Consider the following 57,671-nt stretch of genomic DNA (forward strand, 5'->3'; position numbering starts at 1 on the left):
AGTACGCCATGTTCACGAAGAACATTTGACTCGCATGGCTTAATCGAATACTGATAGCAGTGACCTCTGGCAGGATCAACCAGAATTGTTGTTGATCACACACAAAATATTTGGAAGTCATTTAGGAATCAGTCGGAAAGAACTCTCTTTGAGAGAATATTTCCTATTTGCACATAGTTTGGTTAATTCCTTAAATTTATTTAGTAGTTATACACTACCGGTCAGAATTAACCGAACTGCCAAATCCAACGTCAGACAGAAAAAACTTCTGTCTCCACTTGTAAGGCGGTGATTGTAAGTGTTTTCGCGCGATTTGCGCGGACTCCTTCAAAGGTCACCATCATATATAAGGCTTTCGAACGCTTGGTTCGAAGCCAAAGGAAGGACCTTTGATCACACCTGCCATGATGAAATGAAATTTGATACTTCATCTTCTGCTCTGCGATGAGCTCATTTTCGTGATGCGTTGGCCGCATCACCGGGCTCCTCACGAGCACCCTTACATAACAAGCTTACTATATAAGCGTTGCGGATAAACGGAGAAAAATGGATTATTACCTGATCAATGGAACATATTAATGGAAATATTCATCTCCTTTGCGGAGAATATTTATAACATAAGTTACAAGGCGAAGTGATTACCATGAATTCAACCGTAGAACTGAGGGATCGCTTTTTACAGCGATAAACCGCTAATAGATAAACACAAGACTATTTTTGACACGACACTGCGCGACGGTGAACAAACACCTGGCGTATCACTCACCAACGAGCAAAAACTCAAGATTGCCCTTCAACTGGACAAACTTGGTGTTGATGTGCTCGAAGCTGGTTTCCCAGTCTCTTCGGAAGGCGAAAAGCAAAATGTGCGAGCCATAGCCAACGAAGGACTCAGTCTCGATGTCTGTGGTCTTGCCCGCGTCCTTACCAAAGACCTGGATGCATGTATAGATTGTAACGTTGATATGATACACACCTTTGTATCCACATCTGATATCCAGAGGATACATACTATAAAGAAAAGCAGGGAAGAAGTTCTTTCCATGGCGGTCAACGCTGTAGACTACATCAAGGACCACGGCGCAAAATGTATGTTCTCAGCCATGGATGCCACAAGGACTGATCTTGACTATCTTATAGAAGTGTACAAAGCAGTAGAAGGAGCAGGTTGTGACATCATAAATGTACCCGACACGGTCGGAGTAATGTCACCATCCTCAATGTACGAGCTAATAAAGAACATCAACGGTGAAGTAAACATACCCATTGACGTACATTGCCACAACGATTTCGGAATTGCAGTTGCAAACAGTCTTATGGCTGCAGAAGCAGGTGCAAGTCAGATACAGGTAACAGTAAACGGAATCGGAGAACGTGCAGGAAATGCAAACCTTGCTGAAGTAGTAATGTGTCTGCACTCGATATATGGAGCAAATACCAATATCAAGACAGAATATCTACTCGAAACAGCAAAAATGGTAGAATCTTACTCTGGCATACATATGCCAGCAAACACACCAATCGTTGGAGACAACGCATTTGCTCACGAATCCGGCATCCACACCCATGGAGTACTTGAAAAAGCTGACACCTTCGAACCCGGCATTATGACACCAGAAATGGTAGGTCACAAGCGCCGCATTGTTGTTGGAAAGCATGCTGGAAGGCATGCAGTCAAGAAATCCCTGGAAGAGATGGGAATTGAGACCAACGAAGAACAACTGGACGAGATACTTGCAAGGATCAAGGATATTGCAAACAAAGGCAAACGTATCTGTGACGCGGATCTGCGCGCAGTTGCATCTACAGTCCTTGGAAGAAACCTGGGCAATGAGACCATAGTCCTGAAAGAATTTTCCGTAATGACAGGCAACCTTACAACACCAACGGCAGTTGTAAGGGCAAGAGTAGGAGACGAGGAAGCAGTCGCATCCAACTACGGTGTCGGACCAATCGATGCTGCGCTTAAGGCAGTAGAACTTATGATAGGCGGATACACCAAAGTAAAAGTGCGCGACTTCAGTCTTGAAGCCATCACCGGCGGCAGCGACGCACTTGCAGAAGTAACGATCTCTGTCCAGGATGAAGACGGACGTGTTGCCAGTGCACAATCCGCCAGCACAGACATTGCAACAGCATCGGTTGATGCACTAATAACAGCCATAAACCTGCTTCTTGATAAAAAGAAGCTCTGGAATATGGAATAACAGTTTTTAGCTGAACCGTGAATTCACGGTTCCAGACCTTTTTTTAAGAAAATAATCATCTTTAACACTATTTTGGGATCACTGAGATGAATCCCCTTATTTTGGACATACCCATGTTTTTCAAATATAACTTGAGAAATATACCAGAAAAGATTAAATTTATATATAAATATATTTGTATATTTTATGTATGTTCATTTGTTGCACATAATTGTGCCCACATTTAGCTCAGATTAACATTATTTGCAATATAAAAGGGAGAGGATTTTTAGTGGATATATTAAAAAACATGATGATTGAAAGAAAGTTCATAATTATTATGCTAGTGCTAAGTTTAATTCCTTTATTAATTGTTTCAGCGATCAGTTACACACAGATAAATTACGCAGTTGCAGAAGGATCATTTGACAAAGTGACTGCCCTTAAAAACATCTATTTGATCAGCCCGATAATATTAGGAGTTTTTGTCGCTTTTTTCGCGCGTAATTTTGCTCGAAGCATTACAAAGCCCATTGAGGACATAGTTGAAGTCACTGAAAGAATTGCATCCGGTGACCTGACAGCAAACATTGAAAATAGTTCACAGGATGAAGTAGGAATTCTTGCCGGATCAGTACAGACAATGCGAGATAGCCTGAAAGAGTTGATTGCTGAGATAAATAAAAGTTCTTCACTTCTTGCAAATACAGCTGAGAAAATATCAGTATCCTCTGAAGAGATATCTACCGCAAGCAACGAAATATCCGATTCCATTGTAGAAATAGCCAAAGGCGCAACAATGCAGTCGACGAAGACCGAAGACGTTGCAAAAGCAATGTTCGATATGACAGAAGCTGTCCAGGAAGTAGCCGGTAACTCACAAAAAGCTGCAGACAACGCCAAAGAATCAAATAATCTCATCAACAGCCTTGGAATGATAACAGAGGATCTCTTACATAAAATGGACAATATCAAAATGTCATCCTCAGAATCTGCAGAAGCCATCGTAGAACTCGATAGCAAATCCAAGCAGATAGGTGAGATAGTCAACCTGATCACAAGCATCGCCGACCAGACAAACCTGCTTGCACTGAACGCTGCAATTGAAGCTGCACGTGCCGGAGAACACGGAAAAGGTTTTGCAGTCGTAGCTGATGAGGTCAGGAAACTTGCAGAGAATTCAGGAAATGCAGCCAATCAGATAGCAGATCTGATCCATGAGATACAGGAAGGCACAAATAATGCAGTAGATTCCATGCAAAGAGGAACTGAAGAAGTATCCCATGGCGCAGAAGCACTGAATGAAGCTGCAAACGTTATCAAAAAAGTAGTAGAATCAGGAAGCAGCATTTCAACAATGGTACAGGATATAGCGGCAGCAGCACAGCAACAGTCCGCATCGATTCAGGAAATATCATCCTCTATTGATGAAGTGGCATCTATCACACAGGAATCTGCATCCAGTACAGATAACACTACTGCTGCCATAGAGCACCAGAGCACTACAATGGAAGAGCTTGCGCAATCTGCCCAGGTCCTTTCCGGCATGGCAGATAAACTTATGAATACAATTACAAGATTCAAACTCCAGAATGAGAACGATCAGGACAAAGAGTTGATCAAACGCTCAGAACCCGGTGTTCCTGAAATAGACAATTCTGTAAAAGAGGTCTTTGAAAAAAAGAACATTGAATTAAGGGAATACTCTGAAGAAGAATTAGAACTTGAACTTGAAAATGCTGAAAAGATCCATATTTAGAAATAATACTCTCTTGTCACGGGAGGATATTATAATCCTCTTTTTTTCTTTTTTAATTTCATACATGTGCTATTAAAGCATACCATATCCATAGTATCTATATGATGAACTCATAATTCAGAGCAGATACACATGAACTATGAAGTTATAGATTCTCATTGTCACCTTGATTTTCCTAAATTCAACAAGGACAGACATGAGACAATCATGAGGGCAAAAGACAGCGGAGTTGTCTTAATGATAAATTCCGGCATAGATTACAAAACCAATGCCAATTCCCTTGAACTTGCCAGAAAGTATGATTTTATCCATGCAACACTGGGCCTCAGTCCCCAGATGGTCCCTGAAACCAACAAAGAAAAAATTAACCAGATACTTGCCCAGATGGAACGCAATGTTGACAAAGCCATTGGAATCGGTGAAGCTGGTCTGGACTTTTACTACTGTACCGATGAAGCAGGAAAACAGAAGCAAAAAGAGGTTTTTCAAAAAGTCATTGACATTGCGGACCAGTACAACAAAACCCTTGTAATACACGGCAGAGATGGGGAAGAACTTGCACTTGAGATGACCAGAGACCTTGACAGGGTAGTCTTCCATTGTTACGGCGGCAGCATCGAAACCATGAAGGACATAGTTGATGCAGGTCACTATGTTTCAGTGCCTACACTCGTATGTTTCTCAGACCATCACAAGGAAATTGCAAAAGATCTCCCTCTTGAGAACATGCTCATTGAAACTGACAGCCCTTACCTCTCACCACGTAAAGGCCGCAACGAACCTGTCTTTGTAAGAGACTCGGTCCCTGTAATCGCACATCTTAAAGGAATAGATGAAGGAGAAATCGCCAGGGCGACAATGCAAAATACTCTCAGGGCATTTGAGCTCTAAAATTGACTTTTTTTCTGTACTGGAGAATATACATGCAGGTAAAACATTTTATTATCGGGCTTTATGATGCAAACTCATACCTCATTAACGGAAAAATACTGGTTGATACCGGAATGAGCACAGAAGGACTTATTTCTGCTATCAGGGAGAACATTGACATAGAAGACCTCGAACTTATAATACTTACTCACTGCCACTACGACCATACTGCATCTGCACAGGCAATAGCAGATATAAGCGGTGCAAAGATAGCAATTCACAAAGATGACGAGCTGCTCCTGAGCAATGACACAATAAGTGCTGCAGCAATGTTTGGAAACAAGGCACCTGCAATCAAACCTGATATGCTTCTGGAAGAAGGTGACAGGATTCCCATAGGAGATGATGAGGAGCTGGAAGTAATTCACACACCCGGCCATACCCCAGGTGGGATCTGCCTCTATGAAGCAAATTCAAAGAGCCTTTTTTCAGGCGACACAGTATTTCCCAACGGAAGCATCGGACGTACTGATTTCCAGGGTGGCAACCGTAATCAACTGACCGAATCAATCAACAAACTTGTACAGCTTGATGTAAAAACACTTTACCCGGGACACGGTGAAGTTACCTCGAATGATGTTAACACGCAGATTCAATTCTCTCTACGCATGTCCAAAAGCATGTTACTCTAAGGACGCAATATGAAACAAAAAAGAAATAAGAACGGCAAGAATAACAAAAAGGCAGACACGTCAAAGTTCCTGCCCATGAGCATTGAAGAAGCAAAAAAGAAAGGATGGGATGAACTTGATGTCATAATTGTCACAGGTGACGCCTACGTTGACCATCCAGGGTTTGGAACCAGTATCATTGGCAGGGTTCTTGAGGATGCAGGTTATAGAGTAGGAGTTATCGCGCAACCAAAATGGGATGATGTTGAAGACTTTAAGAAACTTGGAAAACCACGTCTTTTCTTTGCCATCAGTGCAGGTAATACTGACTCCATGGTGAGCAACTACACACCATCAAAAAGACTCAGACACGATGACGCATATTCTCCTGGAAACAAAGCAGGGTTACGCCCTAACCGTGCAACCATTGTTTATTCTAACCGCCTGAAAGAAGCTTACCCCGACACTCCAAGAATTATCGGAGGAATAGAGGCATCCCTTCGCCGTTTTGCACAGTACGACTACTGGTCTGATAAAGTACGTCAATCAATACTTGCAGATGCGCCCGCAAATCTCATTGTTTATGGAATGGGTGAGCTCCAGATACTTGAGATAGCAGATAGGCTCAACAAAGAAGTTCCGATTTCAGATATTACAGACATTGACGGAACTGTCTGGAAAATGGATATCAAGACCTGGAAAGAGAAAAAAGATGAATTGCTTGTGAATAGGATAGAGATCCCACCTTATGTAGAAGTATCAAAGAACAAAGAACTCTATGCAAGCACATTCAAAACAGTTTATCAGGAACAGAACCACATTAAAGGACATGACATTATCCAGGTCCATCCAAAGACAGTTATCATACAGAATAAACCCATGCGTCCTCTCACAACAAAAGAACTGGACCACGTTTATGAACTTCCATTCACCAGAGAGACTCATCCTTCATACGATGAACCAGTCCCTGCTCTAGATATGGTCAGATTCTCCATTAACACCCACAGAGGCTGTTTCGGTGCATGCTCTTTCTGTGCTATTGCCCTGCATCAGGGAAGAATGATACGCAGCCGCAGCATGGAATCAATTCTCAGGGAAGCAGAAGGTTTCACTGAAATAAAAGGTTTCAAAGGTACTATCAACGGACTTGGTGGTCCGTCAGCCAATATGTATGGAATGGACTGCAAGAACTGGGAAGACAAAGGAGTATGCAAGGACAAGATCTGCATCTATCCGAAAGCCTGCCCGTCACTTAACACCAGTCACAAAAAACTCATTGAGCTTATGCGCAGGCTCAGGGAAATTCCTGGAATTAAGAAGGTCTTTGTTGGATATGGCGTGCGCTATGACCTTGCATTGCTTGATGAAGAATACATGGAAGAGCTATGTGCTCATCACGTAAGTGGGCAACTGAAGGTCGCGCCTGAACATTATTGTAATAAAGTCACCGATGCCATGAAGAAACCTGACAGGGAAGTATTCGAGAAATTCGAAGAAAAATTCAAGGAAATAAATGAGAAACTTGGCAAGGACCAGTATCTTGTTGCTTTCCTTATGTCAAGTCATCCGGGATGTACTCTTAATGACATGATAGAAACTGCTGAATACATCCGGGATACAGGACGCTATACCAAACAGGTTCAGGATTTCACTCCAACACCCATGACAGCGGCAACATGCATGTTCCACACAGGGATCGATCCTTTCACCGGGAAGAAGATATATGTGGCAACTTCCCAGAAAGATAAAAGCATACAAAGAGCAATGCTGCATTACCGCGAGCCAGGGAACTATAATCTGGTGTATGAAGGATTGAAGCGTGCCGATCGACTGGATCTTGTTGGGAATTCCTGGAACTGCCTGATTAGCCGCAAGAAAGGAGGTAAAAGAGGATGGTAGTACTAACTACCATCACCTTTTAGGAAAAAATCGTTACCTTTTTAACATATATTAGTTTACTGTACTTCAAACGTATATTTTTCAAAGAAAAATGGAAGTTATGCTATGAAGTATAAGTTGTTGGTACCATTATTATTGGTGATTATTATCCAGACATCTACTGTTCTGGCGAGCCCGGTCATAAGCATAGATGAGACTGTGACTGAGAATATGTTCTATTCTAAATCATACACGAACCCTGATAGTTTAGAGGCACATCAGATAGTTGTGTACAGTGAGGATGGGGAGCATTCACAGATACACCTAAACTATAGACTTACTCCAAGAACAACCGTAAGTCCTGATGGAAATTACAGCGTGTATATGAAGGCACTTGATTCGGAAAATGGAGTAGGTCTTGAAGATTATGTCATTAACGATACTGTTGCGGGAACAGAGACCAATATCAAGAACATAATTACAATGAGCTATTATGGAGTTGCTTTTTCTCCTGACAGCAAGATGTACGCAGCACCAAGAGCAGTTTTCTTCGATGACGGCAGAAATGCCCAATACGCTATAGATATCTGCTCTGTTAACAACAATACCCTGCTGCACAGGGAACTCACACCTTTCTACATAGAAAATACTAAAGACACACCAATGGAATGGGAAAAATCAGTTATCTATGAAGTATACTGGTCAGATGATGGTTCCTGCATAGTATACGATGTTCTTGGAGGAAATACCGAGTCAGGACAATATCCTGCATATCTTGTAACTAAAAGACTCAATATTGACTATGCTGAACTTCGAAAAATGAACGGATACGAGGATACAGAACTGGAATCCTCACAGGAAAATATTGAACAGGCAAATACTGGTACTGAAAACAGTCTGCCAGTACCAGGATTTGGAGCTTTTGGAGCAATATTTGCTTTTGTATTAGGAAGGAAAATAAAAAGAGCATAAACTCATGCTCTTTATCTATTTCTAAGATCTGATAAGCAATCGGGAAAAAAGAAAACTAAAATGGCTATTCCATAGCCATTTCAACCAGATCGATAATATCAAGAACATCAACCCTTGGGCCGCCACGTTTGAGATTAGTGCGACACAATGGACATGCAGTTACCAGATAATCGACATCCTTTGGAATCTCTTCAAGCCTGTTCTTTGAGAGTTCAAGTGAGAGTTCAGGATAGCCTTTTAGCACTCCGCCACCTGCTCCGCAACATTTGGATCTCTCCCTGTTGCTCTTCATTTCCTCAAGATAACAAACCGCTTTTATGAGCTGCCTTGGTGCATCGAATACACCATTGCACCTTCCAAGGTGACACGGGTCATGATAGGTAACTTTCAGATCAAGTTTTTTCAGGTCCATTTCAGCAAGGCGCTCTGCAAGGAACTCTGTCACATGTAGAACATTCAGTTCTTCAGGGAAATCATTCTTCAGGGTCGTGTAGCAACCTGCACAACCTGTGATTACTGTATGTGCGCCTGTCTTTTTGATCTGCTCCAGATTCTTTGACATAAGTTCGGATGGGTCAGAACCGGTTCTCAGAAGTGGGGAACCACAGCATACCTCTTCTTCAAGTACAGTTACTCCGAACTTTCTCAGAATATCAAATGTCTTTTTTGTGATCTCAGGATAGCGGTAGGAGGCAAGACAACCTGCAAAAAACACATATTTTGACTTTTCTGGAAGGTCGTTTCTGGAGTCTCCAAGCCACGCCATTCGATCCTTGGATTCACCAAGCGGGTTTCCTTTTTCAAGAGCGTCTGCACGTATCAGTTTCTGTGCATCGGTCATCTTCCCCTGTAGCACAAGCTGATGTCTGACATTCTCTATTACTTTAACAGGAGATGCTCCAGACGGGCATATCTCTTCACAAAGTCCGCATGTGGTACAGGTGTTGATACTGTCGAAAACACCCTTATCAACTTCAAGTCCCTGGGAAATGCCATGGGCTACAAGCATACGGCCACGAGAACTTGATGATTCCCAGCCATTTACGTCAAAAACAGGACATACTGAACGACATGTACCGCAACGTACACATTTCAATATTGAACGCATATCTTCATCGTTCATCATTTTCAGACCCCCATTTTACCCGGGTTCATGATACCCTTCGGGTCCAATGCGTTTTTAATCAATATCATTACATCAAGCGCTTTTCCAAGTTCAAGTTCAAGATAACTTGCCCTGGCACTGCCAACTCCATGCTCTGCAGTAACCGTTCCACCAATACCTATGGCAGTGCGATGGATCTTATCCGCAGCCTTGTTCAGTTTCTCCCATTCAGCATCGCTTAGCACATCAATGCACATTCCTGTATGGAGATTTCCATCACCAATGTGACCGTAGGTCATGATCGGAAGCTTGAACTCTTCTGAGATCTCACGTACCTTATGCAGCATTCCAGGAAGCTCTTTTATCGGGACACCGATATCCTCACCCACATAAACACGAGTGCGGAGTGGATCAAGTCTTGAAACTGCTGCACCTACAAGTCTTCTGGCAGCCCATATCTCATCTCTTTCCTTCTTATCCGAAGCTGCCCTGATGCTTGTTGCAAGAGTACTGCATGCATCCTTTATCATCTCTATTCCTTCACGAACCGTGTTCTCAGTTCCATCTACTTCGAACATCAGGATTGCACCTGCCTTTGGCAAGCCGATCTTAGGGTCAAAAGTGTTAATTGCCTCTATGATGTTCCTGTCAAGGATTTCACATGCAGAAGGAACAATTCCTGATGAGAGGACTTTTACTACTGCCTGACCTGCGTGTTCGGGATCGTCAAAAGAAGCAAGCAAGACCGAGCGCTCTTTTGGAAGTGCCCGGAGTCTCAATGTTGCCTTTGTTATAATTCCAAGTGTACCTTCTGAACCTACAAAAAGATCAGTTAATGAATAACCTGCAACTGATTTTGATGCTTTGGAACCTGTATTGATCACAGTTCCGTCTGCAAGAACAACTTCAAGTCCCAGCACATAGTTGCGAGTGGTACCGTATTTTACAGAGCGCATTCCACTACCGTTGTTTGCAATAAGTCCACCAAGGGTGCACATTGCTGAACTTCCCGGGTCAGGTGGAAAGAAAAGACCATATGGCTCAAGCGCCTGGTTAAGTTTTTCCTGAACAATACCTGGTTCGATGGTTACCTGAAGGTTGTCAAGGTCTGTTTCAAGTATTCTGTTCATAGCTGACATGTCAAGTACAATGCCGCCTTCTACCGGAACAGCACCTCCGGCAAGTCCTGTGCCTGCACCTCTTGCGGTCACAGGAATCTCATTCTCGTTTGCAAGACTGACTATCTTTGATATCTGTTCAGTGCTTACAGGCCTGATAACAAAATCAGGCATGCCTCTTATCTGTGAGGCGTCACATGAATAACAATAAAGCTCTGCAGCAGACACGGAAACGTGCTCATTTCCCACTATTTCCTGCAGTTTTATAAGTAAATCGGATTTTTGCATGGAATCGTTTTTTAAGTGGAATAGTGAGATTTATAGTTTTTGGTGAAGGCAAACATTTACATCTGACTACAACTATTACACAGCAATGACACGATACTTTGAGGTACAGCAGCGGGACGGTGCTGCAAGGATAGGGAAATTCCTATTGAAGGAAGATATCCGTACACCTTATATATTAGATACAAGAAGCCTGGGCAACCCTGAAAGCCCGATAATAGACGGCGGATCGTTATGGAAATATTCCGGCTTTGAAGAAGCTCAGGAACATCTCAGGGAAATTAGACAAAAAGCCGGCGAAGATGCGCTTATAATACTTCCACACCAGGACCTTACACCGGAAGCTCCACGGAATGTGACGATTAAACTGGCTGAGAAAGCCGAGGGAATGGAAGACTCAGGCGCTACCGGAGCTATTTACATAGCCGGACAGCAGGTTAAAGAGCATGACCTGTATGTCATGGAAGGAGCCGGATGCTTTGAGAACAATGCAAGAACTTTCCTCAGTGTTCTTTTAGAAATGAAAAAGGATATTGCTCCGGATACTGCAATTTATGCACCGAACATAGCAATTCCCGAAAATCTGGCAATGCTGATATACCTCGGAATCGATGTCTTTGACAATACTAAAGCAATAATTGCCGGACACAATGATATTTATCTTACAACTGCAGGACAATTCTATCTTGATTCACTTGCCGAATTACCATGCAGATGCAGTGCATGTTCATCCACAGACCTGACAAGCCTCAGGGGCATGGATAAAAAGAGCCGTGCAGTAATTCTAGAAAAACATAACATCAACGCCATGGAAGCAGAAGCTGCACTTGTAAGGGAAAGAATACGTGCAGGAACTTTGCGTGAGTATATAGAAGGACAATGCAGAGTGCATACATGGCTTACGGCACTTATGAGACTTACTGATTCCGAATATGATTTCGTGGAAAGCCAGAATGCTATTGCAAGGAATAACACACTTGTTGCCACCTGTGGAGAATCGCAGAACAGGGCAGAGATTGTGAGATTTGCTAAAAGGATACAGGAAAGATACACACCACCTGAATCAGATATACTGCTACTACTACCATGCTCTGCCAGAAAACCATATTCCACATCCAATTCACACTGGAAATTCATCAATGCACTTGGTAAGAGCAGAAAATTCGTCCATGAGGTAATAATAACATCTCCACTTGGAATCGTCCCAAGGGAACTGGAGCTAACATATCCTGCTGCGCATTATGATACTACAGTCACAGGTTACTGGGATGCAGAGGAAAGAGAATGGGTAGCTTCCTGTCTTGAGGATTACCTGACAAAGCACAAATACACAAGTATTGTTGCACATGTTGAGGATGCATATCGCGTGATATGTGAGATGGTTGCAGAAAAGCTTGGCATAGATATAATATATACAAGTCTTGGAAATGTTTCCTCACCTGAATCACTGAAGAATCTCAGTAAAACTGTGTCAGAACTTTGTACAGGAAGGAAACGCAGCCATGAGCAGACACAGAAAGACCTCATGAAAGCTGTTGCAGACTACCAGTTCGGAAAAGGTTCAGGAGATATTCTTGTTCCGCAAGGATCAACTGTTAAAGGACCATTCCCCAAACACCAGATATTTGTTGGGAAAAAGCAACTTATAACACTTATACCACAATATGGAACACTGGCCATTACCATAGAAGGTGCAAAAGCCCTTCTTGGAAAAGGCCGATATACCGTAAAGATAGATGATTTTGTTCCACGTGGCTCTCTTCTGGCACCTGGTGTTGTTGATGCAGATCCATTGATAAGGCCAAATGACGAGGTCATAATCTGTGGAGAAAAAGCAATTGCTGTTGGAAGAGCAAATATGAACGGAGATGAGATGAAAAGATCAATTCGTGGAGTTGCAGTTGACCTGCGCCATGTGAAAAAGATCGAATAACAGTGATTTCAGATGATAGTAATAAGGAACTTTGAACCATCAGATTTCGAAGAGGTTCTGGAGATAGAGTCTCAAGCTTTCTCGGAACACAATCCCTTTCTTTATATGAACTTCTACGAAATGAACAGTGAAGGGTTCCTTGTTGCAGAATACAACAATTATGTAGTAGGATTTGTTGTAGGGTATGAACTATCTGAAACAGAGGGACGAATATTTTCTCTTGCCGTAAGAGAAGGATTCAGAAGTATGGGCATTGGTGCCCGACTAATGGATGGCATCCTTTCAGTTTTTATCTGCAAGCTTCTTACATTCGCAAGTCTGGAAGTAAGAGTAACAAATACAAGAGCCCAGGACTTTTACAAACGTCGGGATTTTATAGCCTGCTGGATTCAACATGGATACTATTCGGATGGCGAAGATGGCATCATTATGAAAAAACGACTGACACCATCAATCACATTATCCCTGTAATTGCAGCTTTGATTCCTGCTTTAATTCCTGATATTACCCTAGAATAGAAATTAAAGGGAAGATTTGCCTTAGTTAGTATTTACTAACTGGCCGCTTGCCTTCATAGCAAGCTCGTGCATCCTTTCAGATGTCCTTCCGATTCCGGAAGTGTCATCCTCGGAAAGAGCTGCTGCAATATCATTGCCAAGAACGAATATTGCATGTTTGTGTTCTGCCTTGCTCCTGTGAACATGCAGAGGACTTATGGATAACGAGTCATACTCCGTGAATGAAGTATCCATACCCATATGTTCAAAGTGTCTCCTGATCTGTGCCATCAATGTGTGCAACTGTATTAATTCATCTTTATGCATACCAACCAACCTGTTTTGAAAATTAATTATTTGCTGTTATTTTGTGCACTCTTTAAAATAATGCACTAAAGCTAGTTGGTAAATTTACTAATAAAGGCATTTCCCCCGGAAATAAGTTCCTTATACATACTAGATAAGAGTTTCGTATTAATGTTAATGATTAATTATGAATAACGACGAGAATATATAGGAATAAAATAGAAACTTCAAAAAAGAAAATCAATAAAAAATTAGAAATATATATACTGTGCGCAAGCACAGTACATCAAAATTACAATGAAGCTGCAGTAAGGACTTTTACAGAAGCCGGTCTTTTGGTCACACTGCCCACTTTTGCACCTATAAGGCGCTCTATGCCTTTGTCTGCGGCAATATCAAGGATCCTTTGAGTAACCACACCATCAAACACAACGGTTTTGACTTCAGTTTCATAGTCCTTAAGAGTGCTTACAAGATCTCTGACAGCAGTCTCATTGACAACATTATCTTTTCCATCAAGGAAACGTGCACTGAAAGTGCCTATCAGGTCATTTGCATGATCTTTAAATCTCTTGTTCTCCGGAGATGCAGGTACCTTTGTCTTAGGAACTTCAACCTGCTTTTCAACATTGACCTGATCTTCACGCTGCTGATCTCTTGGTCCTTTCTTCCTGTTATCTCTTCCACGGGCATCCCTTGGAGTCCTTTTTACAGAGGAAGTACCAACACGCTTCACATCAGAAGAAGGTGCAGGGGCTGGAGCAGGTCTTCTTTCCTTGCGTTTAGGTAATCGCTGTACACGACCATTGTCCTCTGATGAGGCCTGGTCCTTGATAACATACTTGTCAATTACCTGCTCAACAGGAACCTTCTGCCTGAGTGACCTGACAATCTCTTTCTGAACAAGATCCTCAACACTCTTTCCATCAGGTGCCCTTGCAATGAAATCAATATTTGCAACCTGCACAAGTTCCTTGATGATAAGTTCTCCTCCACGGTCACCGTCAGTGAAGGCAGTAACAGTATCTTTCTTCTTGGTCAGTTCTGCTACCTCAGGAGGAACATTTGTACCACCGACACAGATAGTATTCTTGATACCGTATTTCAGGAGGTTAAGAACATCAGCACGTCCTTCTACAACTATGATAGCATCAGAGTCAAAAACAGCAGGTCCACATGGAATCTTGTTCTTGCCAAAATACTGCATTTCCTCGACCCTGACAGACTGACGCACTTCATCAGCGATCTCCTGGGACTCTGGAAGGTTCTCATCGAACATTCCCTTGTAAATGAACTTAGCCCTCTCAATGATCTGATGGCGTTTTGTAGCTCTGACATCTTCTATATGAGTTACCTCTATCTTTGCACTACATGGACCAACTCTATCTATAGTCTCAAGTGAAGCTGCAAGAATTGAAGTCTCAACCTTGTCAAGACTTGAAGGAATAAGGATAGTACCCTTGGTCTTTCCCCCTTTGGCACTGACAACAACCTCTATCCTGCCAATCCTTCCTGTTTTCTGAAGGTCGCGAAGGTCAAGATCAGAGCCAAGAAGGCCCTCCGTCTGACCAAAGATGGCACCTACTATATCCGGGCGTTCTATTATTCCATCTGCGTTAATTTTTGAATGAATTATATATTTTGTAGTATCTGCATTTTGCATATGATGATCTCCGAATTTGTGATGACGATACCGGAACAATTCGGAACACAAAAATAGGAAAGTTGTAATGACTACCAAAAGTCATCTTCTCGAAGGTTCAAAATAGTGTAAACCTGATTAATGGAACTCAAACTTCAACTTCAATGAATAAACGTGAAGATTTCCACTTAATCCAAACCAACGCCAAGCTAATAACAGCAGTAGCGTAAGTACCATGCAACATATGCATCTGCTACTGGAACTGTTTTGTGGCATGGCCAATAAGCAGTATTTCCAAATCCCTCATTGAATACCTGCAGCTTTTGACCTGTAAGCACTTTGTGATGTTATGAATACCTTTTCGGTAGATGATTCTTTTTGAATCGTAGTGATTACGAATGACTAAACTATATTTGTATTATTGAAAGATACCCTTGTTCACAGTATCTATATTATATCGAGCACGTAGACATATAATCATGACTACATTAAGTAATAGAATTCAAACTCTTATAAACTTATGGGTCGACATTTTCTAAGGTTTATTGGATATTTTAAACAGAAAACACAAATTATTTTGACTACCAGATGACGATTTTTCTCAGGGAACATAGTTAATATTCATGCGAGCTTATAAAACAGCATGTCCGAGAAAAAGAACAATGAAAAAATAATAATAATTGGTGGAGGAGCAGTAGGAATGGCTGTTGCCACAAGCCTTACACGCCACAGCGATTACTCAGTAACCGTATTTTCCGCAGATGTACACACTGCTTATAGCCAGTGTGGTATGCCTTTTGTTATTGGTGGTGAAATAGAAGATTTTAAGATACTCATCAGAAGGGATGAAAAATTCTTGAAAGACATGGGTATTGATCTACACCTTGGAACAAGGATCGATTCCATAAATATCAAAGAACGGATCGTAACATCTGGTGAAAAAAAATATCATTATGATAAATTAGTAATTGCAACCGGAAGTAAACCAATGATCCCTCCCAATATTCCAGGAAGTTCTCTTGGAAATGTGTTCACACTCAGAACGCTCACGGATGCCATGAGAATAGAAGAAGCACTCAAAAATGCATCCTCGGTTGTTATTGTAGGGGGAGGTTCAATTGGTGCTGAAATGGCAGCTGCTACTGCACGAAGGAACATAAATACTATACTTTTGAACAGAAGTCCTTCAATACTTTCCCATAATGTTGATCCGGACATGGCTGAAACCATACAGGAACACCTTGAATCCCTGGGAGTCAATGTCATAACAGGATACGTTCCCTCTTCGCTGAACGGCGAAAGGAAAGTCAACTCTGTAACAGTAGGTTCCACTGATTTTCCGGCAGATCTTGTGATATTCTCCACAGGAGTTACTCCAGAGAACGAACTTTCAGCAAACGCAGGAATAGATATTGGCTTAACAGGAGGAATAATAGTTGATGACTTTCTCCACCCGTCAGTTTCAGGCACTTTCCACCCTGACATCTACTGCGGAGGGGAATGCGTTGAAGTCCTTGATCTCATAACTGGAAAGCCAATGTTAAGCCAGGTAGCAAGCACTGCCAGGAGAATGGCCGGAACAATAACAAAAAACCTCACATCAAAACCTGTAAAATTCGATCCCATACTTAATCCCTGGGTCGCAGTCATAGGAAATATGCAGGTGGGAACAACCGGAATCACATCAAAAAAAGCGGATGACAACAACATAAAAATAGTAACAGGACTTGCAACCGGCTCAACCAGAGCTGAATATTATCCAGGGGGAAGCAAACTTTTTATCAAACTAATATTCAATGATGAATATCTCGTGGGAGCACAGGTGGTAGGCGGAGAAGGAGTAAAAGAACGCATCGATGCCCTCACACTTGCCATCAAAAAAAGAACAACCGTTCATGAGCTTGCAAACATAGAGACCTGCTATGCTCCACCGGTCTCCACTCTTCAGGACCCTACGGGTTTTGCTGCAAAGGGAGCACTTAAAAAGATGAGAAAAAAAGCATGATCGAAATAGACGGTTCCTACGGCGAAGGAGGCGGTCAGATACTCAGGACAGCTGTGGCTCTTTCTGCAATAATCGGAGAGGATATCCATGTCACAAATATACGCCGTAACCGTCCAAAGGAAGGACTAAAACCTCAGCACCTCATGTCCATTGAAACTGCCGCAATGCTGTGCGATGCCGATATCAAGGGAACTTTTCCGGGGTCGACTGATATATACTTTTCTCCATCGGAAATAAAGGGGATAAACGATACAATATCCATAGGAACTGCCGGGAGTATTCCTCTTCTTATGCAGGCTATCATGCCTATTGCTTCCTTTGCAAAAGAAAAGACAAAACTGCGCATATCCGGTGGAACCGATGTTGCATGGTCTCCTTCAATAGATTATCTCAAGGAAGTGACATTAAAAGCACTGAAAATGATGGGATACCAGGCAGATATAACTCTAATTGAACGTGGATATTATCCAAAAGGAGAGGGATTTGCAGAAATTGAAATTGTTCCCTCCAAATTGAGAGGGTTCTATCACATATCTGAAAACCAAAATGATAATAAGATTATTTATGGGATATCACACTGTTCAAGATTACCTGAACATGTTGCAAAAAGACAGGCTGAATCTGCAGTGAAAATACTTGGTGAAATAGGTAAAGAAGCTGACATTGACATCACTTCAGACAATTTCACATCTACCGGAAGTGGCATCACTTTGTGGTCAGGCCTTTCAGGCTCAGTAAGTATAGGTAAAAAAGGACTGCCTGCTGAAAAAGTAGGAGAATATGCAGCAAAAGAAATGCTTAATGAACTATTATCCGGGGCAGAAGTAGATGTGCACCTTGCCGACCAGTTGATTCCCTATTTAGGACTTGCCGGAGATGGCTCATTCACAGTAAGAGAAGTTTCAAAGCATTGCCTGACAAATATGCATATAACTGAGAAAATGCTTGATGTCAGGTTCAGCATCAACCACGATAAAAAGAAAAATGGGCCTGTAGAGATTACCGTGGAATGAGGTCATTCCCCGGATTCTTCTACAACACTGATATACTCAGGCGGGATGCCTCTTGCAAGAACAATGTCATCATTAACAGTAACGATGTCAACTCCATCCTGTTGTGCTGTTTCCGCATCTACCTCAAGGATTACAGGATTGTCGGTATGGACTGAAGCCGCTTCCTTTGCCTTTTCAAATGAAGTGCTAAGGTGAACGTAACACTGCCTGATGGGATAGATCCCATTATCAAGGAGCATATCCGCTTCTTCCTGGCTTACGCCGTAATACAGATAAGAAAGATCATTTTCGGGGTAATCAGATATCAGGTCAACTTCTACTGAGTGACCATATCTTGCCCTGATAAAGCCATCATCTATTTCGTAGCGTCCTTTCCTGTCAGACTCAACAAGAGAGATAAGACGCTCCATTGTACCCCACTTATAACGCTTTTTCATAACATCGCAGAGCTGATTAAGTTCAACCCATCCCTGCGGGTCCATCTCAATACCCACATCTTCAGGGAAGTGTCTAAGCGCACCGGAAATGAATCTCCCAAGCCTCTCTTCCCGATCATCATCCAGCACATAACGTCCTTCTTCTCCACAGTCAGGGCAACTTTCTCCCCTGAAATAGCCATGCTCTTTACATTTACGGATCATGATATCTTGCAAATACATCTCATAATTAATATAAGTTATTAAAATAACGCAAGAATCATACAAGTTTCTTAAAAACATGAGAAAGATACCAATTATAAGAACAGTAGGAAAATATAGTCTATTTTGAAGATTTGCAAACGTTTTCGTTACATTAATTTATCTGGAAGGATACTTAGACTAGTTTAACATAAGAAGAATGAATGTTTAAAAGATAATAGGCTATTAATTCGATTTCCATATCATCTATTCATTTTCAGGGTATTATCATGGACGAGATTAACGACATATATGAAAAACTCGGTGGCGTCATCAGCAAGGATGACTTTACACGCAAGGTGGAAGAAAAAGTAGAGCAGATGAGCGGACTCTGTGATACAAGAACAGCAGCTATGCTTGTTGCACACGATCTGGGTGTCAGCGACACTGGCGCAGAGCAGCAAATACAGAAGGTCTCAGGCATCACTCCAAACAGTGGAAATGTAAAGCTCATAGCTAAAGTAATGACCGTTTACCCTGCAAAGGAATTCAACAGGAACGATGGTACGGTTGGCAGGGTTGCAAACCTTATTGTTGCCGATGAGACCGGCTCCATTCGTCTTACATTATGGGATGACAGGGCAGATCTTGTAAAAAGTGGTGAGATAGAGATCGGACAGACATTCCAGATAGCAGGATATGTAAAAGAAGGATATTCCGGTGTTGAAGTAAATGTCGGTAACAACGGAGTGTTCTGTGAAAGCGATGAAAACATCGAAGCTCGTATAGAGTCCAAGCAGATCAAGGACATAACTAACGGCATGGGTGATATCAACATCCGTGCCAGAGTACTTGACATCTCTGATATCAGGACATTCAACAAGAGAGACGGTGGCACAGGCAAGGTTGCAAACCTACTCATAGGTGATGAGACCGGAAAGATAAGGGTTACACTCTGGGATGAACTTACAGATTTCACACAGCAGATCGAAGTTGATGATTCAGTTGAGATAATCAATGCCTATGCAAGAGAGAATAACTTCAACCAGCAGGTTGAAATGCAGGTTGGAAACCGTGGAACTATCAAAAAGATAGAAGAAGAAGTCGAATTCAAAGAAAGCTTCACTCCAATCTCTGATATCATTCCAGGTGAGTCATATTCCATCTCAGGACAGGTTTCCGGACTTGGAGAGATTAGGGAATTTAACCGTGATGATGGTACAGTGAACATGGTATCCAACATATATGTGTCAGACGACACTGGCAGAATAAGGATAGCACTTTGGGGTGACCATGCACTTCTTGTAGACGAGCTTGATATCGATACAAACGTTGAGATCATAGATGCATACTCAAAGTCAGGTTTCAATGATGAGATCGAACTCAGTGCAGGAAACCGTACAAGAATTAACATTCGCTAATAACTTCAATTGAAATACATTCCGGATGACTTCATATAGTCTATCCGGAACAACTCTATTTTTAAAAACAAAATCAATAGGACTGCTTTTAAGTGCATTTTGCATAGTATATTTTAGACTTCTTAATCCACGAACATCTATATATACAATAAAAGTCCAATTTTATTTAGTGGACTATAGGTAATCGCTTCCTTTAATCCAGTATTCTGGGGTACGTCTTATGGTCTTGAATGTTCATGATGACATGGAAACCGATGTCTCCATAATGGAGATAGAAAATGAGATGTCGGTCAGGGAAATAATGTCAAAGGATACTTTTGACATAGATACCACTGCCAGTGTTCTTGATGTTGCGAACAAGATGGCAGAAAGTGGTACTGGCAGCATTATCGTTACAGAGAATGGTGACAGTATCGGTATCATTACCGAGCATGACATTATGCTAAAGACCGTAGCCAGAAATGTGCTACCCTCTGAGATGACAGCTGCAGAGATAATGTCATCCCCTATCATAGCAACAAAGCCTACGACAAACATAATCGAGGCTGCTAAAATGATGGTCAAGTCTGATATCAGAAGGCTTGCTGTGATGGAAGGAGACAAAATAGTGGGAATGATAACGGACAGGGATATACTAGCCATAGCTCCGGGTCTGAACACTATTCTGGAAGAAATGATCGAACTGCATCATGAGAACAACGTTCATCAGGAACCGGAACTTGAACGTGGCATTTGCCAGCGTTGCGGGGCTCTGGTAGACAGCCTGACCGATGTTAACGGATTGATGCTGTGTGAAGACTGCAAAGAGGAAGAAGGTTACTATGACTAGTTCAGACTGGTCAACTGATAAAGGACACTTCAAGCTGGTGAAACAAATGTCTGTCCCGATATATCTTAAAAAAAGAAATGTATCGATCTTCAAAGCAACACCTGTATTTCGGCCGGGAAAAATTGTGAGTTCCTTGGTCTTCGTGTTTGCTGGATTTACTGTTACTGCAGACAGGCACAGAATATTACCTGCATATTAAGAAGAGATTTACTATAACAGCAGGTAGAATACGTTTTCCAAGAGGTTGGAATGTCTTTCGCAAAACATCTGTATATTATTACCATACATGACCAGTAATTTTGCGAGGTAGCGGAGCACAGTGATTTAATTGGAAATTAAATATCAGGTCCCAGAACCAGGATGGATATTCATCCCATTCAGGATAAAAGACCAAAAAACACAATATTCCGGAGCTAACGCTGTGCCTTTGGAAATTATAACAGCCTACATGAAAATGTTGCTGTATCAGTTGACGCTAATTGTTGATAAGGAGGTGGAGAAAAAAACCCGATACCAGCGGGAATACCACTTAAGGTGGTAATCAAAAACAATGGACCAGTTCCCTTTGGGAGAGTCCGGGTCCGAATCCATACTTAGGGCAGAGTTGAGAACAAAGAGCAAACAAAAGCCGCAAAAGGCACCGCTCTTTACAGAATAGACATTAGAAATATCCTGCAGGTCTGAACAAATTGAAGTTCAGGCTTCCAAAAAGGAGGAACAACATGAATGTGAAAGACATTATGAGTTCACCGGTATACACCATTGCACCGGACGAAACCGTAGCACATGCAAGAAAGCTTATGCTTAAGCACAAAATCAGCACCCTTGTGGTAGCTGAAAAGGAAGAGATGGTTGGTATTGTCACAAAGACAGACCTCGGAAAGAGGCTTGCACAGGCCGAACCAATGTGGAGAAGGAGGCCAATTGACAAAATACCGGTGAGCATGGTAATGCACGAGAACCCTATTACTATCTATCCTGGAGCTACGCCAGCTCAGGCCAGTGAACTCATGATAGAGAACGGAATTAACTCACTCGCTGTTGTGAACAGAGAAGTGCTTGGAATAGTAACAGGAACGGACATTATGAAGTATTACTCCGAGCAGGATATTAAGACAAAGGTTTCAGAAGTAATATCAGATGACATTGTGTTCGTTCACAGGCACCACACAATAAACCATGTGATCCATGAAATGGAGGAAAACCAGACCAACTACGTCATTGTAAATGATGATGCTGATGAAGCGGTCGGAATGATCACAACAGCCAGCGTTGCATTCAACCTGATGTCTGATAACGAGGGGAAGCTTCCTTCCAAGAACATCAAAATGACAAGGCGCTCAACACCTGCAGGAGTAAAGGAGTATCGCTACGTAAAGGAAGTGCCTCTTGTTGCAGAAGATATCATGACAGAACTCCCACATGTGATCGACATAAACAACAAGGCAACAAACGCAGCAAGGATAATGCTCTCAGAGCACACAATAGCACTTCCGGTCTCTAATGGAGGGAACATTGTAGGACTCATTAACAGGCGCGATATAATCAGGGCAGTACAGCAAGCATAAGCAGACCATAGGAACAAAACAAAGAAGAGGAATTGATATGGAAGTTAAGGAAATTATGGCAGAACCACTGGCCGTAGATAAGTCAGATACTATTTCCCATGCACTTGACATTATGGACAAGAAGGGAACAAGACGTCTTCTGGTAAAGCACGATGGAAAGATGCTTGGAATACTCACAATGAGAAACCTTACAAAGGAACTTGGAACACGTAAGAAGGGCAGCAAGCCCGCTTCTTCTCTGCATGTTGCAACAGCAATATCCGATAATTTCGTAAAGGTACTCCCGGACACAAAGGTCACCGATGTGATAACCCTTCTTGTCAAGAACGGAGGGGTGGCTGTTGTAGTTGAGAATGACCAGATAGTCGGATGGGTGACACCTAACGAAATACTCAAAAACAACAATTTCACCGGATTTGCCGGGGAGATTATGCAGAAGAGCCCGATTGTTGCAGGACCTGCTGACCGTGTCAGCCATGTAAGGAGGATAATGCTGGACAACAATATCGGAAGAGTTCCCATTATAGAAGGAGACAAACTTGTAGGAATGGTCACTGAGAAGGATATTGCAAAGGCAATGCGTTCTTTCCGTGATCTTGTTGAAGGAAGTAAGCAGGAATCCCGCATAAAGAACCTCATTGTTGAGGACATCATGAAGATGGGAGTAAAGACTGTTTACACCAATACGACTACAAGTGATGCAGCCAAGATGATGGTCGAAGAGAATCTTGGAGGACTTCCTGTCGTCAATCTGGAAGGACACATGGTGGGACTTATCACCAGGAGAAGTATCATCCGGGGAATGGCTGAATAAAGTCCCGGGTGAATGGAGATGAAAAACTCCAGTAGTTCAGAACTGAATATTGAAAAGGTGGCAGAGTTCCTTGAACTGCCATCTTCTAAGATTTCAGAACTCATTGAAAAAGGAAACCTTAAGCGTAACTGGGACGAATATTACGACATTTACAGGTTTCAAGGACATGCGCCTCATATGGAAGATGGGACAGTGCTCATTGACCACCATGGAGCTTTTGAACTGGTGCGTGGTTTCCCAAAGATAAAAAGAGCAATGCTCCTTGAGCCAGCTCTTCTGAATAATTTTAGTGGAATTCCTTCTGTTGCAGTTGAAGAGAAAATGAACGGATACAATGTCCGTGTTATAGAATTCAGAGGAAAACTTATTGCTTTTACACGAAGCGGCCATGTGTGTCCGTATTCCACTGAACGCGTGCAGAATTTTCTGGAAACCGATCTTTTCAGGGAACATCCGGACCTTGTGGTCTATGGAGAAATGACAGGGCCTGAAAATCCGTATGTTCAGAAAGAGGCATATGGGATAGAATCTCTGGATTTCTTTGTTTTTGATATACGTTACAAGAATACTGGCGAAGCTCTGCCGGTCCATCATCGAAGAGAACTTGCAGACGAATATGGATTCAACCAGGTCAGGTTCTTCGGTGATTTCAGCACCAATAGCGCCTCTGCAAAGATTATGAAGATTATCAGAGAACTTGGGAAAAAAGGACGCGAAGGGGTCGTTATCAAAGATCCAAAGATGGTATTGCAACCAGTAAAATACACATGTTCCGAAAGCAATTGTTCTGATCTAAGACAGGCGTTTAAATTCTACAATGAAGCCGGAAGAGATTATCTGTACTCAAGGGTCATACGTGAAGGCTTCCAGTCACATGAATGGAATGAAAGTGAAGAAGAATTCAGAGAGAGATGCCTGAGACTTGGAGAAAGCATACTCCGCCCCATGAAGAAAACAATTGAACAGGTAGAGAGCGGAGAAAGGATCTCCGATGAATTCCGCATACGTGTGAAGGACAGGGAAACCATCTTCAAATTCAGAGACTATCTCGATAGGTTCGGACTCTATATTGCAATGGACAAAATAGAGAGAATTGGGAACGAATATGTGGCTGATATCAGAAAAGTGAATAAAAGCACAAATGATAAGACACTTGCAATGCTAGAAGGTCAATTGTGGTCATGAAAAAGACATATATCTGAATAGATTAATTCGTAATCCACAACAAAGGGTGCCTATATGACAAAGATTGCTATCATCGGAAGTGAGAAAAGCGGTAAGACCACTCTTGCCGGAAAACTTGGAAAGAAAGGTAACGTCACTGACGTAACAATGTACGATTATGCCAAGAACGACAGCATACTCACAACCATTGATGCTACAGGCTATCCTGTATCCGTAAAGCCTCTTATTACAGCACTAAATCTCTCAGACATTGCACTTTTATGCATCCCGCCATCAGGACTTGACCCACAGGCAGCAGAATGTATCATTGCTCTTGACCTTATGCAATACAAGCATGGTATTGTAGTTCTTACAAAGGCGGATTCAACATATCCATTTGCTGTTGATGAACTGAAAGCCAAACTTCAGAATATTACAAAGGGAACAGCACTTGAGAACTGGGATTACATGTCAATTTCCACAACTTCCTTTGAAGGAATGGAAGAACTCAAAGAACTCATTTTTGAGATGGGCGCTAAAGTTGATAAGGAACAAAGGGAACTTGACGAACTTAGCCCCAGAATTATGATAGACCAGTCTTTCAATGTGACAGGTATCGGTTGTGTTGTTCTTGGTGTTGTTGAACAGGGAACTATCAACATGAAAGACAAAATGATCGCATATCCTACAAAGAAGGAACTTGAGATCAGATCAATTCAAATGCACGATGTGGATGTAAAATCTGCTCCAGCTGGTGCCAGGGTAGGGCTTGCACTAAAAGGTATCCAATCCAAAGACATTGACAGGGGATTTGTAGTCTCAAAGGAAGAGACAGTTGCAACAGACTTTGTGCTAAGTTGCAGAGTTTCACCCCTTGCAAAGTCATTCAATGTAAATGACATGTTACATCTTTATGTCGGACTCCAGTCCTCACCTGTAAGAGTTGTGGAGATCACTGAAGCTGGAAACACAGTTGAAGCCGCAAACCCTGGAAAAGAGTATACATTAAAACTTGAAGGAACAAAGGAAATTTCCTACATTAAAACCGACAGGTTCATTCTCTCTAACCTGGATGAAAAACAAAGGTTCATTGCTTACGGGCATGAACAATAAATATTTTTTTGAATATTATTTTAAACAACTAATTTATTTTTTCTTAGGTGTCAGATGCTTCGCACCTTCCAGAAATGATGGTCTTTCAACGACTTTAGCTCTTTCGATATTGTCGGGAAGGTCTACAAGTTTGGGCTGCCGTGTCACGTCTGATGAGCCGGAAAATGAATAATCGGCATCATTATAACCAGACTTTATATTGGAAACAGCAGACTCAGTCTTGCTTCTCTCAACAGTGAAATTTGGAGGAACTTCCGGTTCCACTTTACTGTTAACCATTCTGGAAAGTCCGGACTTTGTATCACGATCCTTTGCCTTGGAACCCTCCTCTTTTCCATTATTGTAATGTTCTTTTACAAAATCATGAAGACCATACTGATCGGCAAAGCTGTATATCTGTATCAGTTTGTCACGTACCCATCCAATTTCTGAGTGACGATGATAACCTACTTCAAAGCCCAGTCTTCTTGAAGCATCTGCAAGCTGGACTTTTCCGTCATGAGGAAGTTCTTTCTTCTCATCCTCTTGTTTTTTGAATATCCTTACCATAACAGACAACCGTTATTCTAGATAGCCTTCTACTTTCAATCCTTTTTCTGAGAAAGAAACGCTTCTCATATTACAATCATGCTTTGTTCCACGCATTTTGATAACCTGTATAGCACGGGTCATGGTCCTGTCATAAAGGAAATTATGCATGAATATCACACCATGCGCAGCAAACTGTTCAGTAGAATAAGCAGTCGGATCGGTCATTTCAGATAATATCAATGTAGTGCAACCCAGTTTCTTGAGATTGCGCATGAATCTGCTCATTTCTTTTTCCTGAAGTGACAGGTCCCTTGTTGTGAAACGGATAGCTGATACTGAATCAATAACGAGCCTTTTCACATCATATTCAGAGACATATGCAGCTATTTCTTTAAAAACCATTGAAGGAGAAGGTGCCTCAGTCTCAATTGAAGTTGTTCCTACATCGTAATCCGTTGTTATGAACTCATTAACTTCATCCATGTAACCATATTCCATACGAGGACCAAGATCAGCAAACAAGAGTTTTTTCATCTTGATAAAACCGGGAACATTCATGTCATAATTTGACATATCGTTGATAATGTTCTGCGGGCATTCCAGCAGGGTCACATAGAGCCCAACTTCGCCTGCACTTGCACCGCTGGCAAGGAACTGAACTCCAAAAGTTGTTTTTCCACTTCCGGGAGGTCCACTTAGAACATAAACCCTCTCTGTGAGCAAACCGCCCTGTACAAGGTCATCAAAACCCTCTATTCCTGTAGGTATTCGCATTGATATACTTCCCAAACGTAATGAATAATAATATACTAGTATAGTAATATAGTAATACAATTATATAATGCATAAGGTATTTCAATGCATCGATAATTTTAAAACTGGTAAAAGTGCTGAACATGAGAAATGGAGAAGGTCAAAATATTAACAGGTTCAATATCGGTACAAAGGATATCGTATGGACATGCAGGGTATTTATCCTATCTGTTTTTTGTGCATTTATTCTTGCTATGATAGCTTATATCCTGACATTCGTTTTTGCAGAACCGGAACCTGTGAGTGAACTTATAATGAGCACCGCTTCTGCCGCAACCTCAAAAGTTGAGGTGACCTCGAATTACATTAATCCCATGTGGGCGATATTCTTCTTTAACGGTCTTGCAGCGTGCTGTGCAGTTATAGGTACAGGTCTTTTCATGATAGTGCATAAGCTGCTGATTGGTGATATTTCCATGAGACCCAGGAACAGACATTACGCCAGTCTTTCAATTCTTATGGAAAAGACCATGATGCCCGTGTACAGGTTACTTATCGGTATCGCATCGGCACTTGATCCGGACATGTCACAAATAAAAAATGAGAACAATGAAAAAGCAGACACTATCTGGCAGTATTGCGGATATGGAAAATACGAATATCGTATGTTCTCATATATGCTTCCTTATACAGTTCCTCTTATGATACTGATAGTAAATGGAATGCTTATGGGAATCCTGCTTGCATTCTTTACTTTCAACGGAGCAATAACAGGCTTTGAACTTTTTAGAACTAAAGGGATACTTCTGGGAGTATTCTATAACGTGGTCTATTTCTTTATTTCAATAATACCTCACGGAATCATAGAGATCCCTACTATTCTTGTGGCAGCAGCAATTGGATATCATTTTGCTTATATTCAGGCACATGATGTTATCAAGAACAAGCTTTTTACCGGGGATGATATTGAAAGTCTTCTGACAGATTCCAGATACATTTTTGAGACCACAAAAGAATACCTTCTTTCAGCATATATGTGGAAAATGGTCGTATTGATCATTGTAGCACTTCTTATTGCAGCTTATATCGAGACCTATGTCACACTTGGAATTGTGGATAAAGTGATGATGATAATTGATGGAAATATCGAACCGTTCTTTGGTTGATCCGTTCACATATTATATTTCTTGTGCCTAAAATTAGGTATTTATATTGATATAACAAATATCTAGTATATCACATTTAATAAGGTGGTTAAGTTGGATAGGTGCTTAAAAATATTTTTCACAGCTCTAGCTATAACTATGCTAGTAGCAGGAACAATGACATCCGCCATGGCTGTCAGTTCCAAAGCGTACAGTTTTGAAGATAATCTTGAAGTTGCATTGCCCAATGTTGCGTATGAGGAGCTTTACGTACCAGGAGAAATACTGGTAAAGTTCAGTCCCGGAGTATCTGAAACTAAGATCAATGCGATGAACTCAAAAAATGAAGCAACTGTAACTTACACAAGCCCACATGCAGGATTTAAGATCCTGAAGATACCAAAGACGAAGTCTGTAGAGGAAATGGTTGAAATCTATAGTAAGAATCCTAATGTTGAGTATGCAACTGCGAATTATATTATGCATTCAACAATGATACCTGATGATGAATACTATAATGAACAATGGAATTTCAACTCACAATATGGTATCAATGTTGAACAAGCATGGGATACTTCCACAGGAGATGGAGTTATTGTAGCTGTCATTGATACAGGAATCGCACAAAATGTTCCTGATCTTGAAGGAGCCGATTTTGCATCTGGTTATGATTTTATTAACGATGACACAGATCCTACTGATGACAATGGCCATGGCACACATGTTGCTGGTACTATAGCACAATCTACGAATAATGACATAGGGGTAGCGGGAATTGCATACGATTGTACCCTCATGCCTGTAAAAGTATTGGGTTCAGATGGAAGTGGAAGTCTTAGCGCACTAATAAACGGTATATACTATGCTATTGACCACGATGCACAAATAATAAGCATGAGTCTGGGATTCAGCCCAAAATTGAACCCTAAATATTTCACATCTCTGGATATAGCACTTAATGATGCATATAATGCTGGTATAGTCATAGTTGCTGCTGCCGGTAACGATGGAATGGCTAAAATAGGATATCCTGCAGTCTACGATAAATGTATAGCTGTCGGAGCTACTAGATATGATGGAACACGTTCATGGTATTCTAATTATGGAAGTGATCTAGATGTAATGGCTCCCGGTGGGGACACATCAGTAGATCAAAATAATGATGGGCAGCCTGATGGTATCAAGCAGAACACATTAAGTAACCCTATAACAGGAGAACCTAGGTATCCATTATACCAAGGAACTTCCATGGCAACTCCACATGTGTCAGGTGTTGCAGCCCTTCTTATTGCAAGTGGTGTCAATGGTCCTGACAACGTTAGAGCTGCGATTGAAAACTCTGCACAGGATATTTATTCAACAGGATGGGACTTTGATTCAGGATATGGAATTATCGATGCTTATGCTGCCCTGAACTATTTCAGCACAGAAGACCCGACTCCATCAAACACTCAACCAATTGCAGATGCAGGCGGGCCATATACCGGTACTGAAGACGTTGCAATTACATTTGATGGTTCAGCCTCATCCGACTCTGATGGAGATACTCTCACATATACATGGAGCTTTGGTGACGGATCAACTGCATCGGGGGTGAGTCCAAGTCATATATATACAAATGATGGAACATACTCAATTACATTGATAGTAAATGATGGAATCATGGATTCTCAACCGTCTGGAACCACAGCCACCATTAGTTCAGCAAATAACCCTTCATCAATTTATGTTAATATTGATGAAATGAAATATACAACCAGAAATGCTGGACCAAATATTTTCGTAACTGCCAATGCAAAAATTCTAGTTACAGATGGAAATGGTGGTATCCTTGATGGTGCAACTGTCAACGGACATTGGGATGGCGCAACTAGTGATCTGGATATTGGAACCACAACATCGGATGGAACTGTAATGCTGTATTCGGACGAGGTAAAATATAAAGGTAAAGCTTTGAGTTTCGACTTTACCGTTGACTCTGTGACTAATGGTGGAATTACATATGATAGCACTGACTTTGGTACGGTTACCAGCGAAGTTAGATATCCATGATATTAAAAACAAAAAGCAATGAAAATAGTGTCCCTTTGGACACTAATCCTTCCTTTTTTACAACCCTTTTCTTAAATCCCTCATAACCTCTGCAACATTGCTCAATAACTGAGCAATAATCTCCTGGAACAAACAGACTCCAAGAACAAAATCTGACCTTCAGACTTGATAGCTTCTCAGAACATAGAATATACCTTTGAAAGACTTTTTGAGATTATCCCTTGAATTTCCATTTCAGTTATGATATCAAAGAAATGCTGCGCATCCTTCCAGAAATTGAAATAGAAATCGATCAACTGTAAAATACAAAAGAAGTATTATGAAAACACTGCTCTTATTTTACATGTAATTTTCTAAACACGCACTTGCATTAACAAGACCAAAACCGTAAAGTTCATCACGGCCGGTAGCACCAAAGTCTGTAGCTGTGGAAGCAAGTATTTCACGTACTTCTTCAGGGCTTAATGTATCGTCAGCACTGAGAAGAAGTGCAACAACACCTGATACGTGAGGTGTGGCCATGCTTGTACCCGCTATACTGGCATAGCCATCTTCCTTATAAGTTGAAAGGATGTTCACACCAGGTGCAACAAGCTCAACTTCTGGTCCGATGTTCGAGAAATCTGCAACAGAACCATTCTTTTCTATAGCAGAGACAGCAATCACCGAATCATAGGCAGCGGGGTAGCTGACATTTCCTCCATAATCGTTCCCTGATGCTGAAACAAGCACGATTCCCTCATCATAGGCTTTCTGACACATCCTGCGCATGGATATGAAGTCGGTACTGCTTCCAAGGCTCATAGAGATGACGTCCATATCATGCATTATAGCCCAATCTATTGCAGCGTTGATATCCGAGATCTGTCCGTCACAATCACTATTCAGGACCTTAAGCGCATAGATTTCTGCATCCGGTGCCACACCTACGACTATTATGTCATCATTATCTACTGCAGCTATTATACCTGCCACGTGGGTTCCATGACCATTATCATCCATTGGGTCCATGTCCCCATTCACAAAGTCATAGCCTCCATAGTAGTTGGGTGCAAGGTCAGGATGGGTGTAGTCGATGCCAGTATCTATGACAGCAACCCTGACACCCTCACCTGTGAAATCGGGATGCACTTTTTCAGCATCTACACAGTCCACACCCCAGCTTGTCTCAGGGTCATCGTCCTTTTCCCAACAAAACAAGGAATTGGTTTTTAAAATACAAACCTCAGTATCTATTTCTATATATTCCACATCAGGCTGATTCTTTAAACCATTAATACTGTATCTGGGAATTTCTGCCGCAATTGCAGGAATGGCATGATATTGATATTTGATCACGCCATCAAGCGATTCCACAAGTTCAGCATCCGGGCTATCCTTGAATCCAATGATGACCGTTACTTTATCATCCAGCACCTGTACGGCAGCTGCAGATGCAATGATAGCCACAGTTAGAGAGAGTAAACTAAGCGCTATCAGAGCGTAAGTTTTTTTCAATTAGTACCACCGATTCAAATTGGAAATCATTCCAATTGACAATAACCAGCTGAAAATAGCTATAGTAACATATAAATTTTAGGATGTAATTTTCTTACCAAAAAAATATATCACAAGATAAACAATAGCATGCGCCTTTGGAGGACTTTATTAAAAATAAAAAAAGATGAATAATTAAAGGGAAAAATACCTTTTTGTTGTTAAAATAGCACTTTGCAGAATCTCAGAAAATAAAACATTATCACTACAATCCCTTAAAATCAGCCATACCTTTTGTAACATTGCTCAATAACTGAGCAGCTATTTCCTGAGAAGGCCATGCCCCAAGACCACAATCCGGGCCAGCATACTTGATAGATTCTCCAAACACGGAATATGCTTTTGAAAGCCTCTTTGAGATAATCTCCGGGGTTTCCATATCATTTATGATATCAGGGAAATACTGGGTTTCTTTCCAGACATTAGTATTATATGTGTCATTAAGAACCGCAACCAAATTGAATACATCAGTCCTTGCGATTCCGACCCTCATGTAGGAATCACTGTCTTCAAGCTCTTTTTTATCAATAAGATCAAGATAGGAAGGAGTAGCTGCAGATTCAACACCTATGACGCTGATATTCTCTGTCTGGCAGGCAAGTTTGTAATGCAGTGGAGAGTGTAGATGAATCTCCACATCACATCCTGCTTTTTTAGCTGAACTGCATGCAATATCCATGGCTTTTATGAGATCATTATCAGAGAACATGACCTGAGGATTGATGCCTATACTTGGCTCGTCAATTGAAACTGTCTTGATATTGAAATCTTTGGCAACAGAGAGCGAGTTCTTCACAAAGCGGTCAACACTTTCTCCAAGAAGGTTCAGTATGTCCACATATTCGGTTCCGCCAAACTCCTTAAGATAGAGCTCCAGAGGACCGGTTACACAAACACGGACATTGAGCTTTTCACCGCTTTCTTCCCTGTAGGCTTTTGCAACTTCGGAGATTGCTTCAAGTTCAATGATACGGGCATCTGAGACTTTGACTTTGAAAGGTTCCTCTGTGCACTCCGGGTCCCTGATAATAGAAAGGAACTGTTCGTTCATGTCCTGATACTGAGGATATGTTGGAACTTCAACACCAGCTTCCACTTTCATCATAAAAGCATCATTTATGACCCTGAACAGGTCTGCATCACTTTTCTTCTCAGAAAACCTTCCAGCCATCCACTCTTTTGATGTGCCTGCCGGAAGAGGAAAACTGCCAATGTCATCAAAGATAATCTCTGCCATGCCAATATTATTAGCCTGTATTTAACTTATAATTTTTGAGTCATAAAACTGATTCTCAAAAGTGATTTATTGACAGAGGCTTTGCGCTATTTACGTTAGCTTATACCAAAATTATTTCATTTCCCAGATCATATTGAATTATATGGGGAAATTGGGATTAAAGGAAGTCATCGCCATGGGAGTGGGCGGAATGGTTTCCGGTGGAATATTTGCAGTTCTGGGTGTAGCAATGCAAAGAGCAGGTAACGCTGTTGCGTTCTCTTTTTTGATTGCAGGAATACTGACATTGCTTACGGCTTATTCTTATGTTAAACTGACACTTCATTTCAAAGAAGAAGGAGGTACCTTTTCATTTATAGCGCATGCTGTAGATAACATGCATATTGCAGGAGTTATCGGATGGCTTCTGATAATAGGCTATGTAGGTGTAATGGCGCTTTATGCTTTTGCTTTTGGTTCATATCTTGTCAGTATGCTAGGATACCCTGTTAATTCACTGATAAGACAATTGATATCTGCAAGTATAATCTTTATTTTTGTAGGGTTGAATCTGTCTGGAGTGAAAGAAACAGCTATCTATCAGGATATTGCCGTATACCTGAAAATAGCACTATTGATCTCCCTTGCATTTCTTGGAATATACTTTTCGGACAATACTACAGAAGTCATAGATGCGTTTTTCAATGAGGGAATTTTACCTTCAATAACTGCATTCGCAATAATATTCGTTGCTTATGAAGGTTTTCAGTTGCTTACCTATGGTTACAAAGAGATAGAAAATGTGGATGAGAATCTTCCCCGTGGTATGTATATAGCTATAATCATAGCCATGTTGATCTATATCTCAGTTTCTTTCATGGCAACACTTCACATTACTCCGGAAGAAGTAATTACAAATAAGGAATTTGCACTTGGTGCTGCAGTCAGATCATTTCTTGGAACGGCCGGATTCATTATTGTCATAATCTCCGCCCTTCAGAGCACTTCTTCCGGAATTAATGCAACCTTATTCGGAACAGCTAGACTTACCCGCAAGATTTCAATAGAAAATGAACTCCCAGAAGTATTCTCTTACCAAAATCAAAAGAAAATACCTGTTTACTCCCTAATAATAATAGGCATTCTAAGTGCATCATTTGCTTTTATGGGCACACTTGAAGAAATAACCACATTCGGATCAATTGTTTTTCTGATTGCAGACGCTGCAGCGAATTATGCAAACCTCAAATTATACAAAAAAACAAACTCAATATTCTGGATTCCACTTGCAGCTTTGACAGGTTGTATTATTGCAATTCCTATAGTCTTCTATCACTTGTATATGAATCAGTTCCACGTGTTAATATCAATTATCTCCATTTTTGTCATCATGCTTCTTCTCAATGGTTTTTACATAATGAATAAGAAAAGAACAAAGAATAATGCTTAACAAGATGGAGAAAAAAGAAATGAAGAACAAAAATTCATTTATTTTCTAAGAGTAGCTGAGATCTTTGAAACATAATAATTGATGCACATCTGAGAGTAGTCCAGAGATTTAGGAGACATATGAGAAATAATCTCATCTGCGCATCTTGTTGAGTTCTGGCTGCACTCAGGCATTCCATACTTTTCACGATGATTGGAAACTTTTTGTAACATCAGGTTCTGAAAATCGATAACATCAATCTTTTCTTCTGAACTGAGCTCTTCAAAGCCATTCTTTAAAGAAGCAAGCTGGTCCTTGTTCTCTTCGGTCATTTCAATATCTAATATAGGATTTTTCAATTCCATTGGTACCACAGGAAAATATATTTGACTAACATTAGATATAGTTTTGGTAATTATATTAATTTAATATATACGAAGTGAATATTTACGTAGCATACCGATTTTTGACATAAATATTATAATTAGGAGAAAAATAACCACAGAATATACAATAAGAGATGAAATCAATCATACATGAAAAAATAATTGCTTCGGATAAAAATACCGAAGCTTAATCTTGTTAGAACTATTTGTTCTGTTAATTGTCAGAAGGCAATGTCAGCAACAATCCAATGTTTGCAAATGCCTCTGCAACCTGCTTGAAAGCAATAAGGAACTCTTTTTCACTCAGGTCAAGATCAGCTGCCATTGGTTCTGCTGCAAACCATATCTCTTTCTCACTGTCTCCACGGGTAAGTGAAACACAGGCAAGCATGTCAGCCTTGGTGAGCCTGTAAACAGAATCCCTGCCTGTAGGAGTTACCCAGGATGGATGAATGTTTTTGAGTTCATTTACAAACCTGTCCCAGTTAATTGTTGCAGATGCTTCAAGGTTAAGTTTGACAATTGCACGGTCTCCGGTAACTTCCTTTTCAATGACCTTGACAAGCTTCTTATATTCTGGATCAGACTCGTCAACTATCATAGCCTCTTTCTCAAGCTTTTCTGCTTCATCAGCAAAGAACGGAGCAAGGTTCACAGTATCAGATGGTTTTGTAGCCAGTGATACGCCAAAAAAAGCAACTCCACTGAGCACCATTCCTAAGATAACACCATGGTTTGAAAGTACTGGGTGAATTGTGTCAAGATAAGCTGTTGCAAATGGAGGAGTATTTGCAAGATCCACGGTTGTCAGTGCTATCTGTACAACTGCACCAACAATAAGTCCTGCAAGAGCACCTTGCTTTGTTGCACGCTTCCAGTACAAACCTCCCATCAGAGGGAAGAAGTAGGCTGCACTTGCAATGAAGGTTGCAATGTGAATTACATCGATAATACTGTCAATGTAGAATGAAAGAACAGTTGCCAATGCTACAATGATAAGTACACTGATCCTGTTTATTGTCATCATCTGTTTCATTGTTGCATCAGGCTTTATGTATCTCTGGTAAATGTCACGTGAAATACATGAACCACCTGACGTTGCAAATGTATCTGCAGAAGACATTGCTGCTGCTGCTAGACCCACTGCACAAAGACCAATTGCCAATGGTGAAAGTGAACTTACAATGTAGACAAGAAGAGCTGGCTCTGCTGCTGCCATTGCACCCATTCCGATCTCAGAGAATGAAGCCGGTATCTCAGGATAAATGTGGTTAAGTCCAATTGCAATAGCAGTACATGCCACACCAAAGATAAGAAAGATCAGGAAGGAACCAAGGATCATACCAATTCTTGCTGACTTCTCATCTTTTGCAGCCCATATCCTTTGCCATGGATCCTGCTCTGTGATCCATCCGGGAATGATGGCAAATATGGCAATAAGAACCGCAGGGATACCTACTGAGAAGGGATTCCACCATCCAGAAGGCATGTCACCGAAAAGATCAGAAGTTGTCATAGCAGGGGCATCTACAGTGCCGGATGTTGCTGCAGTAACAACCACAAAAGCGATGATTAGTGAAAATGTAGCAAGCATAACAAACTGCACCACATCGGTCCAGATAACTGCAGAGAAACCTCCAAGTGTTACATATACTGAAATTGCAAGAGCAACAATGGCTGCTGCATATATCGGTTCAAGACCAAAGAAAATGTTCAAAACAAGTGAGAAACCCTTGATATCAGCAACAGCAAAAAGAGCCATTACTATTGCAATAACAATCGCTACCGGACCACGAATAGTACTGCTGAACCTCTGTTCCAGAAGTTCTGGCTGTGTGATAGCAGGCAGATGCTTAATCTTACCAACAAGAAGGGCAATAAGCAGCAATGCAAGGATGTTCGGAGCAACAAAACCCCATATAGAACCCATTCCAAGCAGCATATAAAAACCAATTACAGCTAGTATTCCACCAGCCGTCATCCATGAAGATGCTGCTGAGAAACCAATACCCAGTGCGCTTATCTTACGGCCCGCAAGCCAGAAATCAGTTACAGACTTCTGCTTTTTTGTGAAATATAATCCTATACCTATCAGTCCAAGCAAGTAGACTGCCATTAATACAAGGAATATCTGATAACTTTCCATAATAACTACCTCATATAATAATTAATATGGCCTCGACAGAAACTATCAAAGACCTTTATATATGTGGTATAACTCTTATTATGATAAGTATATAAGCGTTTTCAAAAAATACAGTTTATGTTTAATCAATTTTATTTACCTTTATTAATTTAACTGAATCTATTGATAGCTATTTTAACAGAACAAAACCAAAATACAAAATTAAGTTGAGTTAATAAAAGGAAAGTTTCCCAACTTTAACCATTAAATTGAATACTCAATTCTATGCTCAATCCAAAATAATATTATCATTCAGATACTATTTCCTAGCATGACCCTTGAGCCGGTTCACATAAAAGAGATACATGAAATCGTCGACCGCATCGATAAATGTTTCAAAAAAGATGAAAATGACAACGATGACAATGAAAAAGTGAAGAACATATTTGAAAGGCTCAGAAAGCTTGAATACAATGATAAGGTAGTTTTAAGATCAATCGGGTCTGTCAGACGTGGAAAAGCAAGTATTGAAAGATTGCTGCATTCTGAAGATCCATATCCTGTCTCATATTCCTGTGACAGTGGAAGCACCACTGCCAAGACATTTGACAATGGACTATACATCGATTTCTGCCACTGTGCAATAGCCTGTACACCTACTGACCTTGACGTTCACAGCAAAAGAACAATTGTTGCAGCAGCTTATACTCTGAGTGATAAAGTATATCTTAATACCAGCAACAACTGGGAATCTTTTGACAACGGCTGCGGAAGAAAAAAGATAATTCGTGTGCAACCCGGACTGCTCAACAAAAAGGTCACTGACATACTACATGATATTGCTCTCTATCTTTCAGAATCAGAGCACATACTCTGGATGCTTGACAGCATTGGAAATGATGATTTTTTCATAATGGATGGTCCCATTTATCCTAAAAGGATAATGTACTGGATGGTAGTAAATTCCGAGGATGTGGACATCAGTATCGACCCAAGCAGCAGGAAGATCATTCAGAACTACATTGACATAATGGACCACCATATTGAGAATATGAAGCCTCTTGTGGGTTTTGTGAAGAACCCGGAGGACATGCAGATAATGCTTGCACTGAGAAAACAGGAACCTGAACTTGATCTTCCGTGGCTTGTGGATGCACAGTTCTTCAAAAATGCATTATCACTTGAAAGAACTGGTTTGAAGAAGCGTGAAGCTGACAAATATATTACTTATACAAACTGGTTCGTGCAGCCAAACCAGTTCTACGAAAAGATGTTGAAATCAACATCACCCCTAGTTGCTGAAATGACCAGCAGCAAATTTGATGCAGAGGATTATGCCCTCAGTTTCTTCATGGCATATGTGCCGAAGCTAAATACTATTTTCAAGATAGAATCGCCTTATGGGCTTGTGAAAAACGAAGAACTGAGAAACCGGATGACAAGAAAAGTGCTCTATGACCTGGCACTTAATGGAATACCAAAGACACTTTCAAAAGCTGATTCTATAGCAAAGATACCGGTTCCTGAAAGAAAGAATATCATTGACAGGTTCAGGAATTCAAAGATTGATACTAATTACAACAGCATAAGATGGGATGAGAAGGATGAGAGATAAGGACATACTTTCTTTTGCAGGCGACATGGATGATGATCTGGAGATCGAGATTCCGGCAACTGACAAAAAACTGAGTGTAAAGAGAGAAGACGATTTTGAGGAACTTGTGCCTGAAACTGATAGCAAGGCATATACGCAGAATGGAGTTTCAGATGAGGCATTCGGTATAATAACCACAGGAATAGACCCGCTGGAGATAACAGAAGCCGGAGCAAGAATTACCGGATATATTACAACATCACACCGTCAGAAAGTGAGGCTTGGAACCTATGTCATGGTTCCATACGGAGACGAAGATCTGTTCGCAAGGATATGGAAACTCCAGTACCTTCAGGAATATGCTGTTGATGATGCAACAGAGATACACTCACGCAGGATGCTGCAATCCAATACAACAGATGAGGTTGACTACAAATTCCTAGCTTACCTTGATCCGATTTGCATTCTTTACGAACCAAGAGGAAGAAAAGGAATCCTTGATAGGAGAATGAGTGACAGGATACCACGCCCAAATACTCCCATTTTTCCTGTAACTGATAAAAAAAAGATACAGACGGGTCTCAATATTCCTGAGGAAGGAATTTTCATGGGACATTTGAGTGTTGGCGGGGAACTTGTCAAGACACACGCATTCCCATCGACTGTCCCATATTACCTGAGAAATGATTACTCAATGGGTGACCCTTTAATTTTCAGACACATGCTGGTCTGTGGAAGTACGGGAACTGGAAAAACATTCCTGACAAAGAACCTGCTGCGTCAGTTCATGAGTGAGAATAACCGTTACAAGCTCCGTGGTTCTGAGGAAAGAAGAAATCCCTGTCTGGTAATAATGGACCCGCAGGATGAGTATTCCCAGCTTTTTGAGGACAACCCTGAAATTACAGACGATGACGAATTGACATTTGAAGCTGAAGATGTTAATTTCGGTGCCTGTAAGAACACCAAGACTTTTGTTGCAAAAATCAATGGTGAAGCCTATACTGGCAGATCAAGAGCAGAACAAATAGAATTCACAATTCCTTTTGAAATGGTGCAGAATAATTCTTGGCTCATTGCACCAGTAGGAATGACAGAATTGCAATACGTTGGAGTTGACCTGCTGCTTGAGGATTACTTCAAGAAAACCGGACAGCACACTTACAGCGGTTTCATGGACTTTATTGACAACGATATTACAAGAGACCTGTATGTTGAAAGCGGAAAGATACACGAATCTTCCTATGATGGTATCGTGCGCAGGGTAAAGAACCGTGCCCTTGCAAGAGTATTTGATCAGCCCGCAAGACCGATTAGTGAACTTCTCGGACAGATTTTCAAACCCGGACAGGTGAGTGTGTTCCCTACAGAGTATATCACAAACTCACGCATACGTGACATCATTACTCTTACTTTGATGAGTACAATAGTCGATAACAAACTGAACACTTCTGGAGAGGCTGCCGTTAAAGAAACCCCTATAATCCTGGGGCTTGATGAAGCTCATCGTTATCTTGCAAAGGCAGGAGGAGAACACTCAAGGAGACTCATCTCTAAGTTTGCCGATGCTGCTCGCCAGGGAAGGAAGGAAGGACTTGGACTTTTCCTTATCACTCAGGATCCACAGGACATTGACGATACAATTTTCAAGCAGATCAACACGCGCATAATTCTCAATCTCAGTAATGATGCGGCAATCAGTACAATGAAGGTGAAAAAGGAATTTGAGAAGAGAATTCCTTACCTGAAAAAAGGACAGATGATTGTGCAGAGTCCTGATAACAGTGATATGGTTGAGATTATGGGGCTTTCACGGTGTGTTGTGAAGCATGTATGACCGGATTTATAAATTAAATTCCATTCCTTAAGATATATATTTGCTTTTTGAATTTTATTTAGAAAAGCATATATATTGTTTGGTGCCCAATTTAATTTAAGCAGATGCCAATTAGTGTTTACTCAGATTAATGTATAAAAAAATTCTCAAATTGCAATTCTGAATTTGGGAAGGGGGAAAATATGACCAACGTACCAACTGTAGAAGCAATTTTGGCTTTCATAGCCTTGTTGACCTTCCTTCCTTTTGTGGTGGGGGTTTTTTTTCCTACATCTTTTTTAGAAATACGAAAATATCATTTTTAGGAGGAATTATTTCACTACCCCTATCCATTTTAATATGGTTCATTATTAATCTACCGATTTTTTTCGATGCACTGTTTGCAGGACTCCTTTCCAGCATATTAATAGGATTTATACTTTACAAATTTAAAAATTGGGAAATATCCACCATAAAATCGAATGTAAAGGGTACATTAAAAGTTTTTAATCGAAGAAATCTTTCTCTTTTGATCATTGCAATTTTAGTGCTAATTTCAATAGTTGTGTATGGTTTAAATCAGGAAAAAGAACTTGAATTCAAAGTAAATGACCCGAAAGGTGATATGAGTTACCGCGAGCTGAATGGGTCAGAATACGAACTTAGAGGATATGACCATATAGATATTACTCGGTTGGAATCAAAAATCGTAGGTGATTCGGTAGTTCTGGAAATGGAGCTTGCCGGAAACGTGTCTGAAAAAAAAGCTGCAGAATATGATTTTTTTATCTATACAACGCGTTATAGTTCCCCTGACACATCAATTTCCCGCAGAGAAATGGAAGAAAATAGCAATATTCTAAGAGGGTATATCCCTTTAAAATCGCTAGAAGGACGAAATATCTTTGTTGTCACAGCAGTTTCTTCAGATTATACCTACAATCCTAATCTCGGCAGAGAAGGAGTTTCTGACTCATGCTCTAAAAAGAGGGCTTTAGGCGGTTATCTGCAATCAGCAGAATATTTACTAAAAATACTGTTGACACCTTTGGGTAGTATTTTGTACATGGTTGAGTAGAATCCGGCGAATATTACATACCGGCCCTTCTAACCGAAATGTATATATGACACAAATACGTATGGATGTCTCGCTCAACTGAGCATGACAACGCGGGCCGGTAGCTTAGCCAGGCAGAGCGACGGACTCTTAATCCGTAGGCCAGGGGTTCAACTCCCTTCCGGCTCGCATCTTACTATCTTTTTTTCTGAAGTTCTCGATTTTTGAGAGCAATCACTATATTTCTATTTTAGCCATGGTGTTCTGAACCAGAGATTCGAAACATTGTTTCATAACATTATAAGTTGATGCGCACAAATTCTTATATTCGGGTTACAAACTTAATTACATGCGCAGGGTGGAGTATATAAGGATTGCATATTCGAGACCATACAGTCCTACAACCCTTTACAGGTGGAAAAATGAAGTATTACAGGGAGATTACAGGTTCAATCATCGTGTCAATTCTGCTTATTGCCACTATATCTACTTTTATACTATGCGGTACGGCTGCTGAGAACACATCTGACTCGGAAAAACCTTACTATGCACTGGCGGGTTTCATGCTGAATCCAAGTGACAGTGATAAAGAGCTTATAATGCAGAGGATAGATGAATCTGATCAATTATCAGAAGATGAAAAGACTGAACTGGAACAGGATCTGATAAATGTCTGGAACAGATACCCTGATAATACAGAAGAGGACCTCATTACAGTGAAAAAAGTACTTGATATTACGGTAGCGGTTGCAGAAAAAGAAAAAGCGACAGAGACCACAACAATTGAGACAACGGAATACAACACAAAAACCGAACTAGAGGAAGAGATTCCGGCAGAAGGAACCATAGAAAACACTACTGAAAACATAGAGACTACTGCTGAAAACGTAGAGAATACTCCTGAAAATATGGATACCAGTGATGAAAAGAATGAGACACAATCTGCAACTGCAACCCCCGGATTCTCAGCTTTAAGTCTTGTTTTTGTCATCTCACTTATTTTGATCAGAAGGAAACGGTAAATTTAACCGGTTTCAACCGGCTTCCGTTTTTTTTATTTTTCGATTACTGTTCTGAAAACATTCCATTAGCCTTATCTATCTTTGAATTTTATTTGATTCAAAAAGGTGAAACAATGCCAAAAGTGAGTCTTGACATTCCCCAGGAGCTTCTTGACGACCTCAACAAACATGTTGGAGATAACAAGAAGTTCGTCACACAGGCTGATGCTATAAGGACAGCCGTGCGTAAAATGCTTGACCAGCTCGATGATATAGACCGCAGGCACGGCAGGCTGGACGAGTAAATTAAAAAATGAAAACGAAATTAGATCTTATTTTGTGCCTGCAGGCACTTTTCAGATTCAGTGATCAAAGGCTTTTCAAATACTCAATACACTGCCTGCCTTCATCGAGGTTCATCATTTCAGTGACCATCATGCCTTTGTAACCTGAAATGCTTTCCATGAACTTTTTCCAGTCCACGGTTCCCTGTCCAAGAGGAAGGTGTTCGTCACGTTTTCCATGGTTATCGTGGATATGCATGTGTTTGATCTTTCCAAGGCACTTTTCCACGAACTCATCAACAAATCCATTAGTATTAGCATGGCCTACATCAAGAGTAATTCCAACGTTTTCCCTGTTGACATCTTTCAGAATATCCAGCATCTCATCGGGATTCATGCCGTATATCTTTGGCATTTTGGGCATGTTCTCAACCGCAATTACAATTCCCATGTCTGCTGCATGATCGGAAAGTTGCTGAATTGATTCAACATTCTTCTTCCAGGCCTGGTCCTGAACCTGGCTTCCGTATGGGGAAAGATAACCCGGGTGAACCACAGCAAGGCTCACAAAATCAGATCCCATGTCCAGACATTTTTTCATCTGGCGCATGATCTCGTCATGAATGCCTTTATTGAGGCCTGCAAGGTTCATATCAGAGAATGGCAGGTGCATTGTGAGTGTAAGGTTGGTTGTTTCGGATATGTCACGTACCAGATGGATATTTTCATCACTGAGGGTCTGTGAGCCTTCCTGGACAATTTCCCAGCCGGCGTATCCCATATCCTCAAGTTCGTAAGCCCAGTTGAACTGGTCCCCAACTGCTGCACGTGATGAAAAACTCAGGTTTGTGACATTCATATTAAACATCCCTAATATCCATTTCAAAATCAGGAACACCATCTTCTGTTGGTGGTGTTAGCCAGTCAACGAACCTTTGCATCTCCCCTTCATTATCGGCTGTTACGGTGACATTGATAGATCCAAGTGGTTCTTCCTGTGCAGGATAATTCAGGCGGCCGACGCTTGCAACCTGCTTGCTGATGATAAAAGAAGTTGACAGGCCATCCTCTGACCTACCGACATTAAGCCTTGTGCGTGAAGTGTCAATAGTTTCCTCCTCTCTTATCTGGAAGTGAATATTTTTCAGCGCATAGATGTCACTCTCACCGGTGAACTTCCCGCTGTACTCTGAGCTTTCCTCGTAATCAAAATCAATCTCAGGGAAGAGTTGGTCAAGAGCTGAGAAAACTTTGTCCTTGCTCTCTGTAGGGTTTACGACTGCTGAAACTGTAACTTTTATCATGATAACTTTCCTGCCGGTTATGACTGTAAGTTTTATGGAATTCTTCTTTGAAATAATTCCTGAAATTTATTTATGAAAACTATTCTTTATGCCTGTTCCTTACTCCACAAGTGCCAGGATACTTTTCCTGAACTCATCAAGAGTGTTATTATTCTCAACAACAACGTCTGCAATTTCCATTGCTTCACCCATTCCCCAGCCAAGCTCACGTTCATCCCTGACCTTAAGCTCACTAATATCTTTCATATCATCGCTTCTCTTGCGGGCAAGCACGCGATTGAACCTTATCTCAAGAGGAGAATCCACGGAAACAAGGGTGAAATCTGATCCAAAAGCCTCTTTGAATCTCTCTACTTCAGGAACGCTGCGAACACCATCAATACCTATGAAATCCTCATTTGCAGCCTGGATCTTCGGGATACATCTCTTTGCAACAGCGTCTCTGCCTTCCTTTTCACGCAGGTCGGTGCCCACACCGCCTGTATTGGCGTCGGTTGGCTCAAGTCCTCTGCGTACAACCTCTTCCCTGATGACATCTCCCATATTGATAACAGTGATACCTTTCTGGCGCAGAACAGATGCTGCCTCTGATTTGCCTGAGGCCGGCATTCCAACAAAAGCTAAAATCTTAGTCATAGATGAACCTGTCTTCTTTTATTAAGTTAGTAAAGGATAAGTCTTAAAACTCAATTTCCAGTGATTTAATAGATTTTTCCATACATCCTACTTATATATTAGTATACCCTTCGATAGGACAATTCCAATGAAAATCGCTGACATTAATATTCCTGGAAATATCCTGCTTGCACCAATGGCCAATGTGACAAACCTTCCTTTCCGTCTCATGTGTAGAAAATACGGGGCATCCATCACTTATTCAGAAATGATAAGCTCGGATGCTGTCATATACGAGAATGAGAAAAGCATCAGCCGTGGGATGAGCTGCGAAGAAGAAAGACCGCTTGGAATTCAGATTTTTGGTAATTCTGTTGAAAACATGACTGAAGCAGCTCTAAAGATAGAAGAGATCTACCAGCCTGAAATTATCGATATCAATTTTGGCTGCCCTGCAAGACTCCTGACAAAAGACGGCTGTGGGTCTGCACTTCTAAGGTCACCTGAACTTATTCATGAGATAGTTACAGGGCTTACAGATAATCTGTCCACTCCTGTAACCGCGAAAATACGCATAGTTGAAGATATGGAAAAGACACTGAAGATCGCACACCTGATCGAAGACGCTGGAGCAGACGCATTAACAGTTCATGGAAGGACAAGGCAGCAACAGTATTCCGGAAAAGCTGACCATTCTTACGTGAAAAGGATAAAACAGGAACTCAGCATCCCTGTTATCGCTAACGGTGATATTATTGATGAAACATCAGCATGGCAGGTATTGGATTATACAGAATGTGACGGTATAATGATCGGCAGGGCTGCAATGGGTAATCCTTTCCTTTTCAGGAGAATTTCCCACTACCTTGAGACCGGGGAAATACTGGAATATAAGGAATGCAGCCAGAAAATTGCAGACCTGAGAGAATACTTTGGGCTTTTAGAGGAATATGACCTGATGCATACTGTCAACATAAAGGCGCAAGCACAGTGGTTCACCCGTGGGATGAGAAATGGCAGACATATAAGGAGAAGTATTGCCAGCTCAAAAAACATTGAAGAGATTTTGCAAAGTCTGGATGAAATGTGCAAACATGCCGAGTGATACCATTTATAAATCAATCATTATGTTTTTAATATACTTATTTTTATTAATTGATGGTGTATTAACACCGTAAATTACCGAAAGACTAAATAGTAATTAACCGATTCTACACAATTAAACATTGCATATAACGTCAGTTGACGAAAAATATGATACTTTTATGGTATTAATTTTCGACACCTTACGTGCGATGTTTACCGATAAAAACGTACAGAAAATCGGAATAATTTGTTATATCTATTATTACACATGGTTTATGGAGAATTCTAGATGAAAGAAATACGCATACACGGTCGTGGTGGTCAGGGCTCTGTCACAGCTGCTGAACTTCTGGCCGTTGCTGCTTTTGCAGACGGTAAATTCAGCCAGGCCTTCCCCGCATTCGGAGTAGAAAGAAGGGGTGCACCGGTCCAGGCATTCACAAGGATCAACAATGAACCAATCAGGCTCAGAAGCCAGATCTACGAACCTGATTACGTTATTGTACAGGACCCTACACTCCTTGAAGTAGTCGACGTTGCAAGCGGTCTCAAGGAAGATGGCATACTTATCATTAACAGTGACTTTGACGCTGACAAGTTTGACCTTGATACCAAGGCAAAAATAATGACTGTCAACGCAACAAAGATCGCACTGGATATTATTGGAAGACCTATTGTAAACACAGTTCTTCTGGGTGCTTTTGCAGGGGCAACAGGCGAAATAGAGCCTGAATCAATCATGGAAGCTGTTAAGGAAAGGTTCCCTGGTAAGGTAGGAGAAAGGAACGCTGAAGCTATCCAGGAAGCATACAAGATGATGAAGGAGGCTAAGAAATGAAGATTCTTCCAGGTGGAGTCTGTGAGGCAGGCACAACCAGAGTAAACAAGACTGGTGGATGGAGAACTTTCAAGCCGGTTTACGATTACGACAAATGCATAAAATGTAAGTTATGCGAACTCCTTTGCCCGGACAGCGCAGTAAACCCAAGAGATGACGGATACTTTGAGTTTGATTACGAATTCTGCAAAGGATGTGGAATCTGCGCAAACGAATGTCCAAAGAGCGCAATCACAATGGTTCTGGAGGAGAAGTAAATGGCACCAGAAAACAAACTTGACAAAAGCAAGATGGTCGTTGTCGAAGGTTCATACGCTGTTGCACACGCTGTAAAGACCTGCAGACCAAATGTAATTTCAGCATATCCAATTACACCACAGACCCACATTGTAGAGGATCTCTCACAATTCATGGCAGACGGTGAGATTCCTAACTGTGAGTACATCAATGTAGAATCTGAGTTCTCAGCACTCTCAGCACTTGTCGGTTCTTCAGCCGCAGGAGCAAGATGTTACTCTGCAACAACCTCACAGGGTCTTGAACTCATGCACGAGGTACTGTTCAACATATCAGGTATGAGACTGCCTGTTGTAATGACAATTGCAAACAGGGCTGTCAGTGCACCTATCAGCATATGGAACGACCATCAGGATGCAATCTCCCAGAGAGATACCGGATGGATACAGCTCTATGCAGAGAACACACAGGAAATCTCAGATATGACAGCACAGGCATACAAAATATCAGAGGATAAGGACATCCTTATGCCTGCAATGACCTGTATGGACGGTTTTATCCTTTCACACGTTTACGAACCTGTTGTACTTCTTGAACAGGACCTTACAGATGAATTCCTGCCTAAATACGAACCTGAGAATGTTCTTGATCCAAAGAACCCACTGAGTTTCGGTGCTTTTGCAGACCCTAACTACTATACAGAGTTCAGGTACTTGCAGGAGCAGGCAATGCAGAAAGCCCTTAAGAAAATAGAGGATGTAGCAAATGAATTCTACGACGTATACGGAAGATACTACGGAGGACTTATTGACGAGTATCGAACAGACGATGCAGATATCATCATCATGGCAATGGGATCCATTGTCGGAACCATTAAGGACGTCATTGATAAACTCAGGAACAGGAATGTGAAGGTTGGTGTTCTAAAGGTCAGGTCATTCAGACCATTCCCTGTTGAAGCTATTAAGAATGTTGTCAAGGATGCAAAGGTTGTTGTTGTGCTTGACAAGAACATTTCACTCGGACTTAACGAAGGTGCACTCTTCACCGAAACAAAGTCCTCACTCTACAACACAGATGTCAGAGTACCTGTTGTAGGTTACATGATCGGTCACGGTGGACGTGACATCAAGATAGACACCATCGAGAAGATCATCGATGAGGCTACAGAGGTTATGAAAACAGGTATCAAGATCGAAAGCCAGTTTACCGATGTGAAGGAGGAACTAATATGAAATCATTGTTAGCCCCAGGACATAGAGGATGTGCAGGTTGCTGTGACGCAATGGCTGCAAAGTTCACACTTATGGGTGCCGGTGAAGACTGTATTGTCATCAACCCAACCGGATGCCTTGAAGTTATGACCACCCCGTTCCCTGAAACTGCATGGGATGTACCATGGGTACACTCACTTTTCGAGAATGCAGCTGCAGTAGGAGCTGGTGTCGAAGCTGCCCTTAAAGCACTTGGTAAGAAAGGAAACACCAAGGTCGTTGTTATGGGTGGAGACGGTGCAACACTGGATATCGGAATGCGTTCTATTTCCGGTGCATTCGAAAGAGGGCATGACTTCACCTATGTCTGTATTGACAATGAAGCCTACATGAACACCGGTGTTCAGAGAAGTGGTGCAACACCTTACAATGCTTCAACCACAACAAGTCCTTCAGGAAAGGTTTCATTCGGTAACCCAAGACCAAAGAAGAATATGCCTGCTATCATGGTAGCACATGGCTCGCCATACGTTGCCACAACATCACTTGCATATCCAAAGGACATGATCAAGAAGGTGCAGAAGGCCACTGAGATTGAAGGACCTTCATATATACACTGCCATGCGCCATGTACAACTGGCTGGGGATTTGATACTTCAAAGACAGTTGAAGTCGCTAGGATGGCTGTACAAACAGGTCTCTGGCCACTGTATGAAGTGGAGAACGGAGATATCACCAAGGTCAGAAAACTTGGAAAGAGTATTAAGCCTGTTGAGGATTACCTCAAGATGCAGCGCCGTTTCAGCCACCTCTTTAAGATGGAAGGCGGTGAAGAAGAGATCGCAAAGATCCAGGCTATCGCTGACAAGAACATTGAAGTTTACGGGCTCTAAACCCGTATCTTTTCTTCTTTTATTTTCTCTTTTTCATTCGTAATCCTTATATTCCAATACTCACTTTCTGTGAGTTCCCACCATGCCTGATTCAGATATGTCATGGAGGAGATTTATTTCATTGATTTGTATTTATGACAATATATTGAGAGGAATCTATTCTTGATAAAATATTGTTTCCGTTATTATTTTTAGTTCTAGTGGAAACACTGGGGTACTCAATAAAGCTAAAAAGTATCAAATTATAATTCATCCCATGACCATCCAATCACCTGTCCCTGACAACAGAGAAAATTTTGACGAAATATTCAGGCTCCTGCAAACAGAATATCCCAATGCTGAGCCTATGCTTCATTTCAATAATCCTCTGGAACTGCTGGTTGCAACAATTCTCTCAGCCCAGTGTACTGACAAACAGGTGAACAAGGTCACACAGGTTTTATTCAAAAAATACCACAGTGTTGAAGATTTTGCCAACGCTGACCTCACTGAACTTGGAAAAGATATCTACACCACAGGATTCTACCATCAGAAAGCAAAGCACATAATCGGAAGTGCACAGCTCATCCTTACAGAATTCGGTGGCAAAGTCCCTGATAACATGGAAGACCTTCTGAAACTTCCGGGTGTTGGCAGGAAAACCGCAAATATTGTCCTTGCAAGAGGATATGACATTATTGTGGGAATTGCAGTGGATACACATGTGACAAGGCTTTCACAGAAACTCGGGTTTACAAAGAACAGCGACCCAAAAAAGATAGAGATAGATCTCATGGAACTTGCTGAGAAGAAAGACCTTGAGAACCTTTCCATGACACTGATACTTCACGGCAGGAATGTGTGTATCGCAAGAAAGCCAAAGTGCGGGGCTTGTGTTGTGAATGAATTGTGTCCTTCAAGTGAAGTTTGAAAGGTCAGATTCAATCTGAATTTTAGCCATAAATATTAATTTCCATTTCAGAATAGATAATATTCACAGTATATATATTAAAATAAATTTGTTTCTTCAGTAAATAAATACCTGGAACGCATATAATAAATTGCTAAGAAAAAAAGAGATATAACAGGAGGGTGAGAAATGCGATTTATGGATATAATGACGTGGGACCCAAAAGACAACGAAGAAATGGAAAAGCGATACCTGTCATGGAAATACCCAAACGGCTACAATGTAATATCAGAGTGGTCTGATGTATCCTCATGCAGGGTCTTTATCATTTACGACCTCGAAAATGAAGAGGCATATGCAAGAGCTACATTCCCATGGAGAGATATCTCAAAGCTTGAGACCATTCCTATAATGGAAACAAAAAAAGCTATTGAGCTCGGTGAAAAGATGATGGCGGAAATGGCAAATGTCTGATAAGTTAGAGAAAAGAATAACCTGACATTCCTGTCAGGATCCTTTTTTATTATGAGAGAACAGAAAAACTGAGAATTGAACTTGTTTTAGTTACTATTTTTCCATCGCCTTAGCTCTCAATTCCTTCGGCATTTTCTCAATAGCATACCTGAGCGCTGTCCTTGGCATAACTTCCTTGTTCGCCACCACGTAGTCAAATACTTCCTGCTGGTGTTTCTTGCTCGCTTCCTTTAGCATCCACCCGTAGCCTTTCTGAACCAGATCATCCTCATCAGTCAGCAGCATATCTGCAATCTCAAAAATATCATCGAGGAGCTCTCCCCTGCGAGCCGCTAAAACGAGTGTTACAGCAGCAGCACGCCTGTACCAGCGATTATCAGATGCAGTCCACTTTTTGAGCGAATCGATGTACTGAGGATACATATCGATGAACGTACCGATGGTGTGATTGCAGAGAGTATCACATTTCGCCCAGTTGTTGACATAATCCCCGACCCATCTCTCAAACACAGCAAAATCCTCAGGTTCATACTGCTTTCTCAGGTTGTACGACCATTCGAATGCGATAAAGGCTTCCTCCATGTAATCAGAACTCAGGAGCTCTTCACATAGAGCAAATATCTCCTGCTTGTTTTTGCCCGATACTTGCTTGTAATAGTCTTTTGCTATTTTTCTGGCAACCGGTGTTTTCATGCCATAGCATTTTATTTCTTCTTTGAAGAAGCGGTTCGAGCTTGCTCTGGCTTCTTCGTCAGAGTTTTGCTTAAGCTCGGCTCGGAGTTGGGAGATTATGGGGTTCATAGGGTTTTATTGGAGGGATTAGAAGATAATTTTAGTGGGTGAACGATAATTCAAAATAAGTTTGGTCAAGCATTTGACCACTCATTTATATGCAACAGGAATTAAATTTGGATATATGTTCAATAAATGAGTAAAACACCCTTTATCATAAATTTCAATACCATTTGTAACTTATTTTCATTATCAATCGGTTTTATATATTTAATAACGCTTTTAGCCTTCATCAGAACATTTTTTGACGCGAGTCAGCTGGCTTTCAAATGGATATTCAAAAAAAAGTCTCAAATTATCTTAAAGAATCGTTTACGAGTGATTTAAAGGCCGGATTTATCACGGCCATTGTGGCATTGCCACTTGCTATTGCTTTTGCTATTGCTTCAGGCGTCGAGCCCCAGATGGGATTATACACGGCTGTCATCGCAGGAATGCTGGTATCGGCAACCGGAGGCTCACGGTACTCAATCACCGGACCAACCGGTGCGATGACCGTGATCATACTTTCAACACTGCACAGCTTCGGGCTGGAAGGACTACTCCTTGCAGGTTTCCTCGCCGGTGCGTTTCAGATACTGTTCGGAATCCTGAAACTTGGTAAAGTCGTCAAGTACATCCCTCTACCCGTCATATCAGGATTCACGAGCGGTATCGGTGCAATCATTCTCATAGGCCAGATACCAAATGCCCTTGGACTGGTCATCCCTTCAAAAGAACACGTATGGGAAACACTATACGCCATAATCTCCAGTGCCAATCTCATCAGCAGCACAGCAGTAATAATATGCTTCGCCACGATTCTGCTTCTCTTATTCCTGCCGGGACTCATGGCCAGAATAAAATACATCAACAGCCTCCCACCTTCAATAATCGCACTCATTCTCTCAGTTCTCATGGTATATTATTTCGGAATCGAGATACCACTTGTAGGCAGCATCCCCGCTGGACTTCCACAGATCCATATGCTCAACTTCAACCTTGAACTACTCATGACTGTTCTGCCGGCAGCTCTCACTATAGCACTCCTCGGTGCCATTGAGGGACTGCTCTGTGCCGTTGTCTGTGACGGTATGACCAACAGCAGACATGACAGCAACAGAGAACTAGTGGGTCAGGGAATCGCAAACATGGCACTGCCATTCTTCTCAGGAATTCCATGTACTGCCGCCATTGCAAGAAGTGCTGTCAACATCAGGGAAGGTGCAAAGACCCAGATGTCAGGAATAATCCACGCCCTGATACTGCTTATGATATTACTTTTCCTTGGTCCTGTCGCTGCTTTCATTCCAAAGGCATACCTTGCCGGAGTGCTCATCCTGGTTTCCCTAAGGATGATCAATGTAACCGAATTCAAGACCACCATGAACATTAGCAAGATGGACACTGCTGTTCTAATCGTGACTTTCCTTCTCACTGTACTCACTGACCTCGTATTTGCTGTCCAGATGGGTATGTTCCTCTCGATCATACTGCTCTTCATAAGACTCACAAACGTCATCGACATTCACACCATGGAGAACTACGACAAGACAAAAGGTATCAACGCCACTATCTTTGCTGACCCTTACCTTGAGAAGAACGTCTCGGTTTACACCATAAACGGTCCATTTTTCTTCGGAGCCATGAACGTGTTCGAGAGCAAGATCAACGAGCACATGACTATTAGCAAGCCTCACATAATCCTGCGTATGCGTTACGTCCCCTTTATCGATACAACAGGTATCGAGCGCCTCAAAAGCTTTATCAAGGCAAGCAGGAAACAGCACCAGAGGGTATATCTTACTTCAGTACAGCCTGAGGTTATGAAGAGAATGGAAAGCGACCTGGAACTGACAGAACTCATGGAAAAGCAGCACGTGCATATTTGTGACAGCACTCAGGATGCTCTGTTCTTTTTAAAGAAAAAATATGGTAACAGCAACATTAAACATTAAGTTCTGATTTCATGATCGATCTATCAGGGATAAATGATAAATCGATCTACTCTTCATTTATACACGGGGATCAAGTTGAAATTTACATGTCCTTTAATTGCAGTCAATGACCTTGAAACGTCAAAAGAATTCTACGAAAAAGTGCTGGGCCAGAAGATTGTTCTGGACCTTGGATGGAATGTCACCTTTGACGGCAGCTTTGCAATCCAGCTCAATTTTGCCGACATCGTATCAGTTGATAAGAGCTCGGTCATGAAGAGATCACATAATTTTGAGCTCTATTTTGAGGAAGATGACTTTGATTACTTCATCGAACACCTGAGAACATTCGATGATATCGAGTATGTTCACCCACCTAAGAAACACGACTGGCAGCAACGCGTTGTCAGAATATATGATCCTGACAAACATATCGTAGAGATCGGAGAATCAATGGCGGTCATTGCAAGACGATTTTTAGATGAAGGAAAATCCATAGAAGAAACTGCAAAACTCATTCAGCATCCCATAGATTTTATAAAAGCTGTAAGCTGTGACAGGGAAAGAAAAAAAGCAGATTAACTAATAGAATCATATTCAGAGGTATCATTGTGAGTATTCAGGAAGAATTGAACAGAATTGCACTGGAAAACGGAGTCCAGTATTTTGGTGTGGCAGATCTTTCAAATGCTACTGATTTCATTGTTGATCAAGGTGGTAAGAACCTGTCAGAGTATCCGTATGCTATCTCAGTCGGAATAAGAATGATGGATTCTATTGTTAACAAACTGACACATAGAAATGAGAGAGCAGCATTATTGAATTACAAGCATCATGCGTACGATGTTATCAACTCAAGACTTGACATGATAACTTCAATCCTGAGCAGCCATATTCAGGATAATGGCTATGCAGCACTTCCTATTCCTTCATCAAAAAGAATAGATGATGAAAGGATCTGTGCCCAGTTCTCCCACAAACTGGCCGCCCACCTGTCAGGACTTGGCTGGATAGGAAAAAGCTGCCTCCTGATAACCCCGGACAACGGACCAAGGGTCAGATGGGCTACAATCCTGACAGATGCACCCCTCCAAGCTACGGGAACCAGTATGGAAAGCAGATGTGGAAACTGTAATGAATGTGTGAAGATATGTCCGGTCCAGGCTTTTACCGGAAGGAATTTTGTTGAAGGAGAAAACCGGGAAATGAGATATGATGCTAAGAAATGTGATGACCATTTCAAGGAAATGGAGAACAATGGGCAGCTAGCTGTGTGTGGATTGTGTGTTTATGTGTGTCCTCATGGGAGAAAAAAGAACTAAGATATTTTCTACAAAAAAGTGTAGTAATATGAAATGAATTAATAAAGTAATTTATCTTTGAAGCCACTCTAAATTCAGAATAAATAGATGCGCAAGTAAATTGCTGAGAAAAAAGAGATAAATTAGCTAAAATAATACTCATCTAAAGTATAAATGCCATATAAACAAACTTAAAATTAAGCAGAAAATAAATTTTAACTAGCGGAGTGAAAGTATTAAAAACGGAGATAATAAATACAATTAACTTAAATTGTTACATAGATAGGATTTAAGTATAAAAATATAAACTAATTTATTTATAGTTTTATTATCAAAAATGATGTCCTATTAAAATAGAGGAGATGAAGAATGGCAAATGAAAAAATATTGAGCAAAGTTTTAGACATTATTGGACTGGGGAAACCAGATATGTCGGATTTTGACAATAGGCTTCAATATCAAAAAGTTATTTATTTGCTTCAAGCTTCTGGCTTATCACTAGGTTATGGATATAATTGGTACCTAAAAGGACCATATTCATCTCCATTAGCACACACCTTATTTGCAATTGATGACAATACATTTGAAAGTAGCAAAGGCTTGGTATTTAAAAACAACGAAGTTATTGAGGAGAAGCTTGAAGCTTTCAAAAAGAAGTTGGGTGAAGATATTAAAGACGTCAACTACTTAGAAATATTGGCATCCTTACATTACATTAATAAAGCAAATTTTGCTGGAAATGGAAAAGGAAAGGAACTTACCGAGAAATTATTTCAAGTTAAGCCTTACTTAAAAGAAGCTGACCCAATTCTTATTGAAAAAGCATTAAATAATTTGAAAGATTACAATTAGAATTAATGACGCCTGATGACATTGACTTTAGAAGGGAAATTTATGACAATGTCCATGGGTTTATAAAAATTACAGAATTAGAGAATAAAGTCATTGATTCACCTTTTTTTCAACGTTTACGTAACATTAGGCAATTGGGATTATTAGATTATGTTTTCCCTGGTGCTTTACATAATAGATTTAATCATTCAATTGGTGTCATGCACGTAGCTGACAAAATGATTGTAAGCCTTCAAGAAAAAAATAAAGTATTTTCTGGCCAACGCAAATTGATTAGAATGGCTGCACTCTTGCATGATATAGGTCATTATCCATTGTCGCATCTTATAGAAAGTGAAGTCAAAAGTGACACTAAATCAAAATACAAACCACGAGATATTTCAATTGAAATTGACAACGGTATTGAAGATAATTCTTTATCGGAACAGAGTTTAGAAAATAAAGTTCATAACTTAAACTATGAACTACATCCCAGTAGAAATGATTCACTTGACTTTGCTCATCATGAAAGAATTACTGGAATCGTTATTCATTGCACCGAGATATATGATATTCTTAAAGAGGAATTTGATGATAACGAAATACGAGCTATATGTCAAATTATAGCTGGAACTTATTCCGGTCCAGAATCACTTATAATTCACTCTGAATTAGACGCCGATAGATTTGACTACTTATTGCGTGATTCAAACCATACAGGCGTTAAATATGGATTATTTGATTCAGAACAAATAATAAGAAACTTAGACTATGATGAAGAAGATAATCTTTTAGTTGTAAACGAAAAAGGACAAAAAGCCGTTGAGCATTATTTATTATCAAAATACTTTTTTTATAGCACTGTTATTTTTCATAAAGCAACTGTCGGTTTCGAATTAATGGTAAAAAAAGCATACAAAGGATTACTTGAAAGAGGGCATGCTGTTTCATACCTTGACCTAATTAATATGTTCCAAGATGAAAGTTCTACATCTACTATAAATTATCTTGATTTTACGGATTCATGGTTTTTCAACACTTTAAAAGATATAGAAAAACAGAAATTGGATTATGATAAAAATAAAGATTACGAAATTCAAGAAGATGTTTTTCTCATATTTGTTAGTAATATCTTAAATAGAGTACCGTTAACGTTAGCACATGAAGAACAAAAAATGGTGAGAAAGGGAGAAAATTTTACTCCCCGCTTTGTTGATGATATTATCCAAAACCATATAATTGAAAAGACAGGAATTGAAGAGAGATGGTATATTCCTTTTGAGATACCAATTTCAATAACTAATGTTGAACCTTATAAAAGTTTACGTGATAGTTGGTATTCTTCTGAAGATAAAGAAGAGACAATTAAAATTAAGAAAAAACATGAAAATGGATATAAATATCTGATTGAAGATGAAGCTTCAATTATTCATGTGTTAAGTGAACAAAAATTAAAGATATGCAGAGTGTATACAAAAAATAAAGAATATGCAGCAAAAATAAGTGAAATTCTCGACAAAAAACCTTGCAGCTGATATTCTTTTAATTGTAAAATAAATTATTTACAACTTCATCATCATCCCATACCCATAATCTCCAGATGGCTTTATGAAAATATACACTCAGCCGTACGCAAAGAGAAATAAAAATTGTCTCTGTAGAAATCTTTGAAATTCATATTCACGGAACTACAATTATCTATATTGGTGTACGAACAGATACTTGTTTAACTCGCCAATATTGATCTCATCAGAATTTCTACAGAGGCGAGTAGTTACATGTTAGTTTTTGATTAAAGAGAATAAAGCGCTTTCCCTTGTTAATTTTTAGTAACCTGCATTTTAATTAGATTCTAAAGGTTAGATGAATATTAAAACCAGATAGATAATAGACACTCAAACTTCCAATTAATCCCACTTAACAAAACTCCTTTTCAACACAAACAAGGACACAGGTATCAGCAACACCGACAAAAGCACCAGATGGAAGTGTAGCTGAGCAAGGAAAATCATTCCCATAACCACAGGACCGATAGCCAGCACATAGCTTGCAAATGTACCGGCGTTATATAGTGAAAATGTTGTGTTAAGACCGGTCAGGTAAACAGTCACCGAAACAACATACATTGAAACTGCAACGAACAGCAGGATGATGTGAACAATATCGATCAATCTGCCCGCATAGATGGTAGCTGCCACAACCACCAGAAAAGGAAACACATTCAGCAGTGAATAACTGTTGAGCTTGCTTCTAAGAACATCAGCAACCGTTAGAGGAAGGAAAGAGTACGAGCTGAACATGTCAAACTCAACCAGCCAGTTGTACATGGAAGACGCCATCATGCCTACAACCACTGTAAAAACCACAAGTGTGTCCAGCCCTGGTACAGCTTTAAGCAACTGAGGCAGGAACAGCCATACAAGCAAAACAGGCACAAGGAATGAGAATACTATTTTTCCGGCACCTCCTTCACTGCGGCTGAAATCAAGATAATCCTTTGTCATAAAATGAGAGTAACCATAGAAATCCAGTTTGTCAGAAATTTCACTGAACCTGTTCCTGTAATGTTTCTGAGATTGCGGATAATCCA

54 protein-coding genes, 1 tRNA gene and 1 rRNA gene (1 of these 56 running past the window's edge) are annotated in these 57,671 nt (G+C 40.8%); 39 read left to right on the forward strand and 17 right to left on the reverse strand.

Annotated features, from left to right (window positions below; translation table 11 throughout):
- Window positions 1-86 (reverse strand): 16S ribosomal RNA (locus tag BLP52_RS11570); the annotation flags it as partial.
- Window positions 87-695: 609 nt separating this feature from the next.
- On the opposite strand from BLP52_RS11570, the gene BLP52_RS11580 reads away from it, so the two are divergent.
- The 6 genes from BLP52_RS11580 (at window position 696) to BLP52_RS11605 (ending at window position 8,336) form a co-directional block, all read left to right on the forward strand.
- Complete coding sequence (locus BLP52_RS11580; protein WP_091710652.1) at window positions 696-2,207, forward strand: 2-isopropylmalate synthase; 1,512 nt, start codon at window positions 696-698, stop codon at window positions 2,205-2,207.
- 289 nt (window positions 2,208-2,496) lie between these two features.
- A complete protein-coding gene (locus tag BLP52_RS11585; protein WP_154717865.1) occupies window positions 2,497-3,945 on the forward strand; it encodes a methyl-accepting chemotaxis protein in 1,449 nt (482 codons plus the stop codon).
- Between the two features lie 132 nt (window positions 3,946-4,077).
- A complete protein-coding gene (locus tag BLP52_RS11590) occupies window positions 4,078-4,836 on the forward strand; it encodes a TatD family hydrolase (protein WP_091710654.1) in 759 nt (252 codons plus the stop codon).
- Window positions 4,837-4,868: 32 nt separating this feature from the next.
- Window positions 4,869-5,507 carry an MBL fold metallo-hydrolase gene (locus BLP52_RS11595; protein ID WP_091710655.1) on the forward strand — a complete coding sequence of 213 codons (639 nt, stop codon included), beginning with the start codon at window positions 4,869-4,871 and terminating at the stop codon, window positions 5,505-5,507.
- A gap of 75 nt (window positions 5,508-5,582) precedes the next feature.
- Window positions 5,583-7,385 carry a YgiQ family radical SAM protein gene (locus BLP52_RS11600; RefSeq protein WP_238380828.1) on the forward strand — a complete coding sequence of 601 codons (1,803 nt, stop codon included), beginning with the start codon at window positions 5,583-5,585 and terminating at the stop codon, window positions 7,383-7,385.
- A gap of 105 nt (window positions 7,386-7,490) precedes the next feature.
- Window positions 7,491-8,336: a hypothetical protein gene (locus tag BLP52_RS11605; RefSeq protein ID WP_154717866.1), complete on the forward strand. Its 846-nt coding sequence runs from the start codon at window positions 7,491-7,493 to the stop codon at window positions 8,334-8,336.
- Between the two features lie 64 nt (window positions 8,337-8,400).
- Here BLP52_RS11605 and BLP52_RS11610 read toward each other — a convergent pair whose 3' ends face one another.
- Window positions 8,401-9,462, reverse strand: a complete 1,062-nt coding sequence (locus BLP52_RS11610; RefSeq protein ID WP_338011381.1) for a (Fe-S)-binding protein — start codon at window positions 9,460-9,462, stop codon at window positions 8,401-8,403.
- Between the two features lie 2 nt (window positions 9,463-9,464).
- Window positions 9,465-10,847: an FAD-binding oxidoreductase gene (locus BLP52_RS11615; RefSeq protein ID WP_091710658.1), complete on the reverse strand. Its 1,383-nt coding sequence runs from the start codon at window positions 10,845-10,847 to the stop codon at window positions 9,465-9,467.
- An 85-nt stretch (window positions 10,848-10,932) separates the two neighbouring features.
- Here BLP52_RS11615 and arcS point away from each other — a divergent pair, with 85 nt between their 5' ends.
- Window positions 10,933-12,777 (forward strand): archaeosine synthase subunit alpha, encoded by a 1,845-nt coding sequence (arcS, locus tag BLP52_RS11620; protein ID WP_091710659.1) that lies wholly within the window; start codon window positions 10,933-10,935, stop codon window positions 12,775-12,777.
- Window positions 12,778-12,789: 12 nt separating this feature from the next.
- Window positions 12,790-13,248 carry a GNAT family N-acetyltransferase gene (locus tag BLP52_RS11625; protein WP_238380823.1) on the forward strand — a complete coding sequence of 153 codons (459 nt, stop codon included), beginning with the start codon at window positions 12,790-12,792 and terminating at the stop codon, window positions 13,246-13,248.
- Between the two features lie 68 nt (window positions 13,249-13,316).
- On the opposite strand, the gene BLP52_RS11630 is transcribed toward BLP52_RS11625, so the two are convergent.
- Window positions 13,317-13,601, reverse strand: coding sequence for a UPF0058 family protein (locus BLP52_RS11630; RefSeq protein WP_091710660.1), 285 nt, complete (start codon window positions 13,599-13,601; stop codon window positions 13,317-13,319).
- Window positions 13,602-13,872: 271 nt separating this feature from the next.
- Window positions 13,873-15,243 (reverse strand): DNA primase DnaG, encoded by a 1,371-nt coding sequence (gene dnaG / locus BLP52_RS11635; RefSeq protein ID WP_091710661.1) that lies wholly within the window; start codon window positions 15,241-15,243, stop codon window positions 13,873-13,875.
- Between the two features lie 622 nt (window positions 15,244-15,865).
- Between dnaG and BLP52_RS11640 the strand changes: the two genes are divergently transcribed.
- Both BLP52_RS11640 and rtcA read left to right on the forward strand, forming a co-directional pair.
- A complete protein-coding gene (locus BLP52_RS11640) occupies window positions 15,866-17,227 on the forward strand; it encodes an FAD-dependent oxidoreductase (RefSeq protein ID WP_091710662.1) in 1,362 nt (453 codons plus the stop codon).
- The gene (gene rtcA, locus BLP52_RS11645; RefSeq protein WP_091710663.1) at window positions 17,224-18,240 is read left to right on the forward strand and encodes an RNA 3'-terminal phosphate cyclase; all 1,017 of its coding nucleotides are present in this window, start codon (window positions 17,224-17,226) and stop codon (window positions 18,238-18,240) included. The genes BLP52_RS11640 and rtcA overlap by 4 nt, the downstream gene beginning before the upstream one ends.
- A 2-nt stretch (window positions 18,241-18,242) precedes the next feature.
- Here the strand turns inward: rtcA and BLP52_RS11650 are convergent, their stop codons facing one another.
- On the reverse strand, window positions 18,243-18,881 hold the full coding sequence (locus BLP52_RS11650; protein WP_091710664.1) for an RNA 2'-phosphotransferase: 639 nt from the start codon (window positions 18,879-18,881) through the stop codon (window positions 18,243-18,245).
- A 266-nt stretch (window positions 18,882-19,147) separates the two neighbouring features.
- On the opposite strand from BLP52_RS11650, the gene BLP52_RS11655 reads away from it, so the two are divergent.
- From BLP52_RS11655 to BLP52_RS11690, 8 genes are all read left to right on the forward strand, one after another.
- On the forward strand, window positions 19,148-20,278 hold the full coding sequence (locus BLP52_RS11655; protein WP_091710665.1) for an OB-fold nucleic acid binding domain-containing protein: 1,131 nt from the start codon (window positions 19,148-19,150) through the stop codon (window positions 20,276-20,278).
- A gap of 220 nt (window positions 20,279-20,498) precedes the next feature.
- Window positions 20,499-21,107, forward strand: a complete 609-nt coding sequence (locus tag BLP52_RS11660) for a CBS domain-containing protein (protein WP_091710666.1) — start codon at window positions 20,499-20,501, stop codon at window positions 21,105-21,107.
- Window positions 21,100-21,306, forward strand: coding sequence for a hypothetical protein (locus tag BLP52_RS11665; RefSeq protein WP_091710667.1), 207 nt, complete (start codon window positions 21,100-21,102; stop codon window positions 21,304-21,306). Before BLP52_RS11660 ends, BLP52_RS11665 begins: the two co-directional genes overlap by 8 nt.
- 129 nt (window positions 21,307-21,435) lie before the next feature.
- Complete coding sequence (locus BLP52_RS11670) at window positions 21,436-21,648, forward strand: hypothetical protein (protein ID WP_091710668.1); 213 nt, start codon at window positions 21,436-21,438, stop codon at window positions 21,646-21,648.
- A gap of 181 nt (window positions 21,649-21,829) precedes the next feature.
- On the forward strand, window positions 21,830-22,675 hold the full coding sequence (locus BLP52_RS11675) for a CBS domain-containing protein (protein WP_091710748.1): 846 nt from the start codon (window positions 21,830-21,832) through the stop codon (window positions 22,673-22,675).
- Between the two features lie 37 nt (window positions 22,676-22,712).
- Window positions 22,713-23,489, forward strand: a complete 777-nt coding sequence (locus BLP52_RS11680; RefSeq protein ID WP_091710669.1) for a CBS domain-containing protein — start codon at window positions 22,713-22,715, stop codon at window positions 23,487-23,489.
- 18 nt (window positions 23,490-23,507) lie between these two features.
- A complete protein-coding gene (locus BLP52_RS11685; protein ID WP_091710670.1) occupies window positions 23,508-24,674 on the forward strand; it encodes an RNA ligase in 1,167 nt (388 codons plus the stop codon).
- A gap of 54 nt (window positions 24,675-24,728) precedes the next feature.
- On the forward strand, window positions 24,729-25,766 hold the full coding sequence (locus BLP52_RS11690; RefSeq protein WP_091710671.1) for an EF-Tu/IF-2/RF-3 family GTPase: 1,038 nt from the start codon (window positions 24,729-24,731) through the stop codon (window positions 25,764-25,766).
- 33 nt (window positions 25,767-25,799) lie between these two features.
- Here the strand turns inward: BLP52_RS11690 and BLP52_RS11695 are convergent, their stop codons facing one another.
- Window positions 25,800-26,315, reverse strand: a complete 516-nt coding sequence (locus BLP52_RS11695) for a hypothetical protein (protein ID WP_091710672.1) — start codon at window positions 26,313-26,315, stop codon at window positions 25,800-25,802.
- 12 nt (window positions 26,316-26,327) lie between these two features.
- On the reverse strand, window positions 26,328-27,071 hold the full coding sequence (locus BLP52_RS11700) for an RAD55 family ATPase (protein ID WP_091710673.1): 744 nt from the start codon (window positions 27,069-27,071) through the stop codon (window positions 26,328-26,330).
- 122 nt (window positions 27,072-27,193) lie between these two features.
- Here BLP52_RS11700 and BLP52_RS11705 point away from each other — a divergent pair, with 122 nt between their 5' ends.
- Complete coding sequence (locus BLP52_RS11705) at window positions 27,194-28,216, forward strand: stage II sporulation protein M (protein ID WP_091710674.1); 1,023 nt, start codon at window positions 27,194-27,196, stop codon at window positions 28,214-28,216.
- Window positions 28,217-28,309: 93 nt separating this feature from the next.
- Window positions 28,310-30,247: a S8 family serine peptidase gene (locus BLP52_RS11710; protein ID WP_162272983.1), complete on the forward strand. Its 1,938-nt coding sequence runs from the start codon at window positions 28,310-28,312 to the stop codon at window positions 30,245-30,247.
- Window positions 30,248-30,586: 339 nt separating this feature from the next.
- Here BLP52_RS11710 and BLP52_RS11715 read toward each other — a convergent pair whose 3' ends face one another.
- Both BLP52_RS11715 and BLP52_RS11720 read right to left on the reverse strand, forming a co-directional pair.
- Entirely contained in the window at window positions 30,587-31,744 is a 1,158-nt protein-coding gene (locus BLP52_RS11715; RefSeq protein ID WP_091710676.1) for a S8 family serine peptidase, read from the reverse strand.
- A gap of 244 nt (window positions 31,745-31,988) precedes the next feature.
- A complete protein-coding gene (locus BLP52_RS11720; RefSeq protein ID WP_091710677.1) occupies window positions 31,989-33,020 on the reverse strand; it encodes a methionine synthase in 1,032 nt (343 codons plus the stop codon).
- Between the two features lie 142 nt (window positions 33,021-33,162).
- On the opposite strand from BLP52_RS11720, the gene BLP52_RS11725 reads away from it, so the two are divergent.
- The gene (locus BLP52_RS11725; protein ID WP_091710678.1) at window positions 33,163-34,449 is read left to right on the forward strand and encodes an APC family permease; all 1,287 of its coding nucleotides are present in this window, start codon (window positions 33,163-33,165) and stop codon (window positions 34,447-34,449) included.
- 38 nt (window positions 34,450-34,487) lie between these two features.
- On the opposite strand, the gene BLP52_RS11730 is transcribed toward BLP52_RS11725, so the two are convergent.
- A complete protein-coding gene (locus BLP52_RS11730; protein ID WP_091710679.1) occupies window positions 34,488-34,793 on the reverse strand; it encodes a hypothetical protein in 306 nt (101 codons plus the stop codon).
- A 235-nt stretch (window positions 34,794-35,028) separates the two neighbouring features.
- Window positions 35,029-36,960 (reverse strand): sodium:solute symporter family protein, encoded by a 1,932-nt coding sequence (locus BLP52_RS11735; RefSeq protein ID WP_091710680.1) that lies wholly within the window; start codon window positions 36,958-36,960, stop codon window positions 35,029-35,031.
- A gap of 310 nt (window positions 36,961-37,270) precedes the next feature.
- Here BLP52_RS11735 and BLP52_RS11740 point away from each other — a divergent pair, with 310 nt between their 5' ends.
- The 6 genes from BLP52_RS11740 to BLP52_RS11765 all read left to right on the forward strand — a co-directional run bounded on the left by BLP52_RS11740 (window position 37,271) and on the right by BLP52_RS11765 (window position 42,712).
- Complete coding sequence (locus tag BLP52_RS11740; protein ID WP_091710681.1) at window positions 37,271-38,554, forward strand: DNA double-strand break repair nuclease NurA; 1,284 nt, start codon at window positions 37,271-37,273, stop codon at window positions 38,552-38,554.
- Window positions 38,535-40,370: an ATP-binding protein gene (locus tag BLP52_RS11745; protein ID WP_238380824.1), complete on the forward strand. Its 1,836-nt coding sequence runs from the start codon at window positions 38,535-38,537 to the stop codon at window positions 40,368-40,370. The genes BLP52_RS11740 and BLP52_RS11745 overlap by 20 nt, the downstream gene beginning before the upstream one ends.
- Window positions 40,371-40,878: 508 nt before the next feature.
- Window positions 40,879-41,427 (forward strand): hypothetical protein, encoded by a 549-nt coding sequence (locus tag BLP52_RS11750; RefSeq protein WP_091710682.1) that lies wholly within the window; start codon window positions 40,879-40,881, stop codon window positions 41,425-41,427.
- A 94-nt stretch (window positions 41,428-41,521) separates the two neighbouring features.
- Window positions 41,522-41,595, forward strand: a tRNA-Lys gene (locus BLP52_RS11755).
- A gap of 233 nt (window positions 41,596-41,828) precedes the next feature.
- On the forward strand, window positions 41,829-42,428 hold the full coding sequence (locus tag BLP52_RS11760) for a hypothetical protein (RefSeq protein WP_091710683.1): 600 nt from the start codon (window positions 41,829-41,831) through the stop codon (window positions 42,426-42,428).
- 113 nt (window positions 42,429-42,541) lie between these two features.
- Window positions 42,542-42,712, forward strand: coding sequence for a ribbon-helix-helix domain-containing protein (locus BLP52_RS11765; protein WP_023845152.1), 171 nt, complete (start codon window positions 42,542-42,544; stop codon window positions 42,710-42,712).
- A 64-nt stretch (window positions 42,713-42,776) separates the two neighbouring features.
- Here the strand turns inward: BLP52_RS11765 and BLP52_RS11770 are convergent, their stop codons facing one another.
- The 3 genes from BLP52_RS11770 to BLP52_RS11780 form a co-directional block, all read right to left on the reverse strand.
- Entirely contained in the window at window positions 42,777-43,550 is a 774-nt protein-coding gene (locus BLP52_RS11770) for a sugar phosphate isomerase/epimerase family protein (protein ID WP_091710750.1), read from the reverse strand.
- 1 nt (window position 43,551) lies between these two features.
- On the reverse strand, window positions 43,552-43,995 hold the full coding sequence (locus BLP52_RS11775) for an RNA-binding domain-containing protein (protein ID WP_091710684.1): 444 nt from the start codon (window positions 43,993-43,995) through the stop codon (window positions 43,552-43,554).
- A 99-nt stretch (window positions 43,996-44,094) separates the two neighbouring features.
- Complete coding sequence (locus tag BLP52_RS11780; RefSeq protein WP_091710685.1) at window positions 44,095-44,631, reverse strand: AAA family ATPase; 537 nt, start codon at window positions 44,629-44,631, stop codon at window positions 44,095-44,097.
- Between the two features lie 127 nt (window positions 44,632-44,758).
- Here BLP52_RS11780 and dusB point away from each other — a divergent pair, with 127 nt between their 5' ends.
- The 7 genes from dusB to BLP52_RS11815 all read left to right on the forward strand — a co-directional run bounded on the left by dusB (window position 44,759) and on the right by BLP52_RS11815 (window position 50,241).
- Window positions 44,759-45,715: a tRNA dihydrouridine synthase DusB gene (gene dusB / locus BLP52_RS11785; RefSeq protein WP_091710686.1), complete on the forward strand. Its 957-nt coding sequence runs from the start codon at window positions 44,759-44,761 to the stop codon at window positions 45,713-45,715.
- Between the two features lie 270 nt (window positions 45,716-45,985).
- Entirely contained in the window at window positions 45,986-46,534 is a 549-nt protein-coding gene (locus BLP52_RS11790; protein ID WP_091710687.1) for a pyruvate ferredoxin oxidoreductase subunit gamma, read from the forward strand.
- On the forward strand, window positions 46,531-46,791 hold the full coding sequence (gene porD / locus BLP52_RS11795) for a pyruvate synthase subunit PorD (RefSeq protein ID WP_091710688.1): 261 nt from the start codon (window positions 46,531-46,533) through the stop codon (window positions 46,789-46,791). The genes BLP52_RS11790 and porD overlap by 4 nt, the downstream gene beginning before the upstream one ends.
- Window positions 46,792-48,006: a pyruvate synthase subunit PorA gene (gene porA / locus BLP52_RS11800; protein WP_091710689.1), complete on the forward strand. Its 1,215-nt coding sequence runs from the start codon at window positions 46,792-46,794 to the stop codon at window positions 48,004-48,006.
- Window positions 48,003-48,878, forward strand: a complete 876-nt coding sequence (gene porB, locus BLP52_RS11805) for a pyruvate synthase subunit PorB (RefSeq protein ID WP_091710690.1) — start codon at window positions 48,003-48,005, stop codon at window positions 48,876-48,878. The genes porA and porB overlap by 4 nt, the downstream gene beginning before the upstream one ends.
- 256 nt (window positions 48,879-49,134) lie before the next feature.
- Window positions 49,135-49,788 carry an endonuclease III gene (gene nth, locus BLP52_RS11810; protein ID WP_091710691.1) on the forward strand — a complete coding sequence of 218 codons (654 nt, stop codon included), beginning with the start codon at window positions 49,135-49,137 and terminating at the stop codon, window positions 49,786-49,788.
- Window positions 49,789-49,956: 168 nt separating this feature from the next.
- Window positions 49,957-50,241 (forward strand): DUF3303 domain-containing protein, encoded by a 285-nt coding sequence (locus BLP52_RS11815; protein ID WP_154717867.1) that lies wholly within the window; start codon window positions 49,957-49,959, stop codon window positions 50,239-50,241.
- Window positions 50,242-50,334: 93 nt separating this feature from the next.
- On the opposite strand, the gene BLP52_RS11820 is transcribed toward BLP52_RS11815, so the two are convergent.
- Window positions 50,335-51,042, reverse strand: a complete 708-nt coding sequence (locus tag BLP52_RS11820; protein WP_091710693.1) for a DNA alkylation repair protein — start codon at window positions 51,040-51,042, stop codon at window positions 50,335-50,337.
- Window positions 51,043-51,302: 260 nt separating this feature from the next.
- Between BLP52_RS11820 and BLP52_RS11825 the strand changes: the two genes are divergently transcribed.
- The 5 genes from BLP52_RS11825 (at window position 51,303) to BLP52_RS11845 (ending at window position 56,616) form a co-directional block, all read left to right on the forward strand.
- On the forward strand, window positions 51,303-52,970 hold the full coding sequence (locus tag BLP52_RS11825; RefSeq protein ID WP_091710694.1) for a SulP family inorganic anion transporter: 1,668 nt from the start codon (window positions 51,303-51,305) through the stop codon (window positions 52,968-52,970).
- Between the two features lie 75 nt (window positions 52,971-53,045).
- On the forward strand, window positions 53,046-53,531 hold the full coding sequence (locus tag BLP52_RS11830; protein WP_091710695.1) for a VOC family protein: 486 nt from the start codon (window positions 53,046-53,048) through the stop codon (window positions 53,529-53,531).
- 29 nt (window positions 53,532-53,560) lie between these two features.
- Window positions 53,561-54,271 carry a 4Fe-4S double cluster binding domain-containing protein gene (locus BLP52_RS11835; protein ID WP_091710696.1) on the forward strand — a complete coding sequence of 237 codons (711 nt, stop codon included), beginning with the start codon at window positions 53,561-53,563 and terminating at the stop codon, window positions 54,269-54,271.
- A 348-nt stretch (window positions 54,272-54,619) separates the two neighbouring features.
- Window positions 54,620-55,102, forward strand: coding sequence for a hypothetical protein (locus tag BLP52_RS11840; RefSeq protein ID WP_091710697.1), 483 nt, complete (start codon window positions 54,620-54,622; stop codon window positions 55,100-55,102).
- 5 nt (window positions 55,103-55,107) lie between these two features.
- Window positions 55,108-56,616, forward strand: a complete 1,509-nt coding sequence (locus tag BLP52_RS11845; RefSeq protein ID WP_091710698.1) for an HD domain-containing protein — start codon at window positions 55,108-55,110, stop codon at window positions 56,614-56,616.
- 372 nt (window positions 56,617-56,988) lie between these two features.
- Here BLP52_RS11845 and BLP52_RS11850 read toward each other — a convergent pair whose 3' ends face one another.
- On the reverse strand, window positions 56,989-57,671 hold the final stretch of the coding sequence (locus tag BLP52_RS11850) for a hypothetical protein (RefSeq protein WP_238380825.1). The gene runs 700 nt beyond the window's last position; the window shows 683 of its 1,383 coding nt (coding positions 701-1,383); its start codon lies beyond the right edge, outside the window; it ends in the stop codon at window positions 56,989-56,991.

It is taken from the genome of Methanolobus vulcani (genome assembly GCF_900100715.1).
Taxonomy (GTDB): Archaea; Halobacteriota; Methanosarcinia; order Methanosarcinales; family Methanosarcinaceae; genus Methanolobus; species Methanolobus vulcani.

Coding starts and splice junctions, on each gene's coding strand:
- BLP52_RS11660 (WP_091710666.1), top strand. CDS start 20,499: ATGGTCTTGAATGTTCATGATGACATGGAAACCGATGTCTCCATAATG.
- BLP52_RS11730 (WP_091710679.1), bottom strand. CDS start 34,793: ATGGAATTGAAAAATCCTATATTAGATATTGAAATGACCGAAGAGAAC.
- rtcA (WP_091710663.1), top strand. CDS start 17,224: ATGATCGAAATAGACGGTTCCTACGGCGAAGGAGGCGGTCAGATACTC.
- BLP52_RS11760 (WP_091710683.1), top strand. CDS start 41,829: ATGAAGTATTACAGGGAGATTACAGGTTCAATCATCGTGTCAATTCTG.
- BLP52_RS11600 (WP_238380828.1), top strand. CDS start 5,583: ATGAGCATTGAAGAAGCAAAAAAGAAAGGATGGGATGAACTTGATGTC.
- BLP52_RS11745 (WP_238380824.1), top strand. CDS start 38,535: ATGAGAAGGATGAGAGATAAGGACATACTTTCTTTTGCAGGCGACATG.
- BLP52_RS11780 (WP_091710685.1), bottom strand. CDS start 44,631: ATGACTAAGATTTTAGCTTTTGTTGGAATGCCGGCCTCAGGCAAATCA.
- BLP52_RS11650 (WP_091710664.1), bottom strand. CDS start 18,881: ATGATCCGTAAATGTAAAGAGCATGGCTATTTCAGGGGAGAAAGTTGC.
- BLP52_RS11675 (WP_091710748.1), top strand. CDS start 21,830: ATGAATGTGAAAGACATTATGAGTTCACCGGTATACACCATTGCACCG.
- BLP52_RS11640 (WP_091710662.1), top strand. CDS start 15,866: ATGTCCGAGAAAAAGAACAATGAAAAAATAATAATAATTGGTGGAGGA.
- BLP52_RS11610 (WP_338011381.1), bottom strand. CDS start 9,462: ATGATGAACGATGAAGATATGCGTTCAATATTGAAATGTGTACGTTGC.
- BLP52_RS11625 (WP_238380823.1), top strand. CDS start 12,790: ATGATAGTAATAAGGAACTTTGAACCATCAGATTTCGAAGAGGTTCTG.
- BLP52_RS11845 (WP_091710698.1), top strand. CDS start 55,108: ATGACGCCTGATGACATTGACTTTAGAAGGGAAATTTATGACAATGTC.
- BLP52_RS11840 (WP_091710697.1), top strand. CDS start 54,620: ATGGCAAATGAAAAAATATTGAGCAAAGTTTTAGACATTATTGGACTG.
- BLP52_RS11665 (WP_091710667.1), top strand. CDS start 21,100: ATGACTAGTTCAGACTGGTCAACTGATAAAGGACACTTCAAGCTGGTG.
- porD (WP_091710688.1), top strand. CDS start 46,531: ATGAAGATTCTTCCAGGTGGAGTCTGTGAGGCAGGCACAACCAGAGTA.
- BLP52_RS11775 (WP_091710684.1), bottom strand. CDS start 43,995: ATGATAAAAGTTACAGTTTCAGCAGTCGTAAACCCTACAGAGAGCAAG.
- porB (WP_091710690.1), top strand. CDS start 48,003: ATGAAATCATTGTTAGCCCCAGGACATAGAGGATGTGCAGGTTGCTGT.
- porA (WP_091710689.1), top strand. CDS start 46,792: ATGGCACCAGAAAACAAACTTGACAAAAGCAAGATGGTCGTTGTCGAA.
- dnaG (WP_091710661.1), bottom strand. CDS start 15,243: ATGCAAAATGCAGATACTACAAAATATATAATTCATTCAAAAATTAAC.
- BLP52_RS11655 (WP_091710665.1), top strand. CDS start 19,148: ATGGACGAGATTAACGACATATATGAAAAACTCGGTGGCGTCATCAGC.
- BLP52_RS11590 (WP_091710654.1), top strand. CDS start 4,078: ATGAACTATGAAGTTATAGATTCTCATTGTCACCTTGATTTTCCTAAA.
- BLP52_RS11690 (WP_091710671.1), top strand. CDS start 24,729: ATGACAAAGATTGCTATCATCGGAAGTGAGAAAAGCGGTAAGACCACT.
- BLP52_RS11685 (WP_091710670.1), top strand. CDS start 23,508: ATGAAAAACTCCAGTAGTTCAGAACTGAATATTGAAAAGGTGGCAGAG.
- BLP52_RS11735 (WP_091710680.1), bottom strand. CDS start 36,960: ATGGAAAGTTATCAGATATTCCTTGTATTAATGGCAGTCTACTTGCTT.
- BLP52_RS11680 (WP_091710669.1), top strand. CDS start 22,713: ATGGAAGTTAAGGAAATTATGGCAGAACCACTGGCCGTAGATAAGTCA.
- dusB (WP_091710686.1), top strand. CDS start 44,759: ATGAAAATCGCTGACATTAATATTCCTGGAAATATCCTGCTTGCACCA.
- BLP52_RS11725 (WP_091710678.1), top strand. CDS start 33,163: ATGGGGAAATTGGGATTAAAGGAAGTCATCGCCATGGGAGTGGGCGGA.
- BLP52_RS11825 (WP_091710694.1), top strand. CDS start 51,303: ATGGATATTCAAAAAAAAGTCTCAAATTATCTTAAAGAATCGTTTACG.
- BLP52_RS11770 (WP_091710750.1), bottom strand. CDS start 43,550: ATGAATGTCACAAACCTGAGTTTTTCATCACGTGCAGCAGTTGGGGAC.
- BLP52_RS11705 (WP_091710674.1), top strand. CDS start 27,194: ATGAGAAATGGAGAAGGTCAAAATATTAACAGGTTCAATATCGGTACA.
- BLP52_RS11700 (WP_091710673.1), bottom strand. CDS start 27,071: ATGCGAATACCTACAGGAATAGAGGGTTTTGATGACCTTGTACAGGGC.
- BLP52_RS11695 (WP_091710672.1), bottom strand. CDS start 26,315: ATGGTAAGGATATTCAAAAAACAAGAGGATGAGAAGAAAGAACTTCCT.
- arcS (WP_091710659.1), top strand. CDS start 10,933: ATGACACGATACTTTGAGGTACAGCAGCGGGACGGTGCTGCAAGGATA.
- BLP52_RS11720 (WP_091710677.1), bottom strand. CDS start 33,020: ATGGCAGAGATTATCTTTGATGACATTGGCAGTTTTCCTCTTCCGGCA.
- BLP52_RS11605 (WP_154717866.1), top strand. CDS start 7,491: ATGAAGTATAAGTTGTTGGTACCATTATTATTGGTGATTATTATCCAG.
- BLP52_RS11740 (WP_091710681.1), top strand. CDS start 37,271: ATGACCCTTGAGCCGGTTCACATAAAAGAGATACATGAAATCGTCGAC.
- BLP52_RS11615 (WP_091710658.1), bottom strand. CDS start 10,847: ATGCAAAAATCCGATTTACTTATAAAACTGCAGGAAATAGTGGGAAAT.
- BLP52_RS11595 (WP_091710655.1), top strand. CDS start 4,869: ATGCAGGTAAAACATTTTATTATCGGGCTTTATGATGCAAACTCATAC.
- BLP52_RS11790 (WP_091710687.1), top strand. CDS start 45,986: ATGAAAGAAATACGCATACACGGTCGTGGTGGTCAGGGCTCTGTCACA.
- BLP52_RS11585 (WP_154717865.1), top strand. CDS start 2,497: ATGATGATTGAAAGAAAGTTCATAATTATTATGCTAGTGCTAAGTTTA.
- BLP52_RS11630 (WP_091710660.1), bottom strand. CDS start 13,601: ATGCATAAAGATGAATTAATACAGTTGCACACATTGATGGCACAGATC.
- nth (WP_091710691.1), top strand. CDS start 49,135: ATGACCATCCAATCACCTGTCCCTGACAACAGAGAAAATTTTGACGAA.
- BLP52_RS11765 (WP_023845152.1), top strand. CDS start 42,542: ATGCCAAAAGTGAGTCTTGACATTCCCCAGGAGCTTCTTGACGACCTC.
- BLP52_RS11815 (WP_154717867.1), top strand. CDS start 49,957: ATGCGATTTATGGATATAATGACGTGGGACCCAAAAGACAACGAAGAA.
- BLP52_RS11820 (WP_091710693.1), bottom strand. CDS start 51,042: ATGAACCCCATAATCTCCCAACTCCGAGCCGAGCTTAAGCAAAACTCT.